The sequence below is a fragment of the Dictyoglomus sp. NZ13-RE01 genome, from assembly GCA_002878375.1.
GTDB lineage: Bacteria > Dictyoglomota > Dictyoglomia > Dictyoglomales > Dictyoglomaceae > NZ13-RE01.
Genome location: NIRF01000004.1, coordinates 57672 through 115342, shown reverse-complemented (window position 1 = coordinate 115342; position 57671 = coordinate 57672). Strand labels below are relative to the sequence as shown.

At 32.5% G+C, this 57671-nt stretch carries 51 protein-coding genes and 1 tRNA gene (2 of these 52 cut by a window edge); 30 read left to right on the top strand and 22 right to left on the bottom strand.

The features are described from left to right. Nucleotides 1–145: the 3' end of a cob(I)alamin adenolsyltransferase gene (locus CBR30_04795; GenBank protein PMQ01726.1), read on the top strand. It extends 440 nt beyond the left edge of the window; only the last 145 of its 585 coding nucleotides appear in the window; its start codon lies off the left edge, out of view; the stop codon is at nucleotides 143–145. On the opposite strand, the gene CBR30_04790 is transcribed toward CBR30_04795, so the two are convergent. Next, complete coding sequence (locus CBR30_04790; GenBank protein ID PMQ01725.1) at nucleotides 142–978, bottom strand: hypothetical protein; 837 nt, start codon at nucleotides 976–978, stop codon at nucleotides 142–144. The genes CBR30_04795 and CBR30_04790 overlap by 4 nt on opposite strands. Nucleotides 979–1204: 226 nt before the next feature. Then, a complete protein-coding gene (gene fba, locus CBR30_04785; GenBank protein ID PMQ01724.1) occupies nucleotides 1205–2149 on the bottom strand; it encodes a fructose-1,6-bisphosphate aldolase, class II in 945 nt (314 codons plus the stop codon). Between the two features lie 125 nt (nucleotides 2150–2274). Here fba and CBR30_04780 point away from each other — a divergent pair, with 125 nt between their 5' ends. Next, nucleotides 2275–3033 (top strand): lysophospholipase, encoded by a 759-nt coding sequence (locus CBR30_04780; protein PMQ01723.1) that lies wholly within the window; start codon nucleotides 2275–2277, stop codon nucleotides 3031–3033. Between the two features lie 29 nt (nucleotides 3034–3062). On the opposite strand, the gene CBR30_04775 is transcribed toward CBR30_04780, so the two are convergent. The 3 genes from CBR30_04775 to CBR30_04765 form a co-directional block, all read right to left on the bottom strand. Then, nucleotides 3063–3917: a hypothetical protein gene (locus CBR30_04775; protein ID PMQ01722.1), complete on the bottom strand. Its 855-nt coding sequence runs from the start codon at nucleotides 3915–3917 to the stop codon at nucleotides 3063–3065. 60 nt (nucleotides 3918–3977) lie between these two features. Then, nucleotides 3978–7049, bottom strand: coding sequence for a protease (locus CBR30_04770; GenBank protein ID PMQ01721.1), 3072 nt, complete (start codon nucleotides 7047–7049; stop codon nucleotides 3978–3980). 119 nt (nucleotides 7050–7168) lie between these two features. Further along, nucleotides 7169–7774 carry a propanediol utilization protein gene (locus tag CBR30_04765; GenBank protein PMQ01720.1) on the bottom strand — a complete coding sequence of 202 codons (606 nt, stop codon included), beginning with the start codon at nucleotides 7772–7774 and terminating at the stop codon, nucleotides 7169–7171. A gap of 173 nt (nucleotides 7775–7947) precedes the next feature. Between CBR30_04765 and CBR30_04760 the strand changes: the two genes are divergently transcribed. The 4 genes from CBR30_04760 (at nucleotide 7948) to CBR30_04745 (ending at nucleotide 14024) form a co-directional block, all read left to right on the top strand. Continuing rightward, nucleotides 7948–9006: a hypothetical protein gene (locus CBR30_04760; protein PMQ01719.1), complete on the top strand. Its 1059-nt coding sequence runs from the start codon at nucleotides 7948–7950 to the stop codon at nucleotides 9004–9006. A 69-nt stretch (nucleotides 9007–9075) separates the two neighbouring features. Next, the gene (locus CBR30_04755; protein ID PMQ01718.1) at nucleotides 9076–10833 is read left to right on the top strand and encodes a multidrug ABC transporter ATP-binding protein; all 1758 of its coding nucleotides are present in this window, start codon (nucleotides 9076–9078) and stop codon (nucleotides 10831–10833) included. Further along, the gene (locus CBR30_04750) at nucleotides 10830–12797 is read left to right on the top strand and encodes a lipid A ABC transporter permease/ATP-binding protein (GenBank protein PMQ01717.1); all 1968 of its coding nucleotides are present in this window, start codon (nucleotides 10830–10832) and stop codon (nucleotides 12795–12797) included. The genes CBR30_04755 and CBR30_04750 overlap by 4 nt, the downstream gene beginning before the upstream one ends. A 33-nt stretch (nucleotides 12798–12830) precedes the next feature. Further along, the gene (locus CBR30_04745) at nucleotides 12831–14024 is read left to right on the top strand and encodes a hypothetical protein (GenBank protein ID PMQ01716.1); all 1194 of its coding nucleotides are present in this window, start codon (nucleotides 12831–12833) and stop codon (nucleotides 14022–14024) included. A gap of 78 nt (nucleotides 14025–14102) precedes the next feature. Here CBR30_04745 and CBR30_04740 read toward each other — a convergent pair whose 3' ends face one another. The 5 genes from CBR30_04740 to iolB are packed head-to-tail and all read right to left on the bottom strand — an operon-like array spanning nucleotide 14103 to nucleotide 19669. After that, nucleotides 14103–14873, bottom strand: coding sequence for a 4Fe-4S binding protein (locus CBR30_04740; GenBank protein ID PMQ01753.1), 771 nt, complete (start codon nucleotides 14871–14873; stop codon nucleotides 14103–14105). Beyond that, nucleotides 14873–16756, bottom strand: a complete 1884-nt coding sequence (locus tag CBR30_04735; protein PMQ01752.1) for an arabinogalactan endo-1,4-beta-galactosidase — start codon at nucleotides 16754–16756, stop codon at nucleotides 14873–14875. The genes CBR30_04740 and CBR30_04735 overlap by 1 nt, the downstream gene beginning before the upstream one ends. A gap of 35 nt (nucleotides 16757–16791) precedes the next feature. Continuing rightward, on the bottom strand, nucleotides 16792–17436 hold the full coding sequence (locus CBR30_04730) for a 2-dehydro-3-deoxyphosphogluconate aldolase (protein ID PMQ01715.1): 645 nt from the start codon (nucleotides 17434–17436) through the stop codon (nucleotides 16792–16794). Nucleotides 17437–17440: 4 nt separating this feature from the next. Continuing rightward, nucleotides 17441–18853: an alpha-glucosidase/alpha-galactosidase gene (locus CBR30_04725; GenBank protein ID PMQ01714.1), complete on the bottom strand. Its 1413-nt coding sequence runs from the start codon at nucleotides 18851–18853 to the stop codon at nucleotides 17441–17443. Nucleotides 18854–18865: 12 nt separating this feature from the next. Further along, nucleotides 18866–19669 (bottom strand): 5-deoxy-glucuronate isomerase, encoded by an 804-nt coding sequence (iolB, locus tag CBR30_04720; protein PMQ01713.1) that lies wholly within the window; start codon nucleotides 19667–19669, stop codon nucleotides 18866–18868. Nucleotides 19670–19834: 165 nt separating this feature from the next. Between iolB and pheA the strand changes: the two genes are divergently transcribed. Genes pheA through CBR30_04690 form a run of 6 tightly spaced genes read left to right on the top strand, consistent with a single transcriptional unit; the run spans nucleotide 19835 to nucleotide 28364 of the window. Continuing rightward, nucleotides 19835–20914, top strand: a complete 1080-nt coding sequence (pheA, locus tag CBR30_04715; GenBank protein PMQ01712.1) for a chorismate mutase — start codon at nucleotides 19835–19837, stop codon at nucleotides 20912–20914. A 57-nt stretch (nucleotides 20915–20971) separates the two neighbouring features. Then, the gene (locus tag CBR30_04710; GenBank protein ID PMQ01711.1) at nucleotides 20972–22165 is read left to right on the top strand and encodes an argininosuccinate synthase; all 1194 of its coding nucleotides are present in this window, start codon (nucleotides 20972–20974) and stop codon (nucleotides 22163–22165) included. Nucleotides 22166–22168: 3 nt separating this feature from the next. After that, nucleotides 22169–23245 carry a carbamoyl phosphate synthase small subunit gene (locus CBR30_04705; protein ID PMQ01710.1) on the top strand — a complete coding sequence of 359 codons (1077 nt, stop codon included), beginning with the start codon at nucleotides 22169–22171 and terminating at the stop codon, nucleotides 23243–23245. 13 nt (nucleotides 23246–23258) lie between these two features. Then, nucleotides 23259–26444, top strand: a complete 3186-nt coding sequence (locus CBR30_04700; protein ID PMQ01709.1) for a carbamoyl phosphate synthase large subunit — start codon at nucleotides 23259–23261, stop codon at nucleotides 26442–26444. Further along, nucleotides 26404–27840: an argininosuccinate lyase gene (argH, locus tag CBR30_04695; protein PMQ01708.1), complete on the top strand. Its 1437-nt coding sequence runs from the start codon at nucleotides 26404–26406 to the stop codon at nucleotides 27838–27840. The genes CBR30_04700 and argH overlap by 41 nt, the downstream gene beginning before the upstream one ends. Next, a complete protein-coding gene (locus CBR30_04690; protein PMQ01707.1) occupies nucleotides 27837–28364 on the top strand; it encodes a BioY family transporter in 528 nt (175 codons plus the stop codon). The genes argH and CBR30_04690 overlap by 4 nt, the downstream gene beginning before the upstream one ends. On the opposite strand, the gene CBR30_04685 is transcribed toward CBR30_04690, so the two are convergent. The 4 genes from CBR30_04685 to CBR30_04670 are packed head-to-tail and all read right to left on the bottom strand — an operon-like array spanning nucleotide 28342 to nucleotide 30656. Then, nucleotides 28342–29337 (bottom strand): hypothetical protein, encoded by a 996-nt coding sequence (locus tag CBR30_04685; protein PMQ01706.1) that lies wholly within the window; start codon nucleotides 29335–29337, stop codon nucleotides 28342–28344. The two genes, CBR30_04690 and CBR30_04685, sit on opposite strands and share 23 nt — an antisense overlap. Beyond that, nucleotides 29337–30170: a peptidase M55 gene (locus tag CBR30_04680; protein PMQ01705.1), complete on the bottom strand. Its 834-nt coding sequence runs from the start codon at nucleotides 30168–30170 to the stop codon at nucleotides 29337–29339. The genes CBR30_04685 and CBR30_04680 overlap by 1 nt, the downstream gene beginning before the upstream one ends. A 14-nt stretch (nucleotides 30171–30184) precedes the next feature. Next, a complete protein-coding gene (locus tag CBR30_04675; protein ID PMQ01704.1) occupies nucleotides 30185–30454 on the bottom strand; it encodes a hypothetical protein in 270 nt (89 codons plus the stop codon). 16 nt (nucleotides 30455–30470) lie between these two features. Beyond that, complete coding sequence (locus CBR30_04670; GenBank protein ID PMQ01703.1) at nucleotides 30471–30656, bottom strand: hypothetical protein; 186 nt, start codon at nucleotides 30654–30656, stop codon at nucleotides 30471–30473. Nucleotides 30657–30730: 74 nt separating this feature from the next. On the opposite strand from CBR30_04670, the gene CBR30_04665 reads away from it, so the two are divergent. The 3 genes from CBR30_04665 to CBR30_04655 all read left to right on the top strand — a co-directional run bounded on the left by CBR30_04665 (nucleotide 30731) and on the right by CBR30_04655 (nucleotide 33303). Further along, nucleotides 30731–31570, top strand: coding sequence for a xylose isomerase (locus CBR30_04665; protein ID PMQ01702.1), 840 nt, complete (start codon nucleotides 30731–30733; stop codon nucleotides 31568–31570). 21 nt (nucleotides 31571–31591) lie between these two features. Beyond that, the gene (locus tag CBR30_04660) at nucleotides 31592–32944 is read left to right on the top strand and encodes an MFS transporter (protein ID PMQ01701.1); all 1353 of its coding nucleotides are present in this window, start codon (nucleotides 31592–31594) and stop codon (nucleotides 32942–32944) included. Nucleotides 32945–33021: 77 nt separating this feature from the next. After that, nucleotides 33022–33303: an RNA-binding protein gene (locus tag CBR30_04655; GenBank protein ID PMQ01751.1), complete on the top strand. Its 282-nt coding sequence runs from the start codon at nucleotides 33022–33024 to the stop codon at nucleotides 33301–33303. 61 nt (nucleotides 33304–33364) lie between these two features. Here CBR30_04655 and CBR30_04650 read toward each other — a convergent pair whose 3' ends face one another. Further along, entirely contained in the window at nucleotides 33365–33757 is a 393-nt protein-coding gene (locus tag CBR30_04650; protein PMQ01700.1) for a hypothetical protein, read from the bottom strand. Nucleotides 33758–33770: 13 nt separating this feature from the next. Further along, nucleotides 33771–34787, bottom strand: a complete 1017-nt coding sequence (locus CBR30_04645; protein ID PMQ01699.1) for a LacI family transcriptional regulator — start codon at nucleotides 34785–34787, stop codon at nucleotides 33771–33773. Between the two features lie 189 nt (nucleotides 34788–34976). On the opposite strand from CBR30_04645, the gene CBR30_04640 reads away from it, so the two are divergent. The 7 genes from CBR30_04640 (at nucleotide 34977) to CBR30_04610 (ending at nucleotide 43184) form a co-directional block, all read left to right on the top strand. Further along, a complete protein-coding gene (locus tag CBR30_04640; protein PMQ01698.1) occupies nucleotides 34977–36317 on the top strand; it encodes a sugar ABC transporter substrate-binding protein in 1341 nt (446 codons plus the stop codon). A gap of 56 nt (nucleotides 36318–36373) precedes the next feature. Further along, nucleotides 36374–37252 carry a sugar ABC transporter permease gene (locus CBR30_04635; GenBank protein PMQ01750.1) on the top strand — a complete coding sequence of 293 codons (879 nt, stop codon included), beginning with the start codon at nucleotides 36374–36376 and terminating at the stop codon, nucleotides 37250–37252. Between the two features lie 11 nt (nucleotides 37253–37263). Then, on the top strand, nucleotides 37264–38118 hold the full coding sequence (locus tag CBR30_04630) for a sugar ABC transporter permease (protein PMQ01697.1): 855 nt from the start codon (nucleotides 37264–37266) through the stop codon (nucleotides 38116–38118). Between the two features lie 26 nt (nucleotides 38119–38144). Beyond that, nucleotides 38145–39857, top strand: a complete 1713-nt coding sequence (locus tag CBR30_04625; protein ID PMQ01696.1) for a ribulokinase — start codon at nucleotides 38145–38147, stop codon at nucleotides 39855–39857. A 58-nt stretch (nucleotides 39858–39915) separates the two neighbouring features. Next, nucleotides 39916–39991 (top strand) — tRNA-Met (locus CBR30_04620). Then, nucleotides 39991–41370, top strand: a complete 1380-nt coding sequence (tilS, locus tag CBR30_04615) for a tRNA lysidine(34) synthetase TilS (GenBank protein PMQ01695.1) — start codon at nucleotides 39991–39993, stop codon at nucleotides 41368–41370. The genes CBR30_04620 and tilS overlap by 1 nt, the downstream gene beginning before the upstream one ends. Beyond that, nucleotides 41367–43184 (top strand): cell division protein FtsH, encoded by a 1818-nt coding sequence (locus tag CBR30_04610; protein ID PMQ01694.1) that lies wholly within the window; start codon nucleotides 41367–41369, stop codon nucleotides 43182–43184. Before tilS ends, CBR30_04610 begins: the two co-directional genes overlap by 4 nt. 8 nt (nucleotides 43185–43192) lie before the next feature. Here CBR30_04610 and CBR30_04605 read toward each other — a convergent pair whose 3' ends face one another. After that, nucleotides 43193–43777 (bottom strand): hypothetical protein, encoded by a 585-nt coding sequence (locus CBR30_04605; GenBank protein PMQ01693.1) that lies wholly within the window; start codon nucleotides 43775–43777, stop codon nucleotides 43193–43195. 49 nt (nucleotides 43778–43826) lie between these two features. On the opposite strand from CBR30_04605, the gene CBR30_04600 reads away from it, so the two are divergent. Together CBR30_04600 and CBR30_04595 are read left to right on the top strand one after the other, a co-directional pair. Next, the gene (locus CBR30_04600) at nucleotides 43827–44858 is read left to right on the top strand and encodes a low-specificity L-threonine aldolase (protein ID PMQ01692.1); all 1032 of its coding nucleotides are present in this window, start codon (nucleotides 43827–43829) and stop codon (nucleotides 44856–44858) included. Next, on the top strand, nucleotides 44855–45784 hold the full coding sequence (locus CBR30_04595; GenBank protein PMQ01691.1) for a 1-phosphofructokinase: 930 nt from the start codon (nucleotides 44855–44857) through the stop codon (nucleotides 45782–45784). Before CBR30_04600 ends, CBR30_04595 begins: the two co-directional genes overlap by 4 nt. Here the strand turns inward: CBR30_04595 and CBR30_04590 are convergent. Together CBR30_04590 and nth are read right to left on the bottom strand one after the other, a co-directional pair. Beyond that, a complete protein-coding gene (locus CBR30_04590) occupies nucleotides 45781–48894 on the bottom strand; it encodes a GGDEF domain-containing protein (GenBank protein PMQ01690.1) in 3114 nt (1037 codons plus the stop codon). The two genes, CBR30_04595 and CBR30_04590, sit on opposite strands and share 4 nt — an antisense overlap. Before the next feature lie 2 nt (nucleotides 48895–48896). After that, a complete protein-coding gene (gene nth, locus CBR30_04585; protein PMQ01689.1) occupies nucleotides 48897–49526 on the bottom strand; it encodes an endonuclease III in 630 nt (209 codons plus the stop codon). Between the two features lie 87 nt (nucleotides 49527–49613). Here nth and CBR30_04580 point away from each other — a divergent pair, with 87 nt between their 5' ends. Genes CBR30_04580 through CBR30_04570 form a run of 3 tightly spaced genes read left to right on the top strand, consistent with a single transcriptional unit; the run spans nucleotide 49614 to nucleotide 51792 of the window. After that, nucleotides 49614–50783 carry a glycosyl transferase gene (locus CBR30_04580; protein PMQ01749.1) on the top strand — a complete coding sequence of 390 codons (1170 nt, stop codon included), beginning with the start codon at nucleotides 49614–49616 and terminating at the stop codon, nucleotides 50781–50783. After that, nucleotides 50773–51351 (top strand): hypothetical protein, encoded by a 579-nt coding sequence (locus CBR30_04575; GenBank protein PMQ01688.1) that lies wholly within the window; start codon nucleotides 50773–50775, stop codon nucleotides 51349–51351. Before CBR30_04580 ends, CBR30_04575 begins: the two co-directional genes overlap by 11 nt. Beyond that, complete coding sequence (locus tag CBR30_04570; GenBank protein PMQ01687.1) at nucleotides 51352–51792, top strand: hypothetical protein; 441 nt, start codon at nucleotides 51352–51354, stop codon at nucleotides 51790–51792. On the opposite strand, the gene CBR30_04565 is transcribed toward CBR30_04570, so the two are convergent. Genes CBR30_04565 through CBR30_04555 form a run of 3 tightly spaced genes read right to left on the bottom strand, consistent with a single transcriptional unit; the run spans nucleotide 51731 to nucleotide 55825 of the window. Next, nucleotides 51731–53803, bottom strand: coding sequence for a transglutaminase (locus CBR30_04565; protein ID PMQ01686.1), 2073 nt, complete (start codon nucleotides 53801–53803; stop codon nucleotides 51731–51733). The two genes, CBR30_04570 and CBR30_04565, sit on opposite strands and share 62 nt — an antisense overlap. Then, nucleotides 53796–54881: a DUF58 domain-containing protein gene (locus CBR30_04560; protein ID PMQ01685.1), complete on the bottom strand. Its 1086-nt coding sequence runs from the start codon at nucleotides 54879–54881 to the stop codon at nucleotides 53796–53798. Before CBR30_04560 ends, CBR30_04565 begins: the two co-directional genes overlap by 8 nt. Continuing rightward, a complete protein-coding gene (locus CBR30_04555) occupies nucleotides 54872–55825 on the bottom strand; it encodes a magnesium chelatase (GenBank protein PMQ01684.1) in 954 nt (317 codons plus the stop codon). The genes CBR30_04560 and CBR30_04555 overlap by 10 nt, the downstream gene beginning before the upstream one ends. A gap of 68 nt (nucleotides 55826–55893) precedes the next feature. Here CBR30_04555 and CBR30_04550 point away from each other — a divergent pair, with 68 nt between their 5' ends. The 3 genes from CBR30_04550 to CBR30_04540 form a co-directional block, all read left to right on the top strand. Next, nucleotides 55894–56952: a nitronate monooxygenase gene (locus CBR30_04550; protein PMQ01683.1), complete on the top strand. Its 1059-nt coding sequence runs from the start codon at nucleotides 55894–55896 to the stop codon at nucleotides 56950–56952. 299 nt (nucleotides 56953–57251) lie between these two features. Beyond that, nucleotides 57252–57560, top strand: a complete 309-nt coding sequence (locus CBR30_04545; protein PMQ01682.1) for a rubrerythrin — start codon at nucleotides 57252–57254, stop codon at nucleotides 57558–57560. A gap of 1 nt (nucleotide 57561) precedes the next feature. Continuing rightward, nucleotides 57562–57671 carry the start of a sporulation initiation inhibitor Soj gene (locus CBR30_04540; protein PMQ01681.1) on the top strand. The gene runs 664 nt beyond the window's last position, so 110 of the gene's 774 nt are visible here — the first part of the coding sequence; the start codon lies at nucleotides 57562–57564; the stop codon falls past the right edge of the window.

Genomic DNA, 57671 nt, shown 5'->3' with positions numbered 1-57671 from the left:
TAAGCCAGAACATGTAGAGATAATACTAACAGGCAGGGGAATGCCAAAAGAAGTCTTAGAATTGGCAGACCTTGTTACAGAAATGAGAGAAATAAAACACCCATATCAAAAGGGCATACCTGCAAGATGGGGCATTGATTACTAAAATCTTATACTTCCTGTTATCTTATACTTTTGGTTATTAGATTCCTGTTGATTTATAATTGGTCCTAAAAGAGTAGCAAAGTCAATCTGTAATATATTTAGTCTTAATCCGACTCCCAAAGTATAATTCAATGGATTGGTTATATCACCAATAGAGCCCCATCTGAGGGCTAAAAAGTTACCTATCCATTGTTCTAATCCAAATCTTAGATATTCCCAGCTATTTTCTTTATTATAATTCACCACGTCTACTAAATCTACATATAAACTTGTACTACTAAAAGGCTTAAGGCTTAGACCTATAGCATAGCCCTCAGGCAATGTCAAAAGATACTCTTTGTCAGAAACCTTTTTAACAGTATATCCATAACCTACGAGACCTGCTCTTATTGTTCCCCATAAATTTATCATTAATCCTAAATTTCCTTTTAGGGAATTTTCCTCTTTTAAAAATTGGAAACTTGTGCCAAAAGATAGATTTGGGGTTAGAGGAAAAGCTATTCCTCCTTTCCAGTTTTCAAAGTTATAAGAATTATTTTCTATATCATAGATTAAATTAACAGAGATGGCAAAAAAGGAAGTAGAAGGATAGAAGTAGTTTAGTTTTAGATTTAGGTTATCTTTGTATGGATAATCAAAGGATAGAGAAAGTTGTGGATATTTTTTGAGGACTAAAGTAGCAGGATTAAAGAAGTAAGTCTCACCATTCCCATCTAAGGTAACAAAAACCTCTCCCATACCAAGGGATTTTGCTTCATACTCATCGCTCCCTTGAGCAAAGGTAATGGATATTAAAAATGCAATAAAAATCAATGTAAGAAATAATCTTTTCATTCCTTTTCACCTCTTTTAACAATATTATTCTATTATTTTATAGAATGCTTGTAAAGGAAGATCAGTGAGATTTGTCACAGAATTTTTGTGATTTTAATCACATAGATTATTCAATTTCCAATATAGCATTGAACATACGGGATAAAATGGGATTTGGTGTATTGATGGGGAAAGGTTTAGATTGGTTTAAGAGTTTAAAAGGAGGGGATTAATCCCCTCCTTTATTTTATTTAGATTGTAAAATCTCTTCCGCCTTCCCACTACACCCAAGGACATCTCTTAATTTGTGCTTTACCACCTCTTTAATGGCTTCACGGGCTGGTCCTAAATATTTTCTTGGATCAAATTCTTCTGGATGAAGGTAAAATTGCTCTCTTAAAGTAGCTGTTAAGGCAAGTCTTAAATCAGTATCGATGTTAACCTTGCAAATTCCCATGGTTGTTGCCTTTCTTATCATCTCTTCAGGAACTCCCCTTGCTCCTCCAATTTTTGCACCATATTTATTGGCTTTTTCTACCAAATCCTGAGGAACAGAAGAGGCACCATGTAAAACTAATGGAAATCCTGGAAGTCTCTTAGCAATCTCTTGTAATCTGTCAAAATCAAGTTTTGGTTCTCCCTTAAACTTATAAGCTCCATGGCTTGTACCAATTGAAATAGCTAGGGAGTCTACTCCTGTAAGTTCTACAAATTTTACTGCCTCATCAGGATCTGTGAAAACGTCCTCAGCAGAAACTACATGCTCTTCAATTCCCTTGAGTTTTCCAAGCTCTCCTTCCACAACAACTCCTCTTGGATGGGCATATTCTACAACTTTCTTTGTTAATGCTACGTTTTCCTCAAAAGGTAAATGAGATCCATCGATCATAACAGATGTAAATCCAGCATCAATAACCTCTTTACAAAGCTCAAAGGAGTCTCCATGATCTAAGTGGACACAAATAGGTATATCTGGCGCATCCTCCATAGCTGCTTCTACAAGTTTCATTAGGTAAACAAGTTTTGCATAGTTCCTTGCTCCTTTTGAGATCTGTAGAATTAATGGGGCTTTTTCTTCTTTTGCTGCTTCTATTACTCCTTGTAATATCTCCATATTATTTACATTAAAAGCACCTATCGCATATTTACCATAACATTTTTTGAACATTTCCTTTGTACTTACTAATGGCATCTTTTTAAACCTCCCTAAAATTTTATTTCTCAGAGTAAGTATAGCATAATATAAGAAAAATATTTTTAAAAATTTTTTAATCTTGATTTATAATATATTAAAAACATGATTTGAGGAGGGTTTTTATGATTTACTCTTTTAGAAGAGGAAAACCTGAGAATGGATGGGTGTTGATAGTGCATGGATTAGGAGAACATATAGGAAGATATGAAAAGATGATAAAAGATTTGGAGGATTTAGGTTTTGGTGTTATAGGCTTTGATTTGCCAGGTCATGGAAGAAGTGATGGAATAAGGGGAGATACAGATATTGAAGAGGTAATTAGTATCATTGATGATTTAACAAAAGATTTAGGAGAATTTCACATATTTGGACATAGCCTTGGTGGATTGATAGCAGTAAGATATGTTGAGGAGAGAGGAGGTAAAATAAAATCTTTAGTTGTTTCTTCTCCTGCATTATATGTGGAAGTATCTCCTTTTTTGAGAAAATTTGTGGAGATTTTTAGCAAGCTTACCCCTCATAGAACTATAAGTAATGGATTAGACACAAGTCAATTATCAAGAAATAGGAATGCAGTAGAAAAATATATAAAGGATCCTCTTGTTCATGATAAGATCTCTTTTAGGCTTGGAAATTCAATGGCTAAAAATATAGAGATTGCTCATCAGAAGGCAAAAGAGATAAAAGTTCCTGTTTTAATATTAATAGGAACTGCAGACAAAATTACACCACCTAAAGGAAGTATAGAATTTTTTGAAAAGCTAACCTCTCAGGATAAAGCATTAGTAAAATTTGAAGGAGGATACCACGAATTATTTGAGGATGAGGAACATTCTGAAAGATTTTATAATACTATTTATGAATGGCTAAAAAGACATTAAGGATTGGGGGCAAATTTGCCCCCAATCTCTTAAAATTTTCCAGATAAGCTGATTACATGTTGAGGTGTTAGTGCCTGAGTATATAAAAAGGCATAGTCAAAATTCAAATTTGAAAAGTTTACGCCTAAACCAAAAGTTACACCTTCTTTTGCCCCATCATATCCTGTTCTTAGAGTTAAGAATGGAAGGAAATTTACCTCTGTTCCAACATGAACTCTATTTAAAAAGTTTATCTTTTCAAGAAGAGAAACATCCGCTAAAAATTTAAGAGGAATATTTCCTAAATTTAATTTAAACATTCCTCCTAAAACTACATCTTTTCTTTCTACATTTTCTACTGTACCTGTGGACCATTTTAAATAGCTAACAGGATTATATAGAGCTAATGAAAGATTTATATTAGGATTTAATTCGTATATTGCTCCTAAGTCTACACCAAAACCTTGAGCAGAACCTGTATCTAATGTGGTTAGATAGAGATATAAAGTAGCGCCTAAACTTAAGTTTGGCATAACTTTACTTGCTACGCTGACTTGGAAGGCGTTTTCAGAGAAAGGAAATAAAAGTTCTTCAGAGTTTGCAATACTTTTAAGAGATGCACCAAATCCCAAGGAAATTTTGTTTAGAGGTAATACTCCTCCTAAAAATTCAACCCTTGTCCAAGATTCTGGCATTTCTAAGTGGGTAAAACCAACATTAATTTTATCTACATAGGTTAAGCCTGCAGGATTGTATACTAAAGCTCCCCAATCATCGGAAAGAGCGGAGTATGCTTCGCCTAATCCTACTGCCCTTGCATTTAGAAGCATAGGAGGAAAACTTGCAAAACTTTGAGATATTAGAAGAATCACAATTATAAAACTCAGTAAGATAACTTTCCTCATTAACTCCAATCCTCCTTCTTAATAGATTTATGAAAGGGGAGGATTTTTCCTCCCCTAATTTTATTTCAATATTCCAATAAACCTATTTATTCTTACTTCGCCTTGAGAGGATTTTGCTACAAGCTGGAATAGATAGAGACCATTTGGTAAGGTTATTCCTTTCCAGTTTATTCCTTCCCATACTACCTTGTAATTTCCAGCAGAAAGATCTCCTAAATCTTGTTCATATACTTTTTCTCCAGCAAGGTTGTATACTACAAACTTTACTTTTGCATCTTGAGTGATATTGAAGTATATCTCCGCTGGACCTTCTTTTGGATTGAAGGATTTTGTAAACTTAGTAACATTTGCAAAGGATAGAGGTAGATTAGAAGATATAGTGGTAGATGCAGTCTTTATTATCGTGTTATATAATTCATCCTTTGCAGTTGCTTCAATTATATATTTTCCATTGGGAAGTACCTTTCCGCTTTCATCCTTACCATCCCAAGTATAGGTGAAGCTTCCGTTATTGACTTTTACATTATTAGTGATTGTTTTAACAAGATTATTCTTTACTCCGTTTACAGTATCATAAACTTGAATAGTGAGGTAAGCATATCCTAAATCATCAGAAACAGTACCATTGATATTGCATGTCTCATTATTATTAGGATTAAAGGATGAAGTTACTGTGAATGTTAGGTTAGGATTCTGTGTATCAAGAAATAGTTCTCTTACCTTTCTTAATATTACCTCGTTAACTGAAGTGTCTACTCCTTCAAGTCCAAAGGCAAAATATACGACTCTGTAATGTTTATTTGGATCTACATATATTAGCCCAGCAGTTCCAGAGGATGCTATAGCTTTATTTACTATTAAAGGAGCTTTTTGCTCTTTAATTTTTTCTGGAAGTTTAATTTCAGGAGCAATTGGAGAAACCCCTTCTGGATTATATACTAATAGGGCTTGAGCTCCAGAAAGTGGATCAATCTCATCAGGATATGCTTGGTTTTGTGCAGAGTTTAAAGTATTTAAATTAAAGACTAATCCTTCAAAGGTTGTTCCATTAACTCCTTTTATGGAATAAATATCCGTACTATCTTGTACAAACTGTGCTTTTAGATAGCCGTTGTAGAAAGTAGAGCTTACATATCCTGCGGAAGATGCCCAACCTAAGTCTTGGCTTGTAATAAAGAGTTTCCCACCATTATCAAGGTAAGTCATAATTTCACTTTGCACAGAAGGATCATATATTGCACCCCAATCTCCTGCCCACATTACCCAATCATATGAGCCCATATATTGTGCGGATGGTACTACACTATCCTTGAACACATCAATTATATTGTATGTTACTCCTGCATCAGAAAGAGCATTCTCTAAATAAGGAGCAATTCCAAATTCTCCACCATCATCAGCAACAAGAAGTGCTTCTAAGTTTGTTGGAGTAGTAAAGGATTTTACAGACCAATCTGAAGTTCCACTGGCATTTTCTGCTCTTATTCTTGCGTAGTAGGTAGTTCCAAGATTTAGCATTTCAGAAAGAGAAGGTCTATATGTTGTATCTTGGGTATTAATGTCTATTACTAAATCTGTAAAATCTGGATCAGTTGCAACTTGAAGCTTGTAATTTGTAGCATAGGGAGTTTCCCATTTAAAGAGAGGTCTTACTGTAAGAGGATTATCTCCAGACCATGCAATATGGCTTACAAAACTTGGAGTATTAGGTGCCTGAGTAGATTTTACATAAATATCACAAGTAATATCATCTCCAGAGACAGCAATATTTCTTACAGCAACAGTGGTAGGAATTTCTCCATAAGCTTTGCTGTTTGGAGTGCTATTTTCATCAAAAGTAGTATTATTTGTGGAGCCAGGATATGGATGTCCTGCATTTCCAGAACTTAGTCTTTTTTCTAATTGCCAAAGTCCATTTGCCTGTTCTAAAGCTACTAAATAATGCCTTGAGGGATCAAGTCCTGGATACCATTCATTATCATTTTGGGTTCCTCGCATTTTCTCATCTACATGGTAAATGAGAAGCCCTTCTCCTCTTAGATAAGTATCAAATCCAATTTTTTGCCTATTTTCGAGTAGGAAATATTGATCTCCAATTTGTCCATCAGTCCAAAGCATATAAACTACTGGGTTTGTTTCTACAGGTGGAATTATAACGTTTGTTAAATTATCTGTGGGTATAATGGGAGTTACCCATCCAAGTTGAATCTTACTCCAGGCATCGAAGTGAGAAGGTCCTCCACCTATTGCATATCCACCAGGTCCTGCTGGACCATTCCAAGATCCTCCTGCCATCAAGCTCCATCTTCCAAGACCATAAGAGGAGTAGTCTCTATCATAAAGGTCTGGAAGATCTCCAAAGGAGTGTCCCATTTCATGAACAAATACTCCCACTGTTGAAGGAACAATTACTGGATTTCCTTGGGCATCATAATCTTCCATATATTCGGGCTCAATAGAGTATCTTATGGGGACCTTTTGTTCATTAATATTTACATAGACAGTAGATGCATGGGACCATATGTCATTTGGATCTCCAGTCCATTCTGCACCTTGACCTGAGTGAATAACAAAAACTACATCGTAATTTCTTAAATCATATCCAGAATCTACTGCGTGTTGAAGAACCTCTTTTACTAAAACAAATACTCCACCATTAAATCCATAATTTCCATCGTTTATATAGTAAGTGTAGGTATTTTGGGCAGTATACCAGGGAAGGACTGTTGCTGTTACATTGAATTGATTATAGGAGTTTTCTAAGTAGAATTCTTTAACACTTCCAACATTATAAGGGTTAATTGAGCTCCAATCTGCTCCGATACTATTAAAAAGAATATCAAAGTAGTTTGAGGGTATTACATCTTCAGGTTGTCTTGGTTTATCAGTAAACTCTACGGGAATTACAATGGCTTTTCCAATAGCTACCGCTTTTTCAATTACGCCATAAATTTTAGTTCCCTTTGGTATACTCACGGGTGTTACTTCAGGTAGGGTAGGAAGCTTAACCTTTTTTTCAATGAGTTTTTCATGGGGTGGCATGATTTTTACTTTGGTTAGGGGAATTGATTCTGCAAAAGTAAAGGAGATTAAGAATACTAAGAATATCAGGAGTCCCAAAAACCTTCGCATACACTAAACCTCCTTCTTGTATTTTTATATTTTAAAATTATAACATAAAAAGGGGGGACTCTAAGATGTTTGAGTCCCCCCTTTTTATGCTAATATGTTTTGTTTTTAAATAAAGGTGCCTATTTTAGCAATATCTTTTCTCTTGCGTCTTCTAAAATTAATGTTGCAATATCTCCTGTTCTGACCATAGCTGCATTTGCCTCATCAGTATCTATGTGTAGTTCCCAGGCAAACTTATCACTAACTCTTATTAGAACATTCTCAAATATAAGGGCTCTTTCTTTACCAAGTCTTACCTTAACAAGTTGTTTGTCTACTAATCCCAACTTTTCAGCAATTTCTGTAGGAGTATGGATATGTCTCCAGGCAATAATAACTCCTTTTGGTAGCTCAATCTCTCCTTTGGGACCTATAACCTTTATCCCTGGAGTTCCTTCAATATCTCCAGAATCTCTTACGGGTGGATTTAAGCCTAAGAAAATCGCATCAGTAAGAGATATTTCTACTTGAGTTGCTTTTCTTTCTGGTCCTAAGATCCTTAATTTAAGACTTCTTCCTTTAGGACCTATTACCTCCACCTCTTCCTCACAAGCAAATTGACCAGGTTGTGATAAGGGATTTCTTGGGGTTAATTTGTAACCAACTCCAAAAAGTTTTTCTTTATCCTCCATTGATAGATGGATATGTCTTGCAGAGACTCCAATCGGTACTTTTATTTCTTCCATTTTCAAACTCCTCCTTGAGATTTTTACATTCTATTAAAAAATTTATCCATGTATATTTTACCACTTTTTTCCAAATTTGTTTATTCTTAATTTTTGTGATATTAATCACAGCAAAATACATAATATAGTAGTAAAATAGTAATAAAATAATAAATTAAAAAGGAGGTATCAAAATGAGGCTTATCAAACTTTTTGCCTTAGTTACAATATTTTTATTCTCAGTATCTTTTGCCTCTAATATTGTTCCAAATCTTTCTCCTGAACTTCTTTTTGATTCCAGGGCTCTTGGTCTTGGAGGGGCTGTTACCGCTCTATCAGATCCAAGCTTTTCCTTTCTTTGGAATCCTGCAGGATTAGAAAAAAGCTCCTTATTAGGTTTAGGAGGAAATTTATCTATAAGTCTTTCTCCTTTAGATCCTCAAAATTTAGAGAATTGGAGAAAGGTTTTGGATTTATTCCAAAGCTTGTCTCAAGGTGAAGCTCCTTCTTCTCCACAACAATATGATGGTACTTTAAAGCTTGGAATTTCTGGGGGATTAAGGTTTAGAAACTTTTCTTTGGCTATGACAAATTATTTTGATGGTAATTTTAATGCTAACATTGAATCAACACAAACTGCAACCCTTCATGCGGAAGGAAATAACCAAACTACCCTAAATGTTACTTTTGCATCCTCTCTTGCAAATCTTCCTTTGGGACTTGCTAAACTAAGATATGGAATTAATATTGCAGGAATAAGAGGGCAAAAAGAAGTCTATGATTATAATAATGGAACAACCTATACGAGTTCTCAGGTTGGGTATGGAGTAAAAGTGGATGCAGGGGTTCTATTAAACATTACCCCAATTTTAAGATTAGGATTAGTGGGCAAAAATTTATATTCTACTTGGCTTTCTACAAGTTCCCAAAATACAGATTTTAATTTAGATTTACCAGAAAGAGAATATAGATTAGGGGTAATGGCACAAGTTCCTATTTTGGGAATTAAGGCTTTGGCAGATATTTGGTATCCTGAGATGGGAGAGAAGACAGTTCATATTGGTGTTGAGATTCCTTTTGTTTTACTATCCTTAAGGGCTGGAGCAATAACTGACTTGAATCTAAATCCCTTTTACTATACTTTAGGAGCTGGTATTAATCTTCTATTAATGCAAATTGATGCTGGGGTTGCATATGATGTATTGGCGAATAATATAACTACTGCAGTTTTAAGTGGAAAGATAGGATTTTAATTTCTAAGGGAGGGAATAAATTCCCTCCCTTTTCATAACGAAGAAAATCTTGTAAAATTTTTTGATTGTATGAAGAAGCCTTTATTGAGACATATAAAAAAGTTTTTGTGGGAACATAAGTGGGATTATACTCGAGGGATAATCTGTCTCTTATTAGCAGATATTTTTCAACTTATAACTCCAAGGTTTTTAGGATGGGGTGTTGATAATCTAAGGAAAGGTTTATTAGGAGTAAAAGAAATCATCATATATTCTTTTATACTAATTCTTTTTGCATTATTAACCGCTTTATTTAGATTCTTTTGGAGGATGTCTATAATCCCTACCTCAAGAAAATTAGAAGCTAAGATTAGAGATAAATATTTTTCTCATCTACAAAAATTATCTGTGAATTATTTTAATTACCACAAAACAGGAGAACTTATGGCTTTAGCTACAAACGATCTCAATGCAGTTAGAGAAATGTTTGGTTTTGGAGTAGTAATGTTTTTTGATTCCTTATTTATGGGTATAATCAGCTTATTTTTTCTATTTAGTATTAATGTAAAACTTACATTATACTTAGCTTTAATTCTTCCCCTCATTACCTTCTCTATGAGCTTTTTTGGTAGAATAACTCATCAAAGGTTTAAAGATGTTCAAGAAAGTTTTGCTATATTAACAGATAAGGCGGAAGAAACAGTGGCAGGTATAAGAGTTGTAAAAGCTTATGTGCAAGAAGAAGGAGAATTGAAAAATTTTCTAAATAAAGCTAAGGATTTATTGGAGAAAAATATTAGATTAGTTAGAGTTTGGGGGTTTATGTATCCATCTATAGAGTTCTTGGCAGGTTTATGTGTACTTATCATATTCTATTTTGGAGGAATGGCTGTTTTTTCAGGTGATATTACTTTAGGAGATTTTATTGCCTTTAATGGATACATAGGGCTTCTTATATGGCCTATGATGGCAATAGGGCAAGTAGTCAATACATTACAAAGAGGAAGAGCTTCCTTAGAGCGTATAAGTGAAGTTTTAGATGAGATACCTGAGATTAGAGATAGCAAGGATTCTATTTATAAGGAAAAAATAATTGGAGAAATAAAATTTGAGCATGTTTACTTTAAATATCATGGTAGTAATAGATGGGTATTAGAGGACATAAATTTTGAAGTTTATCCTGGCAAAATTTTAGGTATAACAGGTCCTGTAGGTTCTGGAAAAACTACCATTGTTAATTTAATTCCTCGTCTATTTGATATACAAAAGGGAGAGATTTATATTGATGACATACCTATAAAAAAATTGTCTTTGAGTTGTCTTAGAAAAAGTATAGGTTTTGTTCCCCAAGACAGTTTTCTATTTTCTGATACTATTGCTAATAATATACGTTTTGGGAATCCAAATATATCTGATGAGGAAATAAAAAAATTGATTGAGATAGTAGCTTTGGATGATGATCTAAAAGATTTCCCTCAGGGATTAGAAACCATGGTGGGTGAAAGAGGAATTACACTATCAGGAGGTCAAAAACAAAGAATTTCTTTGGCAAGAGCTTTGGCATTAAATCCATCCATATTGATTTTAGATGATGCTTTATCTGCTGTGGATGCTCATACAGAGAAAAGGATTCTGGCAAACTTAAGAGATATTAGAAAAGACAAAACTTTAATTATCATTGCCCAAAGGCTCTCTGTTATTCAGGATGCTGATGAGATTTTGGTTTTAAAAGAAGGAAGAATAATTGAGAGAGGAAATCATGAGAAGCTAATGAAAATTGGTGGATTTTATGCCAAATTATATGAAGAGCAAAGATTGGAATCGAGATTGGAGGAAGACTTTCAATGAATTACTTGGATGAGCAGGAAATATTGGGTAAGGCTTATGATGCACGTTTAATGAGGAGACTCTTAAGATACGCAAAGCCTCATTTTAAAGGTATAATTTTTGCTCTCATTCTTATATTAATTCTAACTCTATTAAAATTAATTAATCCTTATATAGTGAAGGGTGCTATTGATAATAGTATAAATCCCTTTGTAACCATTAATTTAAATGGCAAAGAGGAAAAGGTTTATATCATTAATGGAAATAGAAGATCTTTTATTAGTAATAAAGACTGGGATTACTTAGTAAGGAATTATCCTATAAAGAGATTAGATAAAGATTTTTATATTCTTGAAAAGGATCTAAACAAAATGTCATATAGGGATAGAAAAATATTAAGGGCATGGGACTTTAACTATTTAAAAAAATCTGCCCTTTTATACTTTCTTGTAATAATACTAATTTTTCTTTTAACTTATATTCAGGTTTATATACTCCAGTTAACCTCTCAGAAAATTATTTATGATCTTAGAAAAGACATATTCTCACATGTTCTAAGGCTTCCTGTAAGTTTTTTTGATAGAAATCCTGTAGGAAGGATTGTCACAAGAATTGCTAATGATCCTGAGACTCTTCAGGAGATGTACAATTCTGTTATAACCAGTGTGGTTGTAGATGTATTTCTTATTTTAGGGCTATCCATTTTTATGTTTATATTAAATTGGAAGCTTGCATCTATTGTAGTTTTATCTCTTCCTATAGTGGGATATATGAGCTTTATTTTTAGAAAGTATGCCAGAAAAGCTTATAGAGATTTTAGAATTCAGTTGGCAAGGATTAATGCATATCTTGCGGAGCATATATCAGGAATAAAAATCACTCAGCTTTTTTCCAGAGAGTTAGAAAATGAAAAGGAATTTAGGGTTATAAATAATGCTTTATTAGGAGCACAATTAAGGTTTATTTTTGTAAATGCTGTTTTTCGTCCTTTAGTAAGTGCTTTAGGTAGTTTTGTTACTGCATTTTTGATATATTCAGGTGGTCTGCAGATATTAAGGAATGAGATCAGTTTTGGTATGCTTTTCTTGTTTATCTCTTATTTAGATACATTTTTTAGACCTATTCAGGATTTAGCAGAAAAGTATGATATATTACAAAATGCTATGGCATCTTCAGAAAGGATATTTATGCTTTTAGATGAGCCAATAACGATAAAATCTCCTAAAAATCCTATTAGATTGAATAAGGTAAAAGGAAAGGTAGAATTTAGGAATGTGTGGTTTGCATATGATAAAGAGTGGGTTTTGAAGGATATTTCTTTTGTTATTGAGCCTGGAGAAAAGGTGGCTTTTGTGGGACACACTGGAGCAGGTAAAACATCTATAATAAACTTGATAACAAGGTTTTATGATATTCAAAAAGGAGAGATATTGATTGATGACATAAATATTAAAGATTTAAGTTTGGAGGATCTACGCAAAAATATAAGTATTGTTCTTCAGGATGTGCATCTCTTTGCTACGGATATTCTTCACAATATTAGACTAAATAGAGATGATATACCTGAGGAGAAGGTAAGGGAGTCTGCAAGATTAGTAAATGCAGAAGATTTCATTCTTAAGCTACCTCAAGGATATAAAACACCTGTACAGGAGAGAGGAGCTACTTTATCTGCAGGTCAAAGACAGCTTATTGCTTTTGCAAGAGCTTTGGTTTTTGATCCAAAAATTTTAATACTGGATGAGGCAACAGCAAACATTGATACAGAAACAGAAAGACTAATTCAGGATGCTTTAGAAAAGTTAATACGTGGAAGGACTAGTATCATAATTGCTCACAGACTATCTACTATTAAAAATGTTGATACAATATATGTACTTCATAAAGGGAAAATTGTAGAAAAAGGAAATCATCAGGAACTCATCAGGCAAAAGGGACTCTATTATCATTTATACCAATTACAAAATTTAAATGTGAAAGTATAATATTTATAAATAGTGGGTAAAGGAGAATGAATAATGAAAAGATTTTGGGTATTTACTTTCTTCATGCTATTTTGTTCCCTTTCTTTTTCACAAGAATTTGGCATTAACTTTATAAAGACTATTAAAATAGGAAGTGACTCCGTAAACTTTTTTGAAATTTTGGGTAGCGTATTAGCTTTTTCTCAGAAAGACACTCTTGTTTTAGTATCTTTAAAAGATAATAAGGAATTAGTTAGGTTAAAGGTTAGATCCGAAAAGGCTAAAGATGCTGATAATATATCCATAACAAATTTTCATTTTTTAGATCCTGAAAGAATTTTTGTGGTAAATAACGAACCTTATGCATTAATTTATAACATTACAAAGAAAACTGTTTCTCCTTTACCTTATAACAAAGAGAATGTGGTAAATACAAAAAGCTATGTATTTACAGAGAAGATAGAAAGTATAGAAGATATTATTATTTCTCCTTCAGGAAATTTTCTCATTGAAAAGGTACATATAATGAATTACCTATTAGGAGGGTTTCTTTTGTTAGATGAGTGGTATGAGTACAATGTGATAACCTATCCTAAGATGGAGAGATTATACACTATTAGTACTAAAAAGGATTATTCAGAGTTCGACTTCTTGATGAGTGGTAAAGATCAATATCTTTTTATCATAAACCCTATTATGGCAAGTAATAAAAAGAGTTATGCTTTAATAATAAAGGATTTAAGAAGTGGTAAAGATTTGAAATATTTCTATGAAAAGGATAGAATTATTGCTTATAATCTCTCCAAAAATGATAAATACTTTGTTTTTTCCTTAGATGGAAAAGAAGAAGTTGTGCTTATTGATTTATCTAACCTTAAAGAGATTGCTTCTTTTCCTGCAATTGGTAATCCTGTTATAAGTCCTTTGGAAAACCTCATTGCTATTGAGGAAAATAGTGAAATTAATATTTTTACCATAAATGATAAAAGGTTAATATTAAATGTCAGGGGCTCTCACCCAGTTTTTTCTTTTGATGAAAAGTTTTTAGTTTATTCCTTAGGTGAGCATTTTCTTGCTCCCACAAAAGAGATTGTTATCCGTTCTTTAATGAAGGAGCAGAGAAGAAATATAAGCTTAGATAATGAATATTTCTTAGAAAAAATGGAATGGACTTATGATAACAGGTATCTCATATTGTTAGTAATGGGTGGGGATGGATATAAGATTTTGGTCTATGAAATAAAATAGAAAAATTTTTCATCTAAAGATTAGATAAAATCCCCCTTAGGGGTTATCTATAAAAGAGAGGGGATTCATCCCCTCTCTTTAGGATTTAAACTTCCAGTCTACTTTGCCACAGTCTCTACACTCGAGACAGCGTATGCAGTCAGGCGAATTTGGGGTTTTATAAACCTCAATATTTATAGGGCATTTTGATTTGCAAAGTCCACACTTGGGACAAGTAGGCTTTATTTCTAAATGATAAAAGGAAATCTTATTGAAAATAGAAAGGATTGTCCCTAATGGACATATAAATCTACAAAAGGGTCTTGATATAAATATGCTTGACAGGATTAGTAGTAATAATAGAAAAACTTTAAAAGCAAATAATGTGCCCACCAAACTTCTGAGGCTTGCATTTAGTAGTATTTGTGGAATTCCAGCTTCTAACGTACCTGCTGGACAAAGCTTGCAGAACCACGGTTCTAAGGTAAAATATGGTACTAAAATTACTAAAACAATTAGAATTATCCATCTTACAAAAGCAAATTTATTGCTTATAACAATTTTTTTACTTGGAATTTTGTATAATAGATCTTGAAAAAAGCCAAAAGGACATATCCAGCCACAAAAATACCTTCCTAATAATACTCCCCCAAGGATCAGAATCCCAATAAGTAAAAATGGAAATTCTCTTATTACAATAAAATGTTGAAGGGTGCCAATAGGGCAGGCAAAATTTGCTAAAGGACAGGAATAACAATTAAGAACAGGAATTGGAATATACTTCCCTATTGGCGCCAGATAATATGAATTTATGACTAAGGTACTAATTATTTGCCATAGTGTTCTATTAAAAAAATTTATCTTTCTTATTACTCTTCCTTTAGTTCGAAGTCGTCCACCCATGCCCAGTTTCCAGTATTTCCATCTATTATTAAACTAATCCTTATTTCTCCTGTGGTCACGTCAATATTTTTAATTGTGGGATTACTCCATTTTAGCCATCCTGTATTAACTATGTTGACAGCTTTGTCTTCTCCACCATATCCACTTACTTTAAGTTGTACTAAGTTTTCTCCTCCTCCCCCTTGTATCCATAAGCTTACTCTATATTTTCCAGGTTTTAAGCCTTTCACTATCTGGTAAAGCTCAAATTTGAAAGGTTTATCTAACCAGTAGTTTAAAGCAAAATCCCCAGATTTTGCATTTTGAGGAGGACTTGCCTTTGCTACTTTAACGGCGGATACATCGCCAATTACTTTCCAAGGCTCAAGACTTCCTGATTCAAAACTTGGATTTTGGATATAGTTCTTTTCCCCAATAACGGTAATATCTGCATAAATATTGGCATTTATTCCTTCAATAGTCCCTTTTAACTTGAAATTTCCAGGAGTTGAAAGAAGCTCACTTTTTATCTCTTCCCACTTAACTTCCAAGGATCTAATAGAGTCATCACTAAAGAGGACTTTTACCTTATTAGGAAGTTTTGGTATTTCTCCTGTAGAGACCTTAATATTTATAGAAGACAAAACTTCTTTAAACTCAGGCTTATAATAACTACTACCATATACAAGATTAAATACATCAAGGGAGGGTAAGGCATTTCCATTAAAATCAAAAAGGGCTTGATTTTCCCATGGATTTCCTTCACCTGTTTTCCATCCTGCTCCTTTCACAGGAATCCAACAACCCTCCCAATAAAATATGCCTAAGCCTTTATTATTTGGTATCTGAGATACTACTTCCATAATGTCTCTTATTGCTAAAGCCTGTCCTTGGATTGTAGCTTTATATCCTCCTTGCTCTTCCATCCCAGGACCAAATATATTGGAATGTCCATCTGCATCTTGTAAGGTCCAAGGGTAAGCCGTTTCAAAAATAGCAATTTCTTTTCCTAACCATTGAGCAATGTCATTTAGATTTGTTCTTAGCTCTTCAAGGGTACCATGCCAATAAGGATAGTAAGAAACTCCAATTACATCAAAATCTAATTTATTTTTTCTACTCATAATGTTCCCAAAGAACCACTTGAATAGCGCATTATTTCCACCCTCTGCTAAATGTATTGCAACTTTAATATTTTTATCTATCCTTCTTACTGCACTTGCTCCTGCATTAAAGAGTTTAATGAATTCATCAAAGCCTCCTACATTTTCTCCTATTAATTTTCCATCAGACCATAAAAATCCATTGTTAACTTCATTCCCAATTTGAACCATATCAGGAAGAGCTTTGTTATCCTTCATGTATTTTAGAACTTTATAGGTGAAATCTGAAACAGCTTTTGTTAAAGCAGAACCTTTTAGGTTTGCCCATTCTTTTGGTTTGTTTTGTTTTCCAGGATCAGCCCACCAATCACTATAATGGAAGTCAATGAGTACCTTCATTCCCAATGCTTTTGCTCTTTTGGCGATTTCAGTCATCTTTATATAATCACAGTTTCCTCCACCAAGTGGATTTCCCTTTTCATCTTTAGGATCGTTCCATATTCGAAGTCTGATCCAGTTTACTCCGTGATCTTTTAAAATTTGCAATGCATCTTTTTCTACACCATTATCATAGAATTTACCACCATGAGCTTCGATCTCATATAACATTGATACATCCATGCCTCTTATGAAGTCTGGAGGCAAATTTTTTATGGGATTAACAATAACTCTCTCTTCTGAAATACCAGGCATAATTGAGAGTATTATACCAAAAATTAATGGCATAACAATAGTGATTAATAATTTTTTGCAAAAATTTTTTGGCATGGATACCTTTAGTAAAAGAGACATATATTCTTAAATTAAATTCTTGCTTTTTTAACCTCTTCTACAAAGGCTTTTGCTGTTTGAGTGATAATTTCAAACTTTTGCTCCTTAACTGCTTTTTTATCTACCAGGTTTCCTCCTACTCCCACGAAGCAGGCTCCTGCTTTAATAAACTCACCTACATTCTCTAAACTAACTCCTCCTGTGGGGGATATTCTTATATATGGCATTGGTCCATGTATTGCTTTAATGTAAGAGGGACCTAAACTTTCCGCTGGAAAAAGTTTAACAACGTCTGCGCCTTCTTCCCATGCTCTAAGTATCTCTGTGGGAGTATATGCTCCAGGAATTACAACTTTATCATAGCTATGACATATTTTGATTATCTCAGGTTTTAAAATAGGTGAGACAATAAAATCCGCTCCAGCGAGGATTGCCATTCTTGCAGTTTCTGGATCAAGTACTGTTCCCACTCCTAAAACAATTTCTTTCCCCATTTGTTTTTTTATCTCTGGAAGTATATTTAAAGCTCCAGAAGTAGTCATTGTTAATTCTATTCCAATAACACCACCATCTTTTAAGGCTTTTGCAATGTTTAAAAGTTCATCTGAAGAATCCACTCTAATAACTGCAACAACCCCACAATCAATAATTTTATCTAATGTTTGAAATCTACTCATGCTTTTATTCCTCCTTTTGATAATGTTTTCTCATCTCTTCGTTAAAAGGCAGACTTAATATTTCATCAATTACGTTTTTTACCTGTTCATAGGACTTTGTCCGAGGGTCTCTTATTAATATTTCTTCTAAGACTCTACGATCTCCAGTTTTGAAAGCATGAAGTGCCCATTCCATTCTTAATATTCTTGGCAATAAATACATTTTTTTGATTCTCTCTGTTAAATCTGGCTCAATTTTTTCAGGGAATATACCATTTTTGTTGACTATACAAGGTACCTCTACTATAACATCCTTTGGCAATTCAGATATTGTTCCATTATTAGGAATGTTCAAAAATAATCTTTTTTCTTTATTATTAACTATGGCATTTATAAATAAAATCTGTTGTTCCCCACTCAATTTATCTTTAGAGAATTCAATAGGCAAAATTTCTGTTAAATTAATATTAGGGTTTTCTAAAATCTGTTTTGCAAGTTGAAGTCCACTTCTTCTTAAGGCTCTAAGTTGTTCATAAAATTTGGGTCTTTCTACCTCATTATCTATACCACCAAATTTCCCAAGCCATTTTTTCTTTGTTTCAAGGTTGTAGTGATATTTCCATGTGCCATTTCTTACCGTATCTCCAATAGGGAGCATTCCATAAAATTTGTACATATCTATGGCGCAAGGACTAAGTTGTAAATCCCAGGGATCTTTTGGTTCCCATTCATGGGATTTTTCTTCTATCCATTGGTCCAGAATTTTGTATGCGTTTTCTCCATTATATAAAAATCTGTTTAGAAAAATGCCATGATTTACTCCTGCTATTTGCCAGTCTACTTTATTGGGATCTAAGTTCAAAGTATTTATAACCTCATAAACCCCATGAAAACCATGACATATTCCAATAATTCTTACATCTGTTTCTCTGCTTACTAATTGTGTGATTTCAAACACTGGATTAGCGGTTTGAAGAAGATAAGCCTTTGGAGATAATTTTTCAACGGTTTTTGCAATATCTAAAGAAAGTTTTAATTGGTTAAAATTAGATAAAGTGTAATAATCAGAAACCATATTAAATTCTTGGCTATCTATACCTCTATAATATCCATGTTTCTCTCCTATTTCTCTCATTATTTCATACTGTACATATCCATCTTCATGCCCTTTTGCTCTGTGTAAAGCTGTATTTATTACAAAACTTGCAGAATCAATAGACTCTTCTAAACTTAGTGTTTTTTCGATTTTTACATCTGCTGAAAGCTCTTTTCTATATTTCTCAGCTAATACATAAGTGGCATTAAGTCTTTCTTCATCTATATCCATTAAAGATATGGTAACTCCAAAAAGTTCTTTGGTTTTAAAAATATCACCTAACAGTTTCAATGTATATCTGACACTACCTGCCCCTACAAAGGAAATTTTTATATTTGCCATGATTTCCCCCCTTTATTTTAGTTCTCTTAAAATCTTCTCCACATACTTAATCCATTGATGTTTTGGATCGTCTGCCATTAATTGTTCCCTTGTATCTCCAGCCAAAATCCATAGATAATATAGTTGATATCCTGGTGCTGCTACTACAGGATGATATCCTCTTTTTATCATTAGTAAAGAATTATCTTCTATTAAATAAACATTATCTATATCCCCTTCTTGAGTATACACTCTTTGGAGTCCAAAACCATGAGATGGATTCAATTTATAGAAATATACTTCTTCCATTCTTACCTCATAAGGATAGTTGTCTTTATCATGTTTGTGAGGTGGATAGCTGGACCAATTTCCTGGTGGATTAATAGTTTCGCCAATAAGTAATCTTTTTGCTTTAATTCTTTTATCAATAATATCTTTTACATCTCTTCTCCAATTTCCAGCACCTACATTTCTTACTGTCACATCTTCCGGCTTTATTAGTTTTACATCTTCATCTGTTTTTACTTTTGTTTTTCCTATTGCTATTTCAACGTTTTCTAAGGCTTCTATTGTTACCTCTTTATTATTAGGAACATATAGAGAATATGCATTTCCATCAAATACATTTCGTCTTGCTCCAAGGGATGAATAGGAAATATCATCTACTTTTATGTTACATCTTCCTGTTAAGATAATAATTCCTACTTCGTAGTCCTTTGAGGAAAATGTATAACTATCACCTTTTTCTCCCTTAAAAATGTCAAATTCAATGAATTCCATTTCTCCAGGTTTAACTAGTTGATTTAGTCCAGGCTCTAAGTTTACTTTTCTAAACATTTTTTAATCCTCCTTTTTTATATAGTCAAAAAAATAGAATTTTAAAAACCCGATTCTCTCCTAAAGATATAATTTAATATTTTTTTTGTCAAGAAAAATTAATCTATCTTGTAATTTTCCTTTTTATTTTTTAAAATTTAGGGAAAAATTGAAGGGGGAAATTCCATGAAGGATAGTTTGGAGAAACTGCGAAAGGAGATAGACGAAATTGATGAAAAAATACTAAATCTTTTAAACCAAAGGGCTAAACTTGCTATTGAAATAGGAAAAATAAAAAATGAGAATAAAGCATCTATTTTTGATCCAATCAGGGAAAAGGAAATTCTCGAGAAAATTGAAAAACTAAATTCTGGTCCTCTACCAACCCAGGCTTTGATTGAAATTTTCAAAGATATAATTAGTTTCATCAGAAATATTGAAAAAGAAATTAAGGTTGGATATTTGGGACCTGAGGGGACCTTTACTCATCAAGCAGCTATTAAATTCTTTGGTAAAGGCTCTAATTTTATACCTTACACTTCAGTGGAAAATATATTCTCCTCTTTAGAAAATAATGATATTGACTACGGAGTTGTTCCCATAGAAAACTCTATGGAGGGTACAGTTGGTTCTACTATGGATTTGCTTGTAGAGACTACGTTAAAGGTGGTTGGGGAAGTTTATGTGCCAGTGCAACATTGTCTTTTATCTACATTAGATAACATTGATAAAATAGAAAGGATCTATTCACATCCACAAGCATTGGCACAATGCAGAAAATGGATACGAGAGAATCTTCCTAAGGTTCAGGAAATTCCTACTAATAGCACTACTTATGGGGCTATTCTTGCTAAAAAGGACCCTATGGGAGCAGCTATTGCAAGCTCTTTGGCAGGAGAGATTTTGGGGCTAAATATATTGGCTCGTAATATTCAGGATAATTGGTTTAATAGAACACGCTTTTTTGTTTTAGGAAAACATAAAGTTAGTCCTTCTGGGAAAGATAAAACATCTATTATATTTACAGTTAAGCATCAAGCAGGAGCACTTTTTAGAGCATTAAAGCCTTTTCATGATTTAGGAATTAATATGACTCTTCTTCAGTCCCGTCCAGTGAAATCTTTGCCTTTTCAATATTTATTTTTTGTTGATTTTCAAGGGCATATAGAGGAGAAAAGAGTTCAGAAAGCATTAGATCTTTTAAAAGATGAATGTTTGTCTATAAAGATATTGGGTTCTTATCCTGAGGCGGAAAATGATTTTTAATGCAATTTTAAAATCTTTGTTGTATAATTGTCAAAATATCCAGAAGGAGGAAAGATAATGGAAAGGGTTGTGTTAGCATATTCTGGAGGCTTAGATACATCTGTAGCAATAAAATGGCTTAATCAAAAATACAATATGGAAGTAATTACTCTAACTGTTGATATAGGACAAAAAGTGGACTTAGAAGAGATAAAAACTAAGGCTGAAAATTTAGGAGTTAAAAAGGCTTATGTTTGGGATCTTAAAGAAGAATTTGTAAAGGATTATATAATTCCAGCTTTAAAAGCAAATGCTCTCTATGAGTCTCAGTATCCTCTTGCCACTGCTCTTTCTCGCCCATTAATTGCAAAATATTTAGTCAAGGTAGCAAGAGAAAATAATGCGAAATATGTAGCTCATGGTTGTACTGGGAAAGGAAATGATCAAGTGAGATTAGATTTAGGAGTAAAATCGTTAGCACCTGATCTTGAAGTTATTGCACCTGTAAGAGAGTGGAATTTTACAAGAGAAGAGGAAATTGAGTATGCCAAGAAAAATAATATTCCTGTTCCTGTGACGAAAGAAAATCCATATAGTATAGATGAGAACCTATGGGGAAGAAGTATAGAAGGGGGTATTTTGGAGGACCCTTGGAAGGAACCTCCTGAGGATGTTTTTGTTTGGACTAAAATTAAACCTGATCTTCCAGTAAGATATATAGAGATAGGCTTTGAAGAGGGAGTCCCTATTGAATTGGATGGAGAAAAAAAGTCTCCTTTAAAGATAATTGAAAATTTAAATAAGATAGCAGGAGAGTATGGGATTGGTAGAATAGACCATATTGAGAATAGATTAGTTGGAATAAAAACCAGAGAAGTTTATGAGGCGCCTGCAGCAATTATCCTTATAAAGGCTCATTCTGCTATAGAAAGTTTAGTTCATCATAGAGAGCTTGTACACTTTAAGAAATTCATTGAAGATAAGTATGCAGAATTAGTTTACTATGGTCTATGGTTTGATCCACTAAGAGAAGCCTTGCAATCCTTCATTGAAAAAACTCAAGAAAGGGTTACAGGTAAAGTTAGAATTAAGTTGGAGTATAAGAATTTTGAAATTGTAGGTAAGTATTCTCCATATTCCTTGTATGAACTTGATCTGGCAACTTATGAGAAAAAGAGCTCTTTCTCCGTTGAATCTGCGGTTGGCTTTATAAAACTATTTGGATTACCATCCTATCTTTATGCCCAAAAGGGGGATAAAAAAGGAGAGTGAATAATGAACTTCAAGGAGGCAATTTTAGTTTTAGAAACAGGGCATAGTTTTATAGGAGAAAGTTTTGGGGCAGATGGGGAGAGTTTTGGAGAGATAGTTTTTAACACAAGCATGGTTGGTTATCCTCAGGTTATCACTGACCCTTCTTATGCTAATCAGATAATTGTTTTTTCATATCCCTTAATTGGAAATTATGGTGTAGATACAGATATGTTGGAGAGTAACAAGCCTGTATGTAAAGGGATTGTAGCACGAGAGTTAAATGATTACAAATTTCATTGGAGAAGTGAAAAATCGCTAAAGGAATTTTTAATTGAGAATAATATAGTAGCAATTCATAAAGTTGATACAAGGAAAATAGTAAAAGAAATTCGCAAGTTTGGCACAATGAAAGCGGTTATTTCTACTAAAGAGTCTGATCCCTTCATATTATCTAAGAAACTGGAAAGATTAGATTTTAATTATTTAGATTTGGTTAGGAGGGTTACAACTACAGTCCCCTATGAGTTAAATTTGGAAGGAGAAAAAAGAATAGCTCTTTTGGATTTTGGGGTTAAGCAAGGTATTTTAAGAGAGTTAATAAAACGTAATTTTAGGGTTAAAGTTTTTCCTGCTTGGACCTCTTTTGAGGACATTAAAAACTATAATCCTGATGGTATTGTTTTATCTAATGGTCCTGGAGATCCTTCTAATGTACCGTATACTCAAGAAACTATTAGAAAAATAATTTCATTAGAAAAGCCTATATTAGGAATATGTCTTGGAATTCAACTTTTAGCTTTAAGTGTGGGAGCTAAGACCTATAAACTTAAGTTTGGTCATAGGGGAGCTAATCATCCTGTAAAGGATGTTAATACTGGAATTGTTTATATAACTTCTCAGAATCACAGCTATGCTGTTAAGGAGGATACTTTACCCTCTGGTTTTGAAGTGTGGTTTTACAATTTAAACGATGAAACGTTAGAAGGGATGAAACACAAAGATTATCCAATTATAGCTGTGCAATTTCATCCTGAAGCCTCTCCTGGACCATTAGATACTAAGTTCATATTCGAGGAATTTAAAAAGTTAATAACATAGGGGAGTGGAATTGATGCCTAAGAAAAAAGGAATAAATAAGGTTTTAGTTATAGGATCGGGTCCTATAATAATAGGGCAGGCTGCAGAGTTTGACTATTCAGGGACCCAAGCATGTAAAGCCTTAAAAGAAGAAGGAATAGAAGTTGTATTGGTAAATTCAAACCCCGCAACAATAATGACCGACTGGGAGATGGCGGATAGAATTTATTTAGAACCATTAACGGTAGAGGTTTTAGAAAAAATCATTGAGAAAGAAAAACCTGATGGGATTATAGCTACCCTTGGAGGACAAACAGGTTTAAACTTGGCAATGGAACTTGCAAGAAAAGGCACATTAAATAAATATGGAGTTCCTTTATTAGGAGCATCGTTAGAATCAATAAATTTTGCAGAAGATAGGGAACTATTTAAGAAGAAGATGGAGGAAATAGGAGAACCTGTATTAGAAAGTATAATAATTCGTAATTTGGAAGAGGCATGGTCTGCTGTTGAAAAAATAGGTTTTCCTTTAGTTGTAAGACCTGCTTATACCTTAGGAGGAACAGGTGGAGGAATAGTTGAAACCCCAGAGGAATTTGAGAAAACTGTATTAAGAAGTCTTAACTTAAGTCCCGTTAGTCAGGCTTTAATAGAAAAAAGTGTAGTAGGTTGGAAGGAAATTGAATTTGAAGTAATGAGAGATGCAAATGGAAGTGTAATAACCATATGCTCTATGGAAAATTTTGATCCTATGGGAATTCATACAGGAGATAGTATTGTGGTTGCTCCTACTCAAACCCTTAATGATAGAGAATATCAGATGCTTAGAAGCTCCGCTTTAAAAATTATATCCGCTCTTAAGATTGAGGGTGGTTGTAATATCCAGTTTGCTTTAAATCCAAATAATCTTGAATATTATGTTATAGAGGTAAACCCAAGGGTAAGTAGGTCCAGTGCTTTAGCATCAAAGGCAACGGGTTTTCCTATTGCTCGTATTACAGCTAAAATAGCAATTGGCTTAACCTTAGATGAGATAAAAAATCCAGTAACTAATGAAACTTATGCTGCTTTTGAACCAGCTTTGGATTATGTTGTAGTGAAGATTCCAAGATGGGGATTTGAAAAATTTAGGGTCAATGACAGAACATTGGGCACCCAGATGCAAGCTACAGGAGAGGTGATGGCTTTAGGTAGAACCTTTGAGGAAGCGTTGCTTAAAGCTATTCGCTCCTTAGATACTGAATTGGGACTTTTTTCTGATAAATTTTCCTATTTAACCTTAGAAGAGATAAGATATTATTTAGCCAAACCTGATGATAGAAGACTTTTTATAATTTCTGAAGCCTTTAAAAGGGGACTTTCTGTAGAAGAGGTTCACAATCTTTCAAAAATTGATTTGTTCTTTTTGAGTAAACTCTTTAATCTTATTAAAATTGCAGAAAAATACAAAGGAAAAAGTTTAATGGATATTACACCAAAAGAATTAAGATATTTGAAAAGTTTAGGTTTCGGAGATTATGATTTATCTTGTATCTTAAAGGCTACCAAAGATGAGATTTATAAGTATAGAAAAGTACACAATATTTATCCAGTATATAAAATTGTAGATACGTGTGCTGCAGAATTTTCTGCTCAAACTCCCTATTACTATTCTACTTATGAAGAAGAAAATGAAATCACAAAGAGTAAGCAAAAGTCTGTTGTAGTTTTGGGAAGTGGTCCAATTAGGATTGGGCAGGGAATAGAATTTGATTATTGTACAGTGCAAGCGGTAAAAGCAATAAAAGAGGAAGGTCTAATATCTGTTATGATTAATAATAATCCAGAAACATTAAGTACTGATTTTGATGTATCCGATAGACTATACTTTGAACCGCTAACTACTGAGGATATAACAAATATAATGATTCAAGAAGAACCTTTAGGTTTTCTTTCCCAATTTGGAGGTCAAACCGCTATAAATTTATCAAAGAACTTAGTTAATAGAGGCTTCTTTCTATTAGGAACATCTCAGAGAAGTATAGATCTTGCGGAGGATAGGGAAAAATTTGATAAAGTTTTACAAAAGTTGAAGATTCCAAGACCAAAAGGATTTTATATTAGAAGTTTGAAGGAAGCGAAGGATATTATAAAAGAAATAGGTTTTCCAGTTTTATTGAGACCCTCTTACGTTTTGGGTGGAAGAGCGATGCATATAATAAGTAACATTCAAGAATTAGAAAGTTATTTTCAAAGGAGAGATCTTATTCTACCTCTCTGGATGGACCAGTTTATATTAGGGAAAGAGGCAGAAGTTGATCTTTTGTGTGATGGTGAAGAGGTTTTTATTCCTGGAATTATGGAGCATATAGAAAAGGCTGGAATTCATTCAGGAGATAGCACTGCAGTTTTTCCTCCATACTCCTTGTCAAAAGAAGTACAGGAGAAGATAGTGGATTATTCTAAGAAAATAGCATTAGCATTAGAGGTAAGAGGACTTTTAAATATTCAGTTTGTAATAGATAGAAATGAAAATGTTTTTGTATTGGAAGCAAATCCAAGGGCATCAAGGACTGTTCCCTTTTTGAGTAAAGCTTTGAAATTGCCTTTAGTTAAATGGGCAACGAAGATTTCTTTAGGTTATAAAATAAAGGATTTTAATGTAGAGCCCGGACTGTATCCACCACCTAAACATTATGCTATTAAGGCACCAGTATTTTCATTTACTAAAATTAAATCTGCAGAGATAGAATTAGGTCCAGAAATGCGGTCTACAGGTGAGGTAATGGGAATTGACTATAAATGGGAGAAAGCACTTTTTAAAGCTCTGTTAGCAAGTGGTTTAAAAATTCCCTTAAACGGTGGGAAAATTTTGGTAACTACATACTTTAATGCGGATTGGGAGGAACTACTAAAAAGAGGCTATAAGTTGTATATGATAGAAAGTGATATTAAAGACGAACTATTTATTTCAATTCCAATAATAAAGGATGAACTTCATACCTTAACGAATGAAAAATTTGATTTAGTTGTGAGTATTGGAAAGGATGATAAAGCTTGGAGAAGAGCCTGCTTTGACCTTGGAATTCCATGTATTGTGGTTGAGGATACCTTTTATGCTGTACTTGAAATGATAAAGCGATTAGATGGAGAAATTGAGTATAGAGCCATTCAAGATTACTTTGAAGAGGAGCTATCTTATGGCACTTTGGGAGAGTCGTTGGGAACAACCATTAAATGAAAATTTTAAAATTTTCTCCTATTCTTTGCCTTTTGATCGTAGATTATGGAAAGTAGATCTTTTAGGGACTGTAGCACATTTATTAAACCTAAAGAAATCTGGAATTATTACTGAAGAAGAAGGGAAAAGACTTAAGGAAGCTATCTTAAAACTATATGGTAGTTTATTAGAAGATGAAGGGAAAATAGGTGGATCGGAAGATATACATACTTTTATGGAGGAAAATCTAACAGAACTTATAGGAGATTTAGGGAAGAAGATTCATACAGGAAGAAGTAGAAATGATCAAGTAGCACTCGATATGAGACTTTATCTAAGAGAACAGTCCTGTGAAGTGGCAAGACTATTAATTATGTTACTTAAAGAACTCCTGAATCTTTCAAGAGTTAATATAGATTTAGTAATGCCTGGTTACACTCATTTACAGCATGCTCAGGTAGTTACATTAGGGCATTATTTTTTAGCATATTTTGAAATGTTTTACAGAGATTTGGAAAGATTAGAAGCTGTATTTAAAGAAATAGATGTCATGCCTCTTGGATGTGGTGCCCTTGCTGGAAGTAATATTCCTTTAGATAGAGAATATACTGCAAATTTGCTCTCTTTTTCGAAAATAGCTGAGAATAGTCTCGATGCAGTCTCGGATAGAGATTTTGTTTTAGGATTTTTATTCTTTATAGCATTAACATATTTGCATTTATCACGGTTAGCAGAGGAAATAATACTCTGGTCAAGTAAGGAATTTTCTTTTGTAGAGCTACCAGAGGCTTTCTCTACTGGAAGTAGTTTACTTCCTCATAAAAGAAACCCAGATCTTTGTGAACATACAAGGGGAAAAACAGGAAGGCTATTAGGAGACCTCTTTTGGCTCATGACTACTATTAAAGCATTACCTTTAAGCTATAATGGGGATTTGCAAGAAGATAAAGAGAGTTTTTTTGATGCTTTAGATCAAATCAAAATAGCTTTGAAGGTATGGACGGAGTTTCTTCCTAACTTACGTTTTAACAAAGAAAGAATGTTTCAGCTTGCTAATAATCCCTTTCTTTTCTCTACAGATGTGGCTGAATATTTAGTTATGAAGGGGGTACCCTTTAGGGAAGCCCATAAAATCGTAGGAAGTATTGTCAAGTATTGTGAGAAGAATAATAAAGATTTTAGAGATTTAAGTCTTGAAGAATGGAGACAATTTTCTTTGTATTTTGAAGAGGATGTGAAGAGGATTTTTTCACCAGAATTTAGTATTTATTCTAAGAAAACAATCGGAAGTCCAAACCCTGAGATCAATAAAAAGATTATCCAAAGGAAAGAGGATTATTTAAAGGAAAAAGAAAAGATATGGAAGGATATAGAAAATAAACTTCCAAGATTGGAAGTCCTTCTTGAGTATTTATGAGAACTAAAAAGATTACTTTTTTCGCTATAAGTATATCTTTAATGATCATTGGAAGTTATCTTAGTTTACCTCTCCCATTTACTAATGTGCCTTTTACTTTACAGGTTTTTTTCTTATTTCTTATCTCTATGTTATTTAAACCATGGGAAAGTTTTCTAATAATCTTAGGTTATCTTTTATTAGGAGCCATTGGTTTTCCTGTTTTTGCTGGAGGAAGGGGTGGAATAAGTGTTTTATTTGGGGCTACAGGAGGATATCTTTGGGGATTTCTAATATCTTCTCCTGTTATTTCCATCTTTACTAATAAGGGAAAAGAAATTTATAAGCTTTTTTGGATTATTTTGGGATTGTTGATTATATATCTTTTAGGGAGTATTTGGTTAATGTTTTTCTTGAAAATTAGCTATAAAAAGGCTTTAATCTTAGGGGTTTTACCTTTCTTACCTTTAGATATATTAAAAGGTATTCTGGCTTTATTGGTCTCTAAGTACTTAGATAGATTTAGGAAAGAAAGTCTTTTATAGAGGTTAATTTAGAATAGTCATATATTATTCCCATAGCTCTATTTTCAGCAGGTATTCCAGCTTCTTCCACAGCAGATAAGGGATTTAGTCCACCTGCAATAACTAAACCAACTTTTCCTAAAGGAATAGGGATTCCTAAGGTTTCTTGGCTTGGTTTTCCTAAAAATATTGTCCCTTGAAAGCCAATTTCCCTTATTTTATTTATAATTTCCTCTACCTTTTCTGTAGCAATGGAAGGTATTTCTCTTAAAGTTGCTAATATTTTACCATTTCCCGTTTTGACAGCGGATAGTATTGAAGTCATTTTACTTCTTATAAATATTTCTAACGGGTCTAAAGTAGTTCCCTCATAAGTTATAATCTCTAAGAATCTTTTGGGCTCATTATCCGCAATCTCTAATATTCCAGCAAATTTTGCTTCTACTGGAATTCCATGTTTAATTAAAATACCATGTAAAGTTACACTACATACTGTTCCGATAATTACCTTTTTCTCTGGTACTATTATTCCTGGAAATATTTCCTCTTCCTCTTTGTCAAATATTGCTATTCTATCACTAATCCCATATCCCTTGTCAAAAACCTCTTTCATTATACTTAATGCTTTTTTTAGTTTTGCCTTTGGAATATAAGATATGTTTAAGATTACATTACCCTTTCCATTGCTTATATCGATTGTGGTTTGAAAAGCTAATGTGGAAATTTTACTGTTAATAAAACCAATCTTATCAGAGATTAATGCATTTTTTAATTCTTCTTTACCTTTTTCAGTGATGACTCTTCCTTCTTTTCCTATAACCTTGGTAAGTCCTCTCTCATCCATTATTTTTAAATGGTACCTTACCCCCCTCTCACTTAAATAAATGCCTTTTTCTTGGAGCTTATTTGATATATATGTAGCCCCAATAGGAATAGAGGAAGAGTTAAGGATTTCTAATATGGCAATTAATTTTCTTTCTATATCTTTACTCATTAGAATATACCATTTCTTGCTATTATTAATAGTATTCTAAATAGATTGTATGCTTCTAATAAATCATTTCTCTGAAAAGTAACCCTTCTTCCATCTAATCTTTTTACATCGGGATGAATAGAGACAGCATCTGCCATTTGACTGTTTACAAACTCTATTTCAAATTTATAAGGAGGATTCAATTTAAAAGGTTTAAAATAATCTTTGTTTTCTCTATAAAGATTAATGGCTTCCTCTACTCCCTTTTGAAGTAGAGCTTTTGTCTCTGATAAGGGTAAACAAATAGCGGAAGTTCTACTCAAAGCCTTTTTTACTTCTACTGTTACTACATTTTTTAGTAGATTACTGGCATGTTTAACGGTTTTGTCGTCGCCACTTACAAGAGCGACAGGAACATTGAAATAACCTGCTACGAGTGCATTGATTAAGATCTCACTAGCAGGAATGTCATTAACCTTTATATTATAAACAGAAGCTCCGGAATATGTATGATCCATTATTGCATTAAGAGAACCTACAGGGCTGTGATATCCTACAAAGAAAGCAATATCACAGCCCTCAATGCCCTCAAGCATACTTAAAGGTTTAGGAGAGCCGATTATAACTCTTGCTTTCTCTGGAAACTGACTAACTAATAAATTTGTCATATTGGCGTGAGAATCGTTAACTATAACTTCATCTACCCCTAAGTCTATAGCTTTTTGAACAACAGCTAATGTATCATGAAGCATTAACTTTTTGCCTTCTTCGTATAGCTCCTTTCCTGATATGACATACTCTGTAGAAGAAATACCACTACATCCCTCCATATCTACAGAGACAAAAACTTTCAATTTTTGTTACCTCCCTATTGGAGATATTGAGATGGAGGAAATAGGAAATCCCACTGATCTTCTTCTATGTTCCTTAGCCAGCCTTGCTGTTTTAGAAAGACTTTTGTTAATGTTGCTAAAAATTCTGCTAAAATTAGTAGGTCATTATTGTCTAATTCTTCAAACTCTAAATCTTCCTTCAACTTAGGAGATATAGATATTTCCTCTATATATTCTTCTAAAGCAGAATAATATAGAGATATTAATTTCTCTTCCCAATCAAACTTATTTGATCTATTTCCCAAGGAAACCCTCCTTAAATTACTCTTTTTCTTTTTTCAAATTGATATTGACTGATGAATCTTCTAACACCCATCTCAAAATAAATATTAGTTTTTGAGCTACTTCTCTTCTGATATACTCTGGACCAAAGCTATCTAATAATTTAGAATGTCTGTAATCACTCAATTCTTGAATTAATTGTCTTATTTCTTCTGGTTTTCTCATTTTTTCTTCTCTTACCTCCTTCTTTATTTTTTACTCGGATAAGTTTAACATAGTTTATTTTTTCAAGCAAGTTTGTGCTAAAATTTAAGTTAGTTATAAAAAACTCAAATATGGAGGGAAATATGGAACTTGTATGGAGTAGCTTTACTTTTTCTTCTCTATCTATAGAGGAGGAATTAGAACTTGCAAAACAGTATTGCAAGTTTATAGAGCTTACAGAGGAAAAGATAAATAGTTACTTAAAAAATAAAAGCATCTCCGCTTTAAAAGAAAATTTAGAAAAAGCCAATATCAATCCTATATTAATAAATCATAATAGAAGATTAGAGGTAGAAAAGTTTAATGAGGAAGATTGGAAAGATCTCATCTCCTTAAGTGAAAAATTGAATATTCCATACCTTTTAATAAATCCAGGTAAAAAACCTGAATGGCTAAGTTTTAATCTGTCTGTCTCTACTTTTGCAGAAAATATCAAAAAAATATTAAATTTACTTCCCGAAAATATGCTTTTAACATTAAGAATTGATGCATTCTCTTTAATAAATACTTTTGGTAAAGCTTGGAAGCTCTATAAAGAAATTCCAAATCTTACTTTTCTTCTGGATACTTTTCACTTTTATGTTTCTAATGAAGAGATGGATGTATTCAGGGATAAAGATCTTTCCAAAATTATGTTTATCCATTTAAAGGATGCTGAGAATATTCCAAAGTATTATTTGAAAGAAACGAACCAAGTTCTTCCTGGAGATGGGGTCATACCATTAGTAAGTATATTATCCCAGATTAAGGAGGGTGGTTTCAATAACTATATAGTTCCAGAGATTAAGAGATTAGAATATGAAAAGTTACCAGCTAAGGATTTATCTATTCTTTTATTTACAAAGACGAAGGAAATATTAGAACAAGTTTTTTAATATGTGATATAATTTCTTTCCATGAGAAGATTTTTAAGTACTGATTTTGTAACAGATAAAGAACTAAGGCGGAGTCTTAATTTTGTAATTTTAGGAGTCTGCTTTGGAATAGTATTCTTTAATACTACAGTTGGTGCTCCTATAGCAGGATTGGCAAAAGAACTTGGTTTTGGAGATCTTCTCTATGCAATAATGTTAGCCTTGCCTGTTCTTGGTGGAGCCATTCAGCTTATAGCATCATTAGTTTTAGAAAGGTATCAAAAAAGGAAAAAAATTTTTCTATTGAGTGGCTTTATTAATAGAGTTCCTTGGATATTTATAGCCATACTTCCCCTCCTCATACCTAATAAGAGCCTCTTATTCTATGTTATTGTCTTTTTCTTAATTGTTAGTTCTATAGGTGGAGCTTTTTTAAACGTCTCTTTTATGTCATGGATGGGGGATTTAGTTCCTATTGAGATAAGGGGAAGATTTTTTAGTCATAGGAGTATGTTGGCAACGATTGTTTCTTTTACCAGTGGTCTTATCATAGGAAAATTCTTGGATTTGGTGCCTGGTATAAAAGGTTTTTCTATTGTCTTTCTCTTAGCATCGATCTTTGGTATTCTTGATATTCTGTGCTTCTTAAATGTTTACGATCCTCCTATGAAGAGCAATTTAGATTTTGAAGGCAATATAAAAGAACTATTTAAAAAGGCTTTAAGTCATCCCAAATTTTCCAAGTTTCTTATGTTTGCTATAATTTGGAATTTTGCTTTAAACTTAGCAGGACCCTTTTTTAATATATATATGCTTAAATATCTAAAGATGAGTTTTTTTGAAATAGCTCTTTATGTGCAGTTAATTAGTAACTTAACTACCATATCCTTCGTAAGGATATGGGGAAGAATTATAGATAAGTTTGGAAATAAACCTGTTCTTTTAATAAGTAGCTCTGTTGTTTCTTTTCTCCCTCTTTTATGGCTATTGACAACTCCAAATAATTATTTATTCATTGTTATTATTATTCAAATTTTAGCTGGTATTTTCTGGCCAGGTATAGATTTAGGTTATAACAATTTAGCCTTAAATCTATCTCCAGATGAAAACAGGTCCTTTTATATAGCGGTATTGAATTTTTTTGTTGCCATATTTGGAAATGCTTTAGCCTATATTTTAGGCGGATATATTATTGAAGATGTTGCTCCTTTTTTGAACAATATTTTGAATACTCATCTCAATATCTCTTTGGTAAGCTATCATTACGTCTTTATATTATCTGCAATATTAAGGTTTATATCTTCAAGGTTCTTTTTACCCAAGATAGAGGAAGAGAGAGCTCAGTCTTTATCTAATCTTAAAGAGGATGTTTTGAGAAAAATAAAAAAGTTTTGACAAAAAATTTTTTTATGCTATACTATCAAGTCTTAGGTTTTCTAAGAAAAATTTTAAGAGTACGGAGGTACAAAAAATTGTCTAAGACACTGTATGTAGGGAACCTTTCTTGGCAGACCACAGAAGAGGATCTGCAGCAACTTTTTAGTAAGGAGGGCGTAGTAGAAAGTGTAAGATTGATTACAGACAGAAACACTGGACGCTCAAAGGGATTTGCTTTTGTAGAAACCTCTGAAGAAACTGCCCAAAAACTCATTAATACTTATAACGGAGTAGAATTTAATGGGAGAAAGATTGTGGTTTCTGAGGCTAAGCCCAAGAAGGATCGTCCAGTAAGAAATAATTTCCACAGATTTTAAATTAAAACCTTAAAATCTTAAAAGAAGATAAAAGCCATGAGATGAAATAAGCTCATGGCTTTTATTTTTGTTTACTCTTTATTAACTCTTCAATAAATTTTTTATAGGGTTCTAAATTTTTGGATGGTATTGATAGTGCTATTTGAAGACTCTTTCCATGAATAATTAGAAAATTAGGTCTCCAAAGTAAGTAAATGAATAGCGAGATTAAACTTAAAGAAAAGATTCTTGCCATTAAAAAAGCAAGAAATAAGAAAGAAAAAATTTTGTCTCCTTTTTGAGTGATTTCTACCCCCTCAATTTCAGAAAGAAAAAGAACTGTTTCTCTTTCCTCAAAAAACACTTTTCTTTTTTCAATAATCCTATCAGGTAAAAGCTCTATTGTGCTTTCGCCTATTAACAAATCTGATGGTAAACCAAGCCAGCAAGTAGCAGGTCTTCCTTTTACTTCCATAATCTTCTCCTTATTATAATTTATTTACAGGACCTGTAGAACCTCTAACTACCAAGTAAGTATGAATATAGCTCACCATTTTTTCGCCCTTTTCCATTAGGCGAAGTAATAATTCTGCAGCTTTACTTCCCACTTCGTGTTGTGGAAACACAACAGTTGTAAGAGGAGGATTAACATAGGAAGCAATAATTATATCATCTAATCCAACAATTGATATATCCTTGGGAACTCTTACACCTTGGTTTATTGCCTCTCTTAATGCACCTATTGCCATCATATCATTAGAGGCAAAAACTGCTGTGGGTCTTGGATCTAATTGGAGGATTTTCTTCATTGCATCTTCTCCACTTTTCATCTTAAAATCACCTTCGAATATCCTATCTTTTCTAAGCTCAAGCCCATATTTGCTTAATGCTATTTTAAAGGCTCTGAGTCTTGCTTGAGCAGTTTCTAAGTCAAGAGGACCTGTTATTATTGCAATATCAGTATGACCCAAATTAACAAGGTGGGTTACCGCCTCAGATATACCAGATTGGAAATCAACTAATAGTGCACTAACATCTAATCCTTCAACATTTCGATCAAATACAACCACAGGGATCTCATGGAGTTTTAACAGATCTATCACAGAATCATCTAATCTGTTTGTCATAATAATAACTCCATCTACATGCCTATCAATGAATCTTTTCACGGAAGTACAACCTAAATCAGGATCGTAATCAGTATTACATAAGAATAAACTATATCCATGTTTTAATATAACACTCTCTACTCCCCTTATAACGGCGGGATAAAAGGGGTTTGTTACATCACTAATTACAAGCCCAATAGTATAAGTTTTTTTTACTTCTCTCTCTGGTTTGTAACCTAATTCTTGTGCAATCCTTAAAATTTTAGATTTTGTTTTAGGATTTAATGCTCCTTTATTATTGAGAGCAAAAGAGACAGCAGATATAGATACTCCTGCTTCTCTTGCAATATCTTTTAAAGTTACTTTTCTCTCAAATTTTGATTTCTCCTTTCTCATCGCCCTCTCCATTAAGTAAAATTTTTAATTAGTGTAATTATAACTTATTTTTTCAAAATTGACAATATTTATTGACAATTCAATTTATTCGTGTTAAAATCCTTAGTAAAGTTTTTAGTAAAGGGAGGTGATTTCTCCTTTAATCTTCTTCCTTAAGCCTCAAAAAATCTTAAATAGGGGGTAAATACCATGAGGAAGTATTTAGTTTTCTTAATGTTTGTCTTAATATTTATTCTTGGTCCAAACCTTCAAGCACAAAAAGAGGTTGTATTAAATGTTTGGTCTTCACCTGATAATGCGGATGCTTTAACTGATATAGCAAATAGATTCATGCAAAAATACCCTAATATTAAGGTTCAGGTAACACCAATTTCATGGGAAGTACTTTATCCAAGGATGCTGGCGGATGTAGCTACTAAGACTGGAGCTTTTGATGTGGCAACTTGGGATGTAATGACTGCTGGTGCAGTAGCTCCTGGATTTGTAGATTTAGAAGAATTTAGAAAGCAAAATCCTGATTTAGTAGATCCTAAATGGGATCCAAAAGATTTTGATCCTACCATTTGGCACATAGCAGGAATATGGGCAGGAAAGAATATTGGAATTCCTTTCTACTGCAATACTATGTTATTCTATTATCGTAAAGACTTATTTAATGATGCAAAGCTTAAAGCACAATTTAAGGCAATGACAGGGAAGACTTTAAAAGTTCCAACTACATGGGAGGAAACTATTGATGTAGCAAAATTCTTCACAAAGAAGTTTAACCCTAATTCTCCTACAGATTATGGAATTGCTTTGATGTTCCCAAGAACCCACACTTTATTCTACATGTATTTACTTTTCTTTGCACCATATAGAAGAAGTCCTGAAGGAATTAAAAAGTGGGGAGAAGTAGATTTAGATTATGGAGATTACTTTACAGCTGACAAAAAGCCTGCATTTAATTCTCCTGAAGGGGTAAAAGCCTTAGAAATGATGAAAGCTCTAATGCCATATTCTCCTGATCCTTTGGGCTCAGATTATGGAGAGACATTGGAATACTTTGCAAAAGGAACAGTGGCTATGGTGCCTCAATGGACAGGAGTTTGGGCAAACTTTAAGGTTGCACCAGCCCTGCAACCATTTGATAAAAAGGTTGGAGTAGCAATGATGCCAAGTGGAAGATCTGTGAGTGGAAATTGGGCTTTAGGCTTAAATATAGCAAGTAAAAATAAGAGAGAAGCTTTCCTATTCATACAGTTTGCAACAAACAAAGAAAATGATAAAATTAAGTTCATGAAATTTGGAGTTGCACCTTCAAGACTTTCTACTGTAAGGGATCCAGAAGTTAGAAAGGCTGATCCAAGAGTTAGTGTATTCTTAGAGACTATAAAGACACAATCCCATCGCCCCAGAATACCTGAAGAGCCTAAACTTGAAGATATAACTGTAGGAGCATTTTCACAGATTCTTCTTGGTGAAAGACCAAATACAGTGGAAGAGCTAAATAAGATAGCAGATGAGTGGATGAAGATCTTGAAAAAATAGGTAAGCAAGGGGGGAGTAATTCCCCCCTCTTATATTCTTTTAAAGGGGGTTTAGCTTTGGAAAAAACAATTAAAAAATCTGCCATATTAATGGTTCTTCCTTTAATTCTTTTCTTCGTTTTTCTTACGATTTTTCCCTTTTTATACATGCTTTTTATGTCATTTCATCATTATAATTTGTTAGAATGGAAACCTCCTTATTTCATTGGGCTTGAGAATTATATAAATGTATTCAAAGATCAAGGTGTAAAGTCATCATTGAGTTTTACCATAACTTTGGTTTTAGTGGCATTACCTATTGAAATTTTATTAGGAACCTTTATAGCAATATTTATTCAGAATCTTATAGGAGAAAAATTTGTAAGAAGTGTACTGTTAATACCTATGATGGTTCCTGCAGTTGTAGCAGGAGTTATGTGGAAAATGCTATTTAATGTAGAATATGGTCCTGTTAATTATTTTCTAAGTTTATTAAATATTGATAAAATTCCTTGGTTAGGAAGTTCTTTTTATTCTAAAGTAGCTGTTATAATAATGGATATATGGCAATGGACTCCTTTTATATTCCTGGTATTATATGCGGGAATTCAAACGATTCCTCAAGACTTAATAGAAGCAGGAAAAGTTGATGGGGCAAATAGATGGATGATCTTGAGACATATAGAGTTTCCAATGTTAAAACCATTGTTTTGGATTCTTATTATTCTTAGACTTGTAGATATCTTGAAACTATTTGATATAGTTTATATGACAACTTTTGGAGGACCAGGTTATGCTACCCATAGTATAAGTTTTTATATTTACAAAGTGAGTGTTTCTTTTGGATGGGATGTAGGATATGGTTCAGCTTTAAGTGTACTACTTTTGGTAGTAATTACTATCTTAACTACTATATTAATTAGAACTATGCGTCTATGGGAATTATTAGAACTTTAGGAGGAAGATTTATGTTGAGAAAGATTATTATCTCTTTTTTAAAGTGGATTCTATTAATAATTATTCTATTCTTCTTTCTTTTCCCTGTTTATTGGTTAGTAACAACTGCATTTAAACATTCTCAAGATTGGTTCTCTTGGCCACCTGTTTTAATACCAAGATCTTTAACGTTAGAAAACTTTACTGGACAAGCAAGAGGATTTGAGGGAAGTTTGAGCTCTTCCATAGAAAATATTGTTCCTTATTTAAAAAATAGTTTGATAATTGCTTTATTTACTTCTCTGTTTTGTACTATAATATCCGCTTCTGCTGCTTATTCTATTGCAAGATTTAAGACTGGGGGCAGAAGGCTTGCCTCGTGGATTGTATCAATAAGGATGTTACCACCAATTTCTACAGTTTTACCTATTTATATTCTTTTTCGAAATCTGAAGTTATTAGATACCTGGTGGGCAGTCATATTGATGCACTTAGTATTTACTATTCCTTTTAGTACTTGGGTTCTTATATCATTTTTCAATGGAATACCAAAAGAATTGGATGAAGCAGCATATATTGATGGAGCTTCTATTTGGAAAACTTTTTTATACCTTATATTGCCATTAAGTGCCCCTGGTATTGCTGCTATGGCAACATTAGCTTTTATAATGAGTTGGGGGGAATTTCTAATTGCGTTAATACTTACCAGCAGTCCAAGATCTCAAACATTGCCTATTTTCTTAGGAAGATATATTACTGGTTTTAGAATAGCTTGGGGACCTTTAGCTGCTGCTGGCTTGGTTACTATGATTCCTGTAATAGTATTTTCTTTTACAATGCAAAGATATTTACTTAAAGGATTAACTTTTGGCGCAGTAAAATATTAAAAATTATAATTTACGGAGGTGCTAACATGCCTAAATATGCTATTGGATTGGATTATGGGACAAATTCAGTAAGAGCATTAGTTGTTGATATTTCTACAGGTGAAGAGGTAGGGACTTATGTTTTTAATTATGAGAATGGAGAAGAAGGTATCTTATTAGATCCTAAAAATCCTAATGTTGCAAGACAACATCCTGCAGACTACATTAAAGGATTAGAAGTATCCATAGAAGAAGCTTTAAAAGATGCTGAAAGGAAAGTAAAGGGTTTCAATAGAAAGGATGTTATTGGAATAGGAATTGATACTACAGGAAGTACTCCAATTCCAGTAGATAGAGAAGGAGTACCATTAGCTTTTCATGAGGAATTTAAAGATAATTTAAATGCTATGGCATGGCTTTGGAAAGACCACTCCAGCCATGAAGAGGCTGAAGAAATAACAGAACTTGCCAGGAGAAGAAATGAGCCCTATTTAAAGAAATATGGGGGTGTTTATTCTTCAGAATGGTTTTTCTCTAAGATTTTGCATTGTTTAAGGGTAGATCCAAAAGTATTTGATTCTGCTTATAGCTGGGTAGAGCTTGCTGATTTTGTGCCAGCAGTACTTACTGGAAAACAGAGACCTGAGGATATTAAGAGGAGTATCTGTGCTGCGGGTCATAAGGCAATGTTTAACAAAGAATGGGGAGGATTACCGAGTAAAGATTTTCTAAGGGAACTTGATCCAAAGTTGGCAGAATTAAGGGATAGGTTATATGATACTGCTTATACTGCGGATACACCCTTTGGAAATATATCCCCTTATTATGCGAAAAAATTTAATTTACCTACTGATGTGGTGGTTAGTGTGGGAGCTTTTGATGCCCATATGGGGGCTGTAGGAGCTGGAATAAAGCCAGGTATTTTAGTAAAAGTCATTGGAACATCCACATGTGATATGATGATAGTGCCTAATAGTGAAAATTTACCAGATATTCCTGGACTTTGTGGAATAGTTGATGGTTCTATTGTGCCGGGTTACTTTGGTTTGGAAGCTGGGCAATCTGCAGTGGGGGATATATTTAATTGGTTTGTGAAATACTTTACCCCTATCGATTATTATGGAGAACTTACCGATAAAAAGGATGCTCATTATATATTTACTGAAAAGGCAAGAAAATTAAAGCCTGGGGAAAGCGGACTTTTGGCTTTAGATTGGAATAATGGTAATAGAACTGTTTTGGTCGATGCAAAACTTACGGGGCTTCTTATTGGACAAACTTTACATACAAAACCCGAAGAAATTTATAGAGCTTTAGTGGAAGCTACAGCCTTTGGAGCAAGGGTAATAATGGAAAGATTTGAAGAATATGGAGTGAAAGTAAATGAGATAATAGCTTGCGGAGGAATAGCAGAAAAAAATCCTTTTGTCATGCAAATATATGCTGATGTATTAGGAAGGAATATTAAAATATCACGATCTTCACAAACACCTGCTCTTGGGGCTGCTATTTTTGGGGCAGTTTCTGCAGGTAAAGATAAAGGAGGATATAGTAAAGTAGAAGAGGCTCAAGAAGCTATGTGTGGAACTAAACCTGAAGTTTATAAACCAGACAGCAAAAATCATGAAATCTATAATAGATTGTATAAGTTATATAAGGAGTTACATGATATTTTTGGAACTAAGAATGCAAACTATAATTTATATCATGTAATGAAGGAGCTAATTAAGATAAGGGATGAGGTGAGAGGAGAGAAGTAGTTTTATATGCTCTAACTTGTGTTAATAAATAATTTTATGTTATAATACACAAAAAGCAGGCGGTGTAGCTCAGCGGTTAGAGCACACGGTTCATAACCGTGGTGTCCAGGGTTCGAATCCCTGCACCGCCACCATGCCAGTGAAAGAAATAAATAATTTAGATAAATTAGAAAAAGAAGTTTTAGAGTTTGTTAAAAAGGAAAATCTCTTAGAACCTGGGGATAGCGTCCTTATTGGAATTTCAGGTGGAAGTGATTCCTTTGCATTGACACAAATTCTTTATAATATCTCCCCAATTTTAAATCTTTCCCTTAATCTTGTATATGTGGAGCATTTTGTTAGAAGTGATACTTATATTGAAAAAGAAAATATAAAGAGATTTGCGGAAGAAAAAAGGGTTCCTTTATATATCTTAGAGATCAAAAAGAGATCTTTTAAAGAAAAAGATTTGAGAGACGAAAGATATAAATTGATAGAAAATTTGGCAGAGGAGAAAAATATAGATAAGATTGCTTTAGGACATACATTGGATGATGTGATTGAATCAATTATTATGAATTTTCTGAGGGGATTAGGTTTAAGAGGACTTGTTGGAATTCCAGTAAGAAGGGGGAAGATTATAAGACCTCTTTTGAATACCTCTAAAGCTGAAATTTTAGAATATTGTCAAAGGAATAATATAAAATATTATGACGATTTTACAAATTTACTTCCAATTACCCTACGAAATATTGTTAGATGGCAGTTAATTCCATTTCTAAAAGATATATCTAATCAATTTCCTAATAGTTTAATAACTCAGAAGAAAATAGCAGAAGAGGAGGATAAGTATTTAGAAAAAATTTCTCATACTTATTTAGAAAAAATTAGGAGAACAGAAGATGCTTTTGAGATTGATTTACCTCTTTGGGATGAAATAGACTTTCCAATAAGACTTAGGGTTTTAAATCATATACTAAGTGATTTAGGAAAGGAGTTTTCAATTGAGGCTCAGATAAAGATAATAGAATCTATAGATATGAAAAAACATGGATATATTGGAAAGTTTGATATTATAGAGATTTATAAAACAGATAGGTTAATTATAAAAAGGGAAGAGGTATCAACCGATTTTTATTTCACCTTGGAAATACCAGGAAGAGTGAGGCTTCCAAATGGAGATGTTATTATTGCGGAAGTTTTTAACGTGGATACCGTCAAAAATATAAAATTTGATAATCCATTTCATGTATATTTTGATTATGATAAAATAAAACTGGATAAACTAATAATTAGAAATTGGAAAAAGGGAGATAGATTTAAGCCCTTTGGATTGGAGGGAAAAAGTAAAAAGTTACAGGATTTCTTTGTGGATAAAAAGATACCAAAATATAAGAGGGATTCTATCCCTTTAGTATTTGGGGATGGTGAGCTTTTATGGATAGTGGGACTTGCAAGAAGTGATGTGGCAAAAATCGATGAAAATACAAAAAAAGTGTTATCTATCAAAGTAGAAAAGGAGGTTAAGAATTGAGGTTAAAAAATATTATGCAAAGATTAATTTTTCTACTTTTAATTATAATATTAATTTATACCTTTATAAACCCACCTTTAAGTACCAATAAGGGGCAAATAGAGATAAATTATTCTGCTTTTCTTAGGAGTGTTGAGAGAGGCGAAGTAGCAAAGGTTACTATAAATGATCGTCAAATTGAAGGTGTATTTAAGGATGGAACTAAGTTTACAACTACTTTACCTATTCAGGATTCTAATATAATAGAAAAAATGGTTGCTCATGATGTAGAAATTGAGGTAAAGCCCCCAGAGAGTACTCCTTTATGGATAAATTTACTGCTGGGTTTTGGACCATATCTGTTTTTCTTTTTCTTTATGTGGTTTTTATTGCGACAACTTCAAGGAAGCAATAATCAGGCATTTTCCTTCGGTAGAAGTAGGGCAAGAATCTTCTTAGATAATAAACCAAAGGTTACTTTTGCAGATGTGGCAGGAGCAGATGAGGCAAAAGAAGAACTAAAAGAAGTAGTAGAGTTCTTAAAAAATCCTCAAAAGTTTAGAAGGTTAGGTGCAAGGATACCAAAGGGAGTATTATTGGTAGGTCCTCCAGGTACAGGGAAGACTCTACTTGCAAGAGCAGTAGCCGGAGAAGCTAATGTTCCATTTTTATCTATTAGTGGTTCAGAGTTTGTAGAGATGTTTGTGGGTGTTGGTGCAGCAAGAGTAAGAGATTTGTTTAACCAGGCTAAAAAGTTAAGTCCATCCATAGTTTTTATAGATGAGTTAGATGCAGTGGGAAGACATAGAGGAGCAGGTCTTGGTGGTGGACATGATGAAAGGGAGCAAACCTTAAATCAATTATTGGTAGAAATGGATGGTTTTGATGAAAATACAAATGTGATAGTGATTGCTGCAACTAATAGACCTGACATTTTAGACCCTGCATTACTTAGACCTGGAAGATTTGACAGAAGAGTAGTAGTGGATAGACCAGATTTAGAAGGGAGAAAGAAAATTTTAGAAGTTCATATGAGAGGAAAGCCTATAGCAAGTGATGTTAACATTGACATTTTAGCTAAGAATACTCCTGGTTTTGTAGGAGCGGACTTGGCTAATCTGGTAAATGAAGCTGCTATTTTAGCTGCAAGGAGAAATAGAAAAGAGATAACTATGCAGGATTTTGAGGAAGCAATTGAAAAGGTAATTGCAGGACCTGAAAAGAGAAGTAGAATTATAAGAAGTAGTGAGAAAGAAATTGTAGCTTTTCATGAATTAGGGCATGCATTAGTGGCAAAGCTTTTGCCTAAAGCAAATCCTGTGCAAAAGGTTACAATTATACCAAGAGGACTTGCGTTAGGATATACATTACAGGTGCCAGAAGAAGACAGATATTTATTAACTAAGGAAGAGTTAGAAGCAGAAATTACAGTTTTGCTTGGGGGAAGAGCTGCAGAGGAGCTAATTTTTGGACAACCCACATCAGGAGCAGCAGATGATCTTAAGAGAGCTATGGAAATTGCACGTAAAATGGTTTGTGATTTTGGAATGAGTGAGAGATTGAAGAATCTTTCTTTAGGGGATCAGCATTCAGAAGTATTTCTTGGAAAAGATCTAATGCAAATTAGGAATTTTAGTGAAGACACTGCAAAGATTATTGATGAAGAAATCAAAAAAATTGTAGATTCTGCCTATAATAAGGCTATGAATATTTTGAAATCTCATGAGGAGGAGCTTAGAGCTCTTTCTAAGATGCTCATTGAAAAGGAGACCTTGGAAGGAGAAGAAATAGATAAGTTTTTAAAGGAGTTTAAAAAGGAAGAAATTGTTTCTTAGGGGAGAGTTTATAAACTCTCCCTTCTTTCTTTCAATTGTTGAACTCTTTGGAAGATTTGCCAATCTTTAGGATCTAAGTTTCTGAATCTTTTGATTTGCTCCTCTGCTTCTTTTAATTTTCCCTCTTTAATAAAGACCTCAATGAGATTATCAATAGCTGCGGTATTCTCTGCATCCATTTCTAAAACCTTTCTTAATAAATTTTCTGCTATTTCAAGATTACCTGCTAAGTATTCACTCCATGCAAGTCCTCTTAGGTATTCAGGATTCTCAGGGTTTAATTCTATGGCTTTATTAAAATATTTTTTTGATAATTCGTAACTACCTGCACTAAGATAAGTAAAGGCAAGCAAATAATAATATAAAGAATTATCAGGTTCTAAGGCAATAGTCTCATTAAGAAGTTCGATAGACTTTTCAAAGTTTTTTACCCATACATAAAGGTCTGCTAATGTAATTCTAATCCATTGAGAAAGTTCAAAGTCTGTTAGCTCTTGAAGAAGTTTCTCATATAAGCTAATAGCTTTAAAAAGCTTTCCTTGAAGCTTATAATCGTCCGCTTTTCTTAAAATATCATCTACATTATTAAGCATATATTAATTATAATATCAACAGTATTAAATTTAAAGATGGAGGTTAAAAATGAGGTATATAGATTTAAGGAGTGACACTGTAACAAAACCTACAGAAGAGATGAGGAAAGCTATGTTATACGCTGAGGTGGGCGATGATGGTTATGGAGAGGATCCTACAGTAAACCAGTTAGAGAGAAAGGCAGCAGAACTTCTGGGAAAGGAAGCAGGTTTATTTGTTGTATCTGGAACTATGGGAAATCAAACTGCAATATTAACTTGGACAAAGCCAGGCGAGGAAATTATCTTAGAGGCGGAGTCCCATGTTTTTTATTATGAGGCTGGTGGTATTTCTGCTAATGCAGGGGTACAATCCTTTCCTATAATAGGTGAGAATGGTATCATGCCAATAGAGAATATTAAAAAAGCTATAAGACCTTTAGGAAGAGTTTTCCCTAAAACAAGTTTAATTGTACTTGAGAATACTCATAATAGAGCTGGGGGGAAAGTTTTACCCCTTGAATATATGAGAGAAGTATATGAGTTAAGCAGAGAATATAACATCCCTATTCATCTGGATGGGGCAAGGATATTTAATGCAAGTATAGCATTAGGAGTACCTGCAAGGGAGATTGCAAAGTATGCAGATTCTGTAATGTTTTGTCTTTCAAAGGGACTTTCTTGTCCAATGGGCTCTTTATTAGTAGGTTCAAAGGAATTCATAGAGGAGGCAAGAAGAAAAAGACAAAGATTAGGTGGGGGGTTAAGACAGGCGGGGATTGTTGCAATTTGTGGACTAATTGCTTTAGATAAGATGATTGATAGATTGATAGAAGATCATCAGAACGCTAAAAAGCTTTATAATTATTTGAAAAACATACCTATCTTTGAGATAGAGGAACCAGATACAAATATTTTGAAGGTGAGAATAAAGAATAATATCAAAGCTCAAGAGTATTTAGAAAAATTTAAAAATTATGGTTTATTAGCTACGAGTTTTGATGAAAACACTCTGCGTTTTGTTACCCATAAAGATATTTCTACAAAGGATATTGATGATGCTATAGAAATAATAGAAAAAGTTGTTGGAGAAATGTTATGATCTTAACAGTTACTTTAAATCCTAGTTTGGATTTACATCTTTTTCTGACTGAACTTTCCTTAGGAAAAGTTCATAGGTCTGAAAGAGAGCTGGTAATTCCTGGAGGAAAAGGGATAAATATCTCAAGAGTTTTAAGAATATTTAATGAGGAGACCTTTATACTGGGATTTTCTGGAGGAATGACGGGAAGAATATTGGAAGAGGAACTAAGTAAAAGAAATATTCCCTATGAATTTGTAAAAATTAATGGAAGTGTTAGATTTGCTGTTGGTATAGTTGAAACAAATAATAACAGACCTATGACTGTAATTAATGGTAGAGGTCCTAAAATAGACGATAATAACCTTTTGGAGCTAAAAGAAAAATTCTGTAGTCTGGTAGAAAGATCACAAATTGTAGTTTTATCGGGTAGTATTCCTCCTTCGATCTCTGAAAATATCTACTTTGATCTTATGGAAATGTCTAAAGAATATAAAGCAATTAGAGTTTTAGACGCGAGAGGGAAAGCTCTTGAGCTTGCTTTAAAGTCTACTCCAGATATTATAAAGCCAAATCAGGAGGAAGCAGAAGAGCTTTTGGGGTACTCCTTAAATAGCAGAAAAAATTTAATTAAGGCAGGAGAATATTTCAATAAAATGGGAATAAAATACGCATTGATATCCTTAGGGGAAAGAGGGGCTATTTTGAGCTTTGATGAGGGAGTTTTTTGGGCTAAAATGACTCCTCTTAAAGGTTACAACTGGGGGGCAGGAGATGCATTTTTGGCAGGTTTCTTAGTAGGTTTTAAAAGAGAAAAAGATCCTTTATATGCTTTAAGATTGGCAACAGCTACAGCTTATGTAAAGCTTAAAAAATTAGAATTAGAAGAAAATGATACAGAATTAATTTATGAGCTTATAAATGATGTGGAGATTAAAAAAATTTAATTAGAAAGCCTCTTATATTTATTAGAGTACATCTTTAAATCTGCATTCTTTATTAATTCTTCACAGTTTTTAATTTCAGGAGACATAGTCTCTATTCCATAACTAATATTTATTTCTTGATTAGAAATTCTATTCAGTTCTTTACTAATTCTATCAATGACTTTTTCGGCATCTTCATAATTTGTACGTTTTAGTAAGAGCAGGAATTCATCTCCTCCCCATCTTACTGCAATATCATTTTGTCTTATATTTCTTTTTATTATCCTTGATATTTCTTTCAAAATGAAATCTCCATATATATGTCCCAAGTTATCATTAATTTTCTTAAAGGAGTCAATGTCTATGAAGACTATACTAAAAGGCTTTTCTCCTCTGGTATATTCATAATAAGCTTCTTCAATTTTCTTCTGTCCATAGGATCTATTGTAGAGCTCTGTTAGGGGATCATAAATGCCATATCTTCTTTCCCAAAAAACAATAAAAGCATTAAGAATATTCCTTAAAAGTAGTATTATAGAGCTATCTATAAGATCCTTTGAATATAAATATATACTAAAGGGGAACTTATGGTAATAAATTTTTAGAGCGGACTCTCTTAGAAATTTGTTACCTTCTTCTAAGATTTTTTCTCCTATTTTAATTCTTACTAATATATTTTGAGAAAAAGGAAGAAAAGCTCTATGAATTATAGTTATGGCTTGTGATTCATTTTGAGAGTTTATTATGGCAGGAACTAAATAATTTTCTATAATTTTTATAGGTGTATGAAGGGAGGAAAATTCTTCACTTACGTTACGTATATATTTTTCTTTGATATGTTTTAAGCCTAATAGATCACTTATTCCTACTATCTCGAAATATAATGTTTTTAGAAGATTTTCTGAGTTTTTCATCCCTATATTTTTTATGTACTCTGTTAAAGTTATGTAAGAATTTAGAGCATCTAAATATTCCCATCTTTCCTGCATAAAGTCTATATAAGAGAAGGAAGAATAAATATCTTCTAAGAGGATAAGATTCTTAAGAAAATTATAAAAGGGTAATTCTGAATGGTACTCATATACAATCTTTTTAGATGAAAATCCCCTCTCTATCAATAGACTTAAATATAGAGTTATTAGTTGATCCTCTTTTGTTTTCAATATATCTTCCTCTAAGTTCTCAATATTGTTTTCTCCTAAGAAGCCTTTTATTAAATTTATCAAAACCTTACTTTCTGGGAATTTCTCAATTTCTTCAAGAAGGGGTAGTAATTCCTTTACCTCTTCGAATCTACGACAAAATAAATAAATTAGTGCTATTCTTCTTAAACCTAAATAGTAGTAATATTCAATTTTTACTTCCTTTAATAGAGCTTTTAATTGCCGAATAAGATTTGAAACATCATCCCATAAGTAGAATTGGGATAAGGTGTTTACAAGATTTTCTAAGCTAATTAGTATGTATTCCTTTGAAAGAGATTTAGAAATTTCGAAGGCATCTAAGGAGTATTTTAGGGCATTCCTTGGTCCATTAACATATCTTTCTAAGTCTCCTAAATTATTTAGGATTTTAAAAAGGACTAACTTATTTTGGGATTTGTTTGCATAAGGGAGAGCAAAATTTAAGAAATATACAGCATCTATAACTTTCCTCTCTAAAGCATTCATTAGAGCAAGGCTATTTAAATAATTTGATATATAAGAGGGTGAGGTTATAGTATTTGTAATATCTTCCAGATAGGATCCTAAAATTTTTAGCCCTTTCTTGCTTTCTTTTCTTAAGAAATAATAGGAACCAAAATGGGCTAAAATTTCAGGAGTATCGTACTCTGTTTTTGGTCTTTCTTTAAACTCATCTATAATTTTTTTGGCAGAATCATAATCACCAAGATAAGATAGACATCTTACAGTGAGAGCTTTTTCCCATAAAGTCTTCTCTTCAATTTTATTTAGTATTTCTAATGCCTCTTGATAATTTTGAGTATTTATCAATAATCTTAATAGTTTTCTAATATAGAATTTTTTGGTTTTCTCTTTTTCTAAAATTTCTTTTAAGATCTCAATCTTCTTATAAATATTAGGTACAGATCTGAACTCTTTTATCTTACAATATAGCCACCTTCTTCTATCATCTATTCTTTCCGCTAAAGTAGCTATTCTTCCCCATGTGTCAGAATAGTTTAGGCTTATAAGTTTGTCAATGAGATTCTTATTGAGTTCGTTGTTTGTGTTTATTGAACTTAACTCTCTATTAATTATTGTTAAGACATCATCAGAGGGGAATCTCCACATTGGTCTTTCAAATCTCAATAAACCTAATTTTATAAAGTTTTTGAAAAACACTAATGGTCCATAGAGTTCCTTAACTGCCTTTATAGTGGTCCCGGAAAAAGTTTTCCCAATTAATGTTAAAGAGTAAAGGGCTTTCTTTTCTTCATCATTTAATGTTTCTAATTTTTCTTTTACAATATTCTCCAAGCTCTTAAATTTGTTTTTATAAATAAGTTTCATATTATTCCAGTTTGATTGTCCCAGATTAATTAATTTTTCTGCTGATTTATAATCTATATTAAAGTAATTACTTACCTCTTTTACATCAATAGGTTTTTCTTTTTGTAGGGTATACATATTGTTGAATTTTGGTAAGTTTTCTCCTGTAATGACAAAGTGTATATTAAACTTTTCTGAAATTTGAGGAATAAGAATTTCAAAAAATCTGTTATAATCCAAGTATAGTAACCAATCGTCTATAAACCAATATTTTATAGGCTTATCATGAAGAAGTAGGTCTATTATTTGAACCAACTTATAAATTTCCTCCTCTAAATCTAAAGAGGGGGAGGGTTCGTAAACTTCCAATAAGCTGAAAAATTTTGGATGTATGTAGTTTCTAAGAATAGGTCCAATATATTTCCCTTTTTCTTCAAATAATTTCTTTTTATCTGAAAGATTTAAAAGAGTAAATAAAAATTCACCAATTGGTGTTCTATAAGAGCTGTAATAAGTATATAATGAAATATTACTATATTTGGAAAATAGATGCTGGATCTGATGAGTTCTTCCAGATCCTGACGGTATATCTATATATGTTATACTGTATCTATTTATTATTTCATCAATGTTTAGCATAATTACTTAATTGCAGAGGGACAAATATCGTTTAATATACACTCCTCACATAAGGGCTTTTTTGTCTTGCAGATAGCCCTACCATGATCGATAAGGAGAAAAGAAAAATTACCCCATTCTTCTCTTGGAACTATTTTCATTAGATCAAATTCTAATTTTTCTCTGTTCTTCTCATTGGATAAACCTAAACGATGAGAAAGTCTGTGAACATGAGTATCTATTATAATTCCCTCATTTTTCCCATACCCTGCAGTCAGTACAACATTTGCAGTTTTTCTCGCAACTCCTGGCAATTTCAACAACTCATCCATTTTATCAGGGACTTTTCCTCCATATTTTACTAATATTATTTCTGCACAGGCTTTAATATTTTTGGCTTTTGTTCTATAGTAATTTATAGATTTTATGTCTTCTTGTAACTCCTCTAAGGGGGCTTCTGCGTAATCTTTTATACTTTTATACTTCTTAAAGAGATCTTTTGTTACCATATTTACTCTTTCATCAGTGGTCTGTGCGGATAAGATTGTTGCAACTAAAAGTTCCCAGGGGTTTGAAAAATTTAAAGCAGTTTTGGGGATGTATAATTTTTTCAATCTTTTTAAAACCTCTCTCACTCTTTCTTCTCTTTCCATAGGAGTCCCCCTAAATTTTTCCTATTGAAGTATATAACAAATATTAGAATTCTAAAAGAGTTATGGTATAATACCTTGCATATGGAGATAGTAATAGGGCAGTTTAATGATTCATATATTCCAGTAGTTGATGGAGTAGCAAATGTAGTTAGAAATTATGCATACTATCTGAATAAGAAGTATGCAAAAACTTACGTTGTAACTCCAAAATATCCCAAATTTATAGATAGAGATGAGTTTGAGGTAATAAGATATTTCTCCCTACCGTTCCTCTTGAGACCTCCCTATAGGTTTGGAATACCCTTTGTTGATATAGATTTTATGAGAAGGGTAAATAGTATTCCTTTTTCTATTATTCATGCTCATTGTCCCTTTTCCTCAGGTCTTTTAGCTCTGAGTATTGCAAGAAAAAGGAGAATTCCTATAGTAACTACTTTTCATACTAAGTATTATGATGATTTTAAAAGAGCGACAGGATCTGACTTTTTGGCTAAATTAGGTGTAAAAATAATATTAGAGTTTTATAATAATGTGGATGAAGTTTGGACAGTTAATAATTCTTCTGCTGATACTTTAAGAGATTATGGTTATAAGGGAAGAATTGAGATTGTAAGAAACGGGACAGAATTTATTCCCCCAAAAGATATAAAAGATTATAGGGAAAGAATAAATTCCAAATACAAGTTAAAAGATGATGAAATAGTATTTTTATATGTAGGACAGATGGTATTGCAAAAAAATTTATTAATGCTTGTTAATTCCTTAAAGATTTTAAGGGATATGGGGATGAAGTTTAAAATGTTTATGATAGGTACAGGAAAAGATGAGAATTATTTAAAAGATAAGGTTAGGGCTTTTAATTTGGAGGATTATGTGATCTTTACGGGTATGATCTTGGATAGAGAACTTCTAAGATATTTTTATGCTCGGGCAGATTTAATTCTATTTCCATCTTTATATGACACATCGAGTCTTGTATTACAAGAGGCCTCTGCAATGAAGCTTCCAGCATTAGTTATAGAGGGGGCTACTACTGCGGAAGAAATAATAGATGGTTATAACGGCTTTTTAGCTAAGAATGACCCCTATCTCTATGCTCAAAGAATAAAGGATATAATATCTCAAAAAGAATATCTTAAGATGATTGGGGAAAATGCATTTAAGACCATATACAGGCACTGGGAAAAAATTGTTGATGAAGTTTATTTGAGATATTTGGATATAATAAAAAGGTATAAGAAAAAATATGGGGAGTAAGAGTTTTGTCTATATTGATTGGGAAGAGGCTTTATATTGGGATGGATGTCCTCTCTGCTTTTTAATAAATAAAAATATATGGAGAGCTGAAGAAAACTTCCTTTATGAATTAGTAAATGATGTTAAAATTAGAGAAAAAGTAAGAGAGAGTGGAGGATTCTGTTCGGAACATATGTTACAATTATTGAATTTTAAGGATACTTTGGGTGTAGCTATAGTAATTGAAGATGTTATAAAAAATAATGTTATACCATCTTTAAAAAATAGGAGGTTACCAGAGGATGTAAATTGTATGTTCTGTGAAAAAGAAAAAGAATTATTAGAGACTTATTTATCCGTGCTTCCTGAGGTTTTAAAAGAAGATAAGAATATTAGTATTTTTAAAAAAAGGGATTTTGGATTTTGTTATCCTCATGAGAGGATTATAATTGAAAGGTATCCCTTTTTGGAGACTATAATAAAAAAGGATACACTAAAATCTGCAGAGTATATTTATGGAAGTTATCCATGGGAAAAAGACTACTATAACCTTTTTTCTAAAAAGCTAAAAGTGAAAGGAAAATTTTAATTGGAGATACCAAATTGTCCTCTTTGCGAAAAAATAAAAAGAGAAAAAATAAATTTATATAAAAGCTTTTCTAAGGATTTTTTCCCTCCTCTTTGCAAGGAACATTTTAAAGAGGTTTGTAAAGTTATTGATACATCTTTTATAAGCTGGGATAATTTCAGTGGAGAGGAAAATTGCTTTGTTTGTGAATTTGAAAGAAAAATAGAAGAGGAGTTTTATAAAAACAATATAGATTATTCAGAGCTTTGTTTATATCATTTGAAAAAAGTTAGAGATAAATTAACTCCTAAGGATTATGAAAAGTTAGTTTTAAAGTGGGAAAGGTTTAGAGAAATGGTAATAAGGTTAATTGAGAGTTATGATTATAATAGTGAAAAAATTACTTTTGATGATTTTTATTTAATCCTTGACCATTTGTTGGGTACTGGGAAGAGAATTTAGTTTTTAATATTATCTTACCTTTTTTTATTAATTCATTTCTTAATCTTTTTCTTTCCAAATCATTTAGGGGAGCAAACTTTAGAGCATAGTAGTCACTTATGAATTCTCTTATTTCTTTATTGAGGTTTCTTGTAGAGTTATAGAGAGAATTTCCTGGGGTAATAAGCTTTTCTTTTGTCAACTTTCTTATAACCTTTTCAAAGATTCTATCTTCCTTGTTCATTCTATACCTATTAATAATTCTCATCATCAAATAAACTATAAGCAATATTATAGTTAAAGATATAACAAGTTTATATAAAGTAGAGAGTTTATATAAAAATATGATGGACCCTTTTAGTACATTTCCTAAGGATTCAAAAATTAAACCAAAGAAGCTAAAATTACTAAGTCCTCTCTCTCCTATAAACTTTAAGCTTTCTGGAGTAGGATCTATAGGGATCCAACCTATAGGTTCCAAGTAGACTTCTACCCAGGCATGAGCATTGTCGTTTTTAATCTCATACATACCAGTCCATGGATTAAGTCTTCCTGGAGAGAAACCTGTCACAAATCTTGATGGAATTCCAATAATTCTTGACATAACTGCAAAAGCAGTAGCAAATTGTTCACAGTAGCCTTTTTTTGTTACGAAAAGAAAATCATCTACTGCATCTAAATCATCCTTGAGAGGAGGTATGTCTAAGGAATAGGGATAGTTTTCTTTTAAATATTTTTCTATTGCCATGAGTTTTTCCCATGGAGTTTCATAGTTTTTTGTTATATTTAGAGTGAGATCTTTGACCCTTTTTGGTATATTGGGAAGATTTAGATATCTTTCCATACTTTTAGTAATTTTGGGTACTTTAGCATTTAATAGAGCTTTTGCAGAAAAAGTTTTTTCCATATATAAAGAGGTATAGATTAGTTTTTTTGGTATATCAAAGGGGCTTCTTATGTCATCTTCTATATCCTTATATATAAAAGGGGCTGGAAAATAAAGCTTTTTTGAGTTATAAGGTAAGAAGACTAAATTATTTAAATCTTTTTCAATAAAATATGTAGCTCTTATTAAATTCTCTTCGGTATTTAGGGTTTTATCAAGGTCAAAGGGTTGATTTACAGTATTTATAACATCTACTTTTTCCTCTAAACTTTGATACCATCCAAAACCATTATAAGTATCAAAGGCAAGTCCCCTATGGTATATAGGATATGGAGTTAAGACCCTAAAAATCAAGGTTGAAGAGGGAAATCCTCTCTGTCTCAAATCTACAAAAGGAGCAAATCCAAAATAGTTTTCTGGATTGTATGGGAGAGGAGGAATATTTCTTCCTTCTGGTAATTTATATAAGTAAAAGTTTGTGTAGTTATCAGGAGTTCTAATCTCGCCTCTATAAGTTGATATTCTTTGGATAATTTGAGACATTATATCTTGTCTGAAAGTAAAGGGAAGGGATTTTGGTATCATAGGAAATATTAAGAAACTTATTAATGATGCTAAAAGGATTATGGAGCTTAAATACTTAATACTTGGTCTGTAATTGTTTAGAAGAGCCAAAGTAAGAGTCAAACCTATAATGTAAAAAAATAAGAACACTATAAATGTACTCTCTCTTGCAAATATGCCAGAGATTACCATGAGAATTAAACTTATGAAAAAGGAAAAGCTAAGATCTATACGTGTGGGAAGATCAAAACTATGGATTGTGTTTAGGTTTATTAAGAAAACCGCCAAAGGTATTCTGGGATCGTAAGGTTGGGAAAGTAAATTTCTAAAGAATTCTCTGAGGAAATATAACATTAGGAATGTCATTAAAAGCTTTAGAATAATATTGCTCTTATACCTATTTTTATAACTAAAAAGAAAACCTATGGTAGTCAGAAAAATAACAAAAGAAATATAATCTATGGAAAGTTCTAAGAAGTACCAAGAGGAAATTAAAGATACTATGGTCATGTATAATATACTTAATCTCAAAACTAATGAATCTTCAATTTTTATATTTATCCTTCTATTTACATTAACCATTTTTAGAGCTCCAGATATTTAGAAAGTCATAAGGATTACTATTTTTTCTAAATACAAAATAAGGTACTTCAAATTTTTCCTTGTGAAATTCTACTCCAATTATTCTGTTCTGTAAACCACTACTATACCAGTATTCATAATTTATTGTGAATATCAAATCATAATTTTCCTTTTCTTTAAAATTTATTTCCGACTTTTCTAATTTTATTTTGCCTAAAAATATCTTTAAATGGTTCCAATCCTCTGGCACAAAAACATTATATGGGAGAAGGGTAACGATTTTTAATTTTATTCCTTGGGTCACATAGGAGATGGAAATGGAGTGTAGAAGTCTTAAAAGCTCATCAAACTCTTCTAAATGGATTTGACCTATTTCAGAAGAGGTGTTATCTAATAAGAATGTAGGTTCTCTTTTTGTTGTCTTTTCAAATTGTTTCGATACTAATTCTCCCTTTTTTGCTGAAGCCTTCCAGGCTATAATTCTAAAGGAATCTCCTGGTACGTATTTTCTTAATGAATAAAATTCATCTCCAAAAGTTGAAGAGGTATTTGAAAGGGTACCTCCTTCTTCACTTTCTAATGCTATGTCTTTATGAATATTATAAAATGTTGGATAAACTAAGGTTTCTTTATAAAATCTAAAATATTTTTTAACATAAAGAAGACCAAGTGTGCCTGTAAACTTTATCCAAACTCCTTTAAATATAATTATTCCCCTTTTATTGAAATGATAAGGGATTAAAAAGGTTTTTTCCTCTTTTCCTAAAAGAGATCCTTCACTTATTGAATTTTCTAATATTATGTAGAATTTTCTTTTTGGAATCGAAGATTTATTTGCTATTTTTACAATCAGATTTTCTTCTTTTTTTTCCTCAATTAAGTTAGGTGTAATAATTTCTAATTTTATTGGGGATAAAGAGAGAAAAAGCTCTATAAGGTTGAAAATATATAGAGAATAAATTAGAGAAGACATGATAATTATAGGAGTTGATGATACATTTATACCTATAAAGGTGATGATAAGATTGCCGATAAGTAGAAGAAAACCTGCAATAGTAAAATTAAATCTTATCTCCAAGGCACTTTTACCTTAGGTATTTTCACTCTTTCTATTATTTCTTTTATAATTTCTTCTCTCTTTTGTCTTACACTTTCTATCTGTTCTTTCAAAACAATTCTATGCACTAAAATAGGAATAGAACAGTCTAATACATCTTCAGGTATAACATAGTCTCTCTCCCTTAAAAGAGCCATTGCTTGGCTAGCTCTCATTAATGAGATAGATCCTCTGGGTCCTGCTCCTAAGGAGATTTTTGGATCTTCTCTTGTAGCTCTTACTATATTTGCGATAAATTCCAATATACTTTTATCTAAATATACTTGTTTTACTTGCTCTTGTATAAAGAATACATCCTCCTTTTCCCAAACAGGGGTTAATTTATCTAAAGGATGTTCTAATTTTTGCTCATTTAGCATACGAACCTCTTCTTCTAATGATAGATATCCCATAGTAAGGGACATAAAAAACCTGTCCAGCTGTGATTCTGGTAAAGGATAAGTACCAAAGTGTTCTCTCGGATTTTGTGTGGCAATAACTAAAAAGGGTTTTGGTAATGGGTAGAATATACCATCTATGGTTACTCCCCCCTCGTCCATTGCTTCTAAAAGACCTGCTTGAGTTCGGGGAGATGTTCTATTGATCTCATCTGCTAACAAAATATTTGTAAATATTGGACCTTTTTTAAATTCAAATTCTAAAGTCTTAGGGTTGAAGACATTTGTACCTAAGATATCAGATGGAAGCATGTCTGGAGTGAATTGAATTCTACGAAAATCCAAATTGATGCTTTCTGCTAATGCTTTTGCAAGTACTGTTTTCCCTACCCCTGGAACATCCTCAAGAAGAATATTTCCCTGACTTAATAGGGATACTATTACGTAATCTATGACATTATCCTTCCCAATGATTACTTTCTTTATATTGCTCTTTAGCTCATTTATTTTATTAAAGATATTCTTCATATACAAAATTATATCATGAAGATTTTTATGTTATAATACTAAAATTATTTTAAAAAAGGAGAAAATTTATGAGACTTCCAAAGTTAAGAATTGATAATCTTACTGCGGATATTCCCATTATTCAAGGTGGCATGGCGGTAGGTATATCCCTTTCAAATCTTGCATCTGCTGTAGCGAATGAAGGAGGCATTGGAGTAATAGGAACTGCAGGAATAGGGATGACTGAACCTGATTTTTCAGAAAATTTTTTATCTGCCAATATAAGGGCTTTGAGAAAAGAGATTAGAAAAGCAAGAGAAAAAACTAAAGGAATTATAGGAGTTAATATAATGGTAGCTTTGACTAATTTTTCAGACATGGTAAGAACTGCTATTGAGGAGAAGATTGATATAATTTTTTCTGGAGCTGGTCTTCCATTAGATTTACCTAAATATTTAACGAAAGAAAGTATTACAAAATTAGTACCTATCGTCTCTTCAGGAAGAGCCTTTAAGATTATTGCAAGATCATGGATAGAAAAATTTCAGTATATACCTCCTGCAGTAGTGGTTGAAGGACCTTTAGCAGGTGGACACTTAGGCTTTAAGAGGGAAGAATTAGAAGATCCAAAATCCGCTTTGGAAGAAAGATTGAAGGAAGTAGTTAACGAAGTGAGGATTTTAGAAGAAAAATACAATCGAAAAATTTCTATAATCGCAGGAGGTGGGATTTATACTAAGGAAGATATTGAAAAATTTATAAATTTGGGAGCAGATGGAGTACAAATGGCTACAAGATTTGTGGCTACAGAAGAATGTGATGCAGATGATAATTTTAAGAAGGCATACATTGATGCTAAAAAAGAAGATATTATAATTATAAAAAGTCCTGTAGGTCTTCCAGGAAGAGCCATAAAAAATGAATTTTTGGAAGCTGTTGAGAGGGGAGAAAAGAAGCCCTTCACATGTCCTTTCCATTGTATAAAAACTTGTGATTATCAGAATTCTCCTTATTGTATTGCAATAGCTCTTCTAAATGCGAAGAAAGGAAATTTGAAAAATGGTTTCGCTTTTGCTGGGGCTAATGCTTATAGGATTGATAAGATTGTAAGGGTAAAAGACTTAATTGGAGATTTGGTAGATTATTAGGTAAAAAAAGGGGTAGGTCTGAAAAACCTGCCCCTTTTGATTTAATGAAAGGTTTAAGGGGTAAAATCCTTTTTGTTTTTTCTTCCTATAAATAAAATCTTCCTACTCCTTTCCCTTAGTTGTAAAATTATAACACTTTTTAAATTATTTTCAAGTGTTTTAATTAAGTTTATGAAAAGTAGTTTTTATCAATAGTTTAACTGATTATTGCTTTAAATTGATAAATAATTTCTAATAGCTAAAAAAGAGTTATTTATGTTAAAATATACTAAGTTTAACTTGTAAGGAGGTTGAATAAGATGCCAGAATTTGTTAACTTATCTTTCCTTTTATCTATGGATAGAAAACTCAAAAAAGAAGAATTGGTAAGAGCTATTAGGTTTTTCATTTCAGCTGAATACGAGGCTATTCAGATTTACACTCAAGTGGCAGAGGCTACTGACGATCTTCTTGCTAAAAAAGTCTTATATGATATAGCAAATGAAGAGAGAGTTCATGCAGGAGAATTTTTAAAATTATTAAAAGAAATAGAAAAGGATGAGGAGAATTACTATAAAGATGGAGAGAAGGAAGTTGAAGAAATGAAGGAGGATTTGTCAAAGAAGTAGAATGGGAGTTGTTATCGCAGTTGCTAATCAAAAAGGTGGGGTAGGAAAAACCACAACAGTTATAAATTTAGGGTTTGCTTTGGCAAATTTGGGGCGTAAAGTTTTACTTAT

What these genes read in the sequence shown, in the direction of transcription:
- CBR30_04565 (PMQ01686.1), bottom strand. Translation starts at nt 53,803, where the DNA reads ATGGTTAATGTAAATAGAAGGATAAATATAAAAATTGAAGATTCATTA.
- CBR30_04735 (PMQ01752.1), bottom strand. Translation starts at nt 16,756, where the DNA reads ATGCCAAAAAATTTTTGCAAAAAATTATTAATCACTATTGTTATGCCA.
- pheA (PMQ01712.1), top strand. Translation starts at nt 19,835, where the DNA reads ATGAAGGATAGTTTGGAGAAACTGCGAAAGGAGATAGACGAAATTGAT.
- argH (PMQ01708.1), top strand. Translation starts at nt 26,404, where the DNA reads ATGGCACTTTGGGAGAGTCGTTGGGAACAACCATTAAATGAAAATTTT.
- CBR30_04670 (PMQ01703.1), bottom strand. Translation starts at nt 30,656, where the DNA reads ATGAGAAAACCAGAAGAAATAAGACAATTAATTCAAGAATTGAGTGAT.
- CBR30_04790 (PMQ01725.1), bottom strand. Translation starts at nt 978, where the DNA reads ATGAAAAGATTATTTCTTACATTGATTTTTATTGCATTTTTAATATCC.
- CBR30_04775 (PMQ01722.1), bottom strand. Translation starts at nt 3,917, where the DNA reads ATGAGGAAAGTTATCTTACTGAGTTTTATAATTGTGATTCTTCTAATA.
- CBR30_04700 (PMQ01709.1), top strand. Translation starts at nt 23,259, where the DNA reads ATGCCTAAGAAAAAAGGAATAAATAAGGTTTTAGTTATAGGATCGGGT.
- CBR30_04555 (PMQ01684.1), bottom strand. Translation starts at nt 55,825, where the DNA reads ATGAAGAATATCTTTAATAAAATAAATGAGCTAAAGAGCAATATAAAG.
- CBR30_04630 (PMQ01697.1), top strand. Translation starts at nt 37,264, where the DNA reads ATGTTGAGAAAGATTATTATCTCTTTTTTAAAGTGGATTCTATTAATA.
- CBR30_04640 (PMQ01698.1), top strand. Translation starts at nt 34,977, where the DNA reads ATGAGGAAGTATTTAGTTTTCTTAATGTTTGTCTTAATATTTATTCTT.
- CBR30_04550 (PMQ01683.1), top strand. Translation starts at nt 55,894, where the DNA reads ATGAGACTTCCAAAGTTAAGAATTGATAATCTTACTGCGGATATTCCC.
- CBR30_04745 (PMQ01716.1), top strand. Translation starts at nt 12,831, where the DNA reads ATGAAAAGATTTTGGGTATTTACTTTCTTCATGCTATTTTGTTCCCTT.
- CBR30_04595 (PMQ01691.1), top strand. Translation starts at nt 44,855, where the DNA reads ATGATCTTAACAGTTACTTTAAATCCTAGTTTGGATTTACATCTTTTT.
- CBR30_04660 (PMQ01701.1), top strand. Translation starts at nt 31,592, where the DNA reads ATGAGAAGATTTTTAAGTACTGATTTTGTAACAGATAAAGAACTAAGG.
- CBR30_04730 (PMQ01715.1), bottom strand. Translation starts at nt 17,436, where the DNA reads ATGAGTAGATTTCAAACATTAGATAAAATTATTGATTGTGGGGTTGTT.
- CBR30_04770 (PMQ01721.1), bottom strand. Translation starts at nt 7,049, where the DNA reads ATGCGAAGGTTTTTGGGACTCCTGATATTCTTAGTATTCTTAATCTCC.
- CBR30_04545 (PMQ01682.1), top strand. Translation starts at nt 57,252, where the DNA reads ATGCCAGAATTTGTTAACTTATCTTTCCTTTTATCTATGGATAGAAAA.
- CBR30_04645 (PMQ01699.1), bottom strand. Translation starts at nt 34,787, where the DNA reads ATGAGAAAGGAGAAATCAAAATTTGAGAGAAAAGTAACTTTAAAAGAT.
- CBR30_04625 (PMQ01696.1), top strand. Translation starts at nt 38,145, where the DNA reads ATGCCTAAATATGCTATTGGATTGGATTATGGGACAAATTCAGTAAGA.
- CBR30_04575 (PMQ01688.1), top strand. Translation starts at nt 50,773, where the DNA reads ATGGGGAGTAAGAGTTTTGTCTATATTGATTGGGAAGAGGCTTTATAT.
- CBR30_04710 (PMQ01711.1), top strand. Translation starts at nt 20,972, where the DNA reads ATGGAAAGGGTTGTGTTAGCATATTCTGGAGGCTTAGATACATCTGTA.
- CBR30_04760 (PMQ01719.1), top strand. Translation starts at nt 7,948, where the DNA reads ATGAGGCTTATCAAACTTTTTGCCTTAGTTACAATATTTTTATTCTCA.
- CBR30_04705 (PMQ01710.1), top strand. Translation starts at nt 22,169, where the DNA reads ATGAACTTCAAGGAGGCAATTTTAGTTTTAGAAACAGGGCATAGTTTT.
- fba (PMQ01724.1), bottom strand. Translation starts at nt 2,149, where the DNA reads ATGCCATTAGTAAGTACAAAGGAAATGTTCAAAAAATGTTATGGTAAA.
- CBR30_04685 (PMQ01706.1), bottom strand. Translation starts at nt 29,337, where the DNA reads ATGAGTAAAGATATAGAAAGAAAATTAATTGCCATATTAGAAATCCTT.
- CBR30_04690 (PMQ01707.1), top strand. Translation starts at nt 27,837, where the DNA reads ATGAGAACTAAAAAGATTACTTTTTTCGCTATAAGTATATCTTTAATG.
- CBR30_04600 (PMQ01692.1), top strand. Translation starts at nt 43,827, where the DNA reads ATGAGGTATATAGATTTAAGGAGTGACACTGTAACAAAACCTACAGAA.
- CBR30_04765 (PMQ01720.1), bottom strand. Translation starts at nt 7,774, where the DNA reads ATGGAAGAAATAAAAGTACCGATTGGAGTCTCTGCAAGACATATCCAT.
- iolB (PMQ01713.1), bottom strand. Translation starts at nt 19,669, where the DNA reads ATGTTTAGAAAAGTAAACTTAGAGCCTGGACTAAATCAACTAGTTAAA.
- tilS (PMQ01695.1), top strand. Translation starts at nt 39,991, where the DNA reads ATGCCAGTGAAAGAAATAAATAATTTAGATAAATTAGAAAAAGAAGTT.
- CBR30_04590 (PMQ01690.1), bottom strand. Translation starts at nt 48,894, where the DNA reads ATGCTAAACATTGATGAAATAATAAATAGATACAGTATAACATATATA.
- CBR30_04605 (PMQ01693.1), bottom strand. Translation starts at nt 43,777, where the DNA reads ATGCTTAATAATGTAGATGATATTTTAAGAAAAGCGGACGATTATAAG.
- nth (PMQ01689.1), bottom strand. Translation starts at nt 49,526, where the DNA reads ATGGAAAGAGAAGAAAGAGTGAGAGAGGTTTTAAAAAGATTGAAAAAA.
- CBR30_04725 (PMQ01714.1), bottom strand. Translation starts at nt 18,853, where the DNA reads ATGGCAAATATAAAAATTTCCTTTGTAGGGGCAGGTAGTGTCAGATAT.
- CBR30_04755 (PMQ01718.1), top strand. Translation starts at nt 9,076, where the DNA reads ATGAAGAAGCCTTTATTGAGACATATAAAAAAGTTTTTGTGGGAACAT.
- CBR30_04780 (PMQ01723.1), top strand. Translation starts at nt 2,275, where the DNA reads ATGATTTACTCTTTTAGAAGAGGAAAACCTGAGAATGGATGGGTGTTG.
- CBR30_04650 (PMQ01700.1), bottom strand. Translation starts at nt 33,757, where the DNA reads ATGGAAGTAAAAGGAAGACCTGCTACTTGCTGGCTTGGTTTACCATCA.
- CBR30_04750 (PMQ01717.1), top strand. Translation starts at nt 10,830, where the DNA reads ATGAATTACTTGGATGAGCAGGAAATATTGGGTAAGGCTTATGATGCA.